This is a genomic window from Aquisalimonas sp., from assembly GCF_007120195.1.
Taxonomy (GTDB): Bacteria; Pseudomonadota; Gammaproteobacteria; order Nitrococcales; family Aquisalimonadaceae; genus Aquisalimonas.
On the sequence record NZ_SKOG01000211.1, the window covers coordinates 1 to 45,722 of the forward strand.

Here is a 45,722-nt window from a genome sequence, read left to right on the forward strand (position 1 = left end):
CAGCCACAGAGGCCGAACGGATGCACCAGGAGTTCAGGGCGTGGGACTACGAGGGATTCAACGAGCATTCAGGCCCGCGGTGAGGCGTTGGGCGTCAGCCGCAAATCGATGGGGGGCGCTTGCAGCGGTTTGCCAGTCGCACGCCCGATAAGGCGGGACGCCGCTCGGGTGGGTGGGGCCTCCGGCTGAGCCGAAGTCGGCGTCACACCGGCGTGTCGGGTTCAACGGGATTGACGACGCGCGCGTAGGCCCGTTCAGCCGCGGCCCGGCCGCGCAGACAGTCAGCGCCTGCCGGTGTAATCCGCGTTCGCAGGGGAAGGAGGCAAAACGACGACCTCGAGCCAAAAATTCTCGAAGGCTTTGACCACCGCGTCGAACTGAACAAGGCCGACCGGCTTGTTGATGTAACAGTTGGCGTGCAATTGATAGCTGGCGAGCACGTCCGCTTCCGCTTCCGAGGATGTAAGGACCACTACGGGGATATGTTTCAGGCCCGGGTCGGATTTAACCTCCCCCAGGACCTCACGTCCGTCCAGGCCGGGCAGGTTGAGGTCCAGCAGAATCACATCCGGCGTGATCGCGTCCGCGTACTCTCCTTTGCGATGCAAAAACCTCAGAGCCATCTCGCCGTCGGTTACGCTATGCAGCCGGGTGGCGATTCCCGCCTCGGCAAAGCTCTCGAGCGTCAAGTCGACGTCGGCGGGATTGTCCTCCACCAGAAGAATGTCGACGGGGCGTGGTCGCCTGCTCATGCATCGACCCCCTTGCCGGGTTTCGGATTCTTGGAGAGGGTGAAGTAGAACGTGCTGCCATGCCCTGGCTCGGATTGAAACCAGATGCGGCCGCCGTGGCGCTCCACGATGCGCTTCGACACGGCAAGCCCGATACCCGTACCCGGGAAACGCGCTCGTTCGTGAAGCCGCTGGAACACCAGAAATACACGGTCGGCGTACTTCTGGTCAATCCCGATGCCGTTGTCCTGTACCGAGAAGCGCCAGAACCCTTTTTCTCCGACACAGGAGACATGCACCCTGGGCGGCTCATCACCATGGAATTTGAGACCGTTGCCGATGAGGTTCTGAAACAGCTGCACCAGCATTGATTCGGTGGTGTAGACGGTCGGCAACCTGTCCCAGGTCACCTCCGCCCCGGGGTGCGCCGCCACCGCCACACTCAACAGGTTAGCCACGTGGGCGACGACACGGTTGGCGTCCACGCCCTGCGTGTCCAACTCACCGCGGGCGACACGGGAGTACATCAGCAGATCGCTGATCAGGCGCTGCATCCGCTCCGCGCCGTCGATGACATACTGCATGTATTTTTGCGTCTTGTCGTCCAGATGCGGCTCGAGCTTTCGTTCCATGAGTTCCGTGTAGCTTCTGACCATGCGCAGTGGCTCCTGTAGATCGTGGGAGGCGACATAGGCGAACTGCTCGAGCTCGGTGTTGGACCGGCGTAACTCTTCGGCCTGTTGGGCAAGGGCCTCCTGTGCCCGCTTGCGATGCGTCAGGTCAACAATGGCGCTCAGCACATGGATGCCATCCGGCATCTCGATGGGCGTCAACCCCACCTCGATGGGGATCTTCACCCCGTGCTTGCTCATCCCATACAGATCCCGGCCCTGACCCATCACCCGGGGCTCCGGCTGCTCGAAAAAGGCCGTGCGGTAGGAGGCGTGCTGGTTCCGTAGTCGGGGCGGTATGAGCGTCTCCACCGATTGCCCGAGGAGCTCCCCATGGCCGTAGCCAAACAACCGCTCCGCGGCCTCATTTGTCAGGGTGATTCGTCCCTGCCCATCGATCATGACCAGCGCGGAGGGGGAGGCATCCACCACTGCATGGTACCGGCGCTCGGCCGCCTGGATCTCGGCCGTTTTCCCCGCCAGTTGCTGTTCCGCCTCCTTCCGGCGCGTGAGGTCGACGATGGCGCTTAGCACATACGTGCCGCCCGGCATTTTGATGGGCGTCAACCCCACCTCGATGGGAATTTCGTTGCCGCCCTTGTGCCTTCCGTGCAAGTCCCGTCCCTGCCCCATCATCCGGGGTTCGGGACTCGTGAAATACCGATTCCGATACGCGTCATGATTGCCCCGCACCGACTCGGGGACCAGTATTTCCACAGGGTGATCCAGCAACTCCTCGCGGGTGTATCCGAAGAGTTGTTCCGCCGCACGGTTCACCAGGGCGATGCGGCCCTGGGGGTCGACCATGACCAAGGCGGAAGGGGACGCGTCGATCACATCCCGGTACTGCTTCTCCGTCGCCTTCAGTTCGTTGGTCCTGTCCCTACCGGAGCGGCTTGTCACCAGTCCCCCGCTTTATCATCGACGGGAATCGCCCTGCCATCCCCGATCATCACGAGCCGCGCGAACCACTGCCACACAGCCAGTCGGTAATGCGTTGTTGCGTATCAGGGCGGCAGACGTAGTATCCCTGCAGGCAATCGCAGCCGGCACCGACCAGAAAATCCCACTGCTCGGCCGTCTCCACGCCCTCGGCCACGACATTGAGGCCGAGGGCGCGGGCAAGATGGACCTGGCTGTGCAAGATGGCTTCTGTTTCGGGATTGCGGCCGATTTCCGCGACGAAACTGCGATCGATCTTGAGCACATCAACGGGCAGACGGCGCAAATAATTCATCGACGAGTAGCCGGTGCCAAAATCATCAATGGCCACGGATACGCCCAGGGTCCTGATCGCCGCCAGCGTGCGCTGAGCGCGTACCGGATCGCCCATGACCGAGCTTTCGGTGAGTTCCACTTCGAGCCGGTCCGGCGGCAATCCCGTTGCATTCAGAACCGTTTCAATCTCGCTATAAAGATGCTCCGCGTAAAGCTGGCGCATGGACACGTTGACTGCAACCCGTAACGGCAGACCAAGCAGCCGGCCGGTTTGTGCCGCCATGGTGGCGGCGGAATGCAGCACGTTGCGTCCTATCCCATTGATCAGACCGATGTCTTCGGCAACAGGTATGAATTCCGCCGGCGTGAACACGGGTGGCGCGTGATCCGGCCAGCGCAGCAACGCCTCCACGCCTACCGGCATACCATCCCTGGCACGCACCTGGGGCTGGTAGGCGAGCCAGAACGCGTCGTCCGCCGCCACTCGCCTGACGGCCTGCTCGATTCGGATCCGCTCCTCGACCCGGTGCTGCATGTGGTCGGCAAAAAACTGGAACTGATTCTTGCCTTGTTCCTTGGCGCGATACATAGCCGTATCGGCGGCGCGGTAGATGTCCTGTACATTGTTTCCGCACTGGGGATAAGTGGCGATGCCAATGCTCATGCCAACGCTGACCTTCGATCCATGAACCGCCAACGGCTTCTCGAGATTCTGAAGCAGCTTCTGGGCGACGTGCGCAGCCTGCTCCGGTCCCGCGATGTGGTTCAGGATCAGTGCGAATTCGTCTCCGCCCAGACGAGCGAGTAAGTCGCCTTGTCGAACGCTATTGCTGAGTCGCTTCCCCACCTGTCGCAGCAGCTCATCGCCGGCGTCGTGTCCCATGGTGTCATTGATGTACTTGAAGCGGTCCAGATCCATGAACAGCATGGCGAGCATACCGCCTTCCCGGCGGATGCCGCCCACAAGCCGGCCCAAACAGTCGAAGAAAAAATTCCGGTTCGCCAGACCGGTCAGCTCGTCATACTGGACCATCTGCTGTAGCCGCGATTCCGCCTGCTTGCGCGCGGTAATGTCCCGGTATGAATACAGCATCGACGGGCTCTTATTCCAGTCGACGGGGACCGATCTGATTTCCGCCACCTGTCGATTCGGCAATACGATTTCGTCCGATTTCGGTGCGGCAAACTCCATTGGCAAGGTGGTGCCGACACACCTCAGAGGGTTCAGACCCAGCATCTCGCAGGCGGTCTGATTCGCGAACAACGTCTTGTTGTCTTGATCCAGCACCACGATGCCGTCGGGGCTGGACTCAAGCAGCCGGGCATACTGGGTCTGGAGGCGGTGCCGCTCGATGGCATGGCGAATGGACTGAGTAAGTAGAGCGGGGTTGAGGTCCTGCTTGGCGCAATAGTCCTGGGCGTGCTCCTGGATGACCTGCACTCCCAGTTGCGCATCACGGTTCCCCGTGAGCACGACGATGGGCACATCCGCCGCCATACGCCGCACGGCGACGACGGACTGCACACCCATTGAATCCGGCAGGCCCAGATCCAGCAACACAACATCCATATCGTGTTGATCCAGTGCCTCCTGAACATCCCGTAACCGGGTCACACGGACGATTTTGGCCCGGCTGCCGAAGCCCTCTTCCAAATAGGCACGACACAAGTCCGCGTCACCATCGCTGTCCTCGACCAGGAGTATCCGCAACCCCTGCGAGGGAGCGCCACGGCGCAATGCGTTGACGGCCTTCGAATGGCTGCCAGCGCGATCGTGTCCAACGCCATCTCGCTTGCCACTGCTGCCCGGGCTGGCGGCTACTGGCATGACGGGAACCTTCCCCGCTCTGGGTGATTTCTGCGCGGACTTTCCGGCGCCCAATACGCCTGTTCGCTCAAAGTTGCCGCTAGCACCACCATGCAGCGGATGCCTGAATTCTCCAGACACTCGGACACTCCTAAACGCTGGATGCAGTCGTGCCCCACTGCTGTCCCCCGCGTTTTCTATCGCGCAGCTGTCGGGTTTTGGCAACGACCGGGGCTGGCTGGACATCACCCTCGTTCAGTCCTAGCCGGTTTCTTTCCCACATTCTGTGCTCGGGCTCACAATTCCCAAGGTCATGAGGCCCAAGCCCTCCTTCACCCCTGCCGTTCAACCCGGTTCCGGCATTCTTCTACGCGCGGTGCACGGACTCGTCGGAGCAGGGAAACCGACACTCGATTATATCGCGGGACTGGGACGTGGTGACCCCGAAACCCACAATGGAGCATTCGACCATCAAACACGTCTGACCCGACGAGAGCTTGACGCAGGCACTTGCTCAGAAACCGCCCTATCCGGGGAGTGTGCCGGCTTATCGTTGGCCCGCATGCCGTAAAGGTCTTGAAGCCCGCTGACGATCAGGGTGCGCGCGGGCGGTGAGTCTCTGCAGAGATGGTCACTTCGTTGAAGAAGGCGTGTGCGCCGCTGCTCAGCGCCCGGTCACCCAGTCCGACGGCGACTTCGTGTCCCAGGCAGGATAACCCCTGTGGCCAACCTGTCCCGGCCAGGATGGCTCGTCAACATGCTGACCATCATTGTTTTTTTTACATTCCAGCCCTTGAAAACCACGCCTGTGACCCTATTTTGGATAGTGCCCGGGAACGGCCCGGCGGCCTCAAAGGCCGCTGCCGGCCGGCCCGGTGGAGAGGGCTTCACAATCGGGTCGGTTACTCACGGAGGTGATGGGTTATGTTCGGTGATCTGGCACGTTTCGATGTTCCGGTGTTTAACGAGCTGAGCCGTGCGTTGCGGCTAATGGATGAGACATTCGGCGACTTCGGGACCACCGATCTGCGTTCTGCTCCGCGGGGTGCGTTCCCCTACGTCAATGTCGGCGAGACGGAAGACGCAGTGAACGTCTATGTGTTTGCCCCCGGGTTGCGCAAGGACGACCTGGATCTGGGTATCGAGAACAATACGCTATTCATTAACGGCACACGCAAGGCGGAGAGTGGGAGCGAGGAGCGCACGTACTACCGCAGGGAACGTTTCGCCGGTGATTTCAGCCGCGCCGTTCGGCTGCCGGAGCGCATTGACGCGGACAAGGTGCAGGCGCAGATGCAGGACGGAGTGCTCAGCATCCGGCTGGAGAAATCGACCGAGCAGCGTCCGCGCAAGATCGAGATTCAGGCGGCGTAATGACAAAGGAGGTGATTGGCCATGACCGAGATGGAAAAGGCACAGGGCACGGCGATGGAGCAGCAGCGCGATCACCTGCTGCAGCAGGATGACCGCCGGCGTGACGAGCGCAGTCTGGTGCCGCCGGTGGAAATCTACGAGGAAGGCGATGCGCTCTACCTGGTGGCGGATATGCCAGGCGTGACCAAGGACACGCTGAACCTCGAGATCGGCAACAAAGTCCTCGAAGTCGAGGGCCGGATCACGGTGGACATGCCAGAAAACGTGACGCCCATGTTCGCCGAGATTCGCGCCAGCCGGTATGCCCGTCGCTTCACCCTGGGTGACGACATCGATACCGGCAATGTCGAGGCGTCCATGAAGGACGGCGTGCTGACGGTTCGACTGCCGAAGCACGAGAGCCACCGCCGGCGGCGCATCGAGATCCAGACGGCGTAAGCGCAGCTGCTGGAGCGCGTTAGGGCCGCGCCGCTGGGCGTGGCCCTAGATTGTTTCATTGTGTGCGCCGGCGACTTTACAGCGCCCAAAGATCCATGAACTCGTTGACCGGCAGCTTTTCCAGCTTGATCTGGTCCTCACAGGCCTTGCGAATGGACTCAGCCTGGCGTGGTGCGAAACGTGTGGTGAGGGCGCTCTCGAATTTCTGCACCAGGACCGGAATGCCCTCGTCGCGGCGCCGGCGATGGCCGATGGGATATTCCACGGCCACGCGATCGGTTTTGGAGCCGTCCTTGAAGAACACCTGCACGGCGTTGCCGATGGAGCGCTTATCCGGGTCGAAGTAATCCTTGGAGAAGTCCTTGTTTTCGGTGACCTCCATCTTCTCCCGCAGGGCATCAATGCGCGGGTCCCTGGCAACGGCGTCCTCGTAATCGTCTGCTGTGAGGCGGCCGAAGATCAGTGGGATGGCGGTCATATACTGAATGCAGTGGTCACGGTCGGCCGGGTTGTCCAGCGGACCGGTCTTGTCGATGATGCGCACCCCGGCTTCCTGGGTCTCGATCACCACCTTGTCGATCTCATTGAGGCGGTCCCTCACCTGCTCATGCAGAGACATCGCGGCTTCCACCGCGGTCTGGGCATGGAATTCCGCCGGGAAGGAGATCTTGAACAGCACGTTCTCCATGACGTAGCTGCCATAGCCCTGGGTGAATTTCAGGCCATTGCCCTTGAACAGCACATCGTTGAACCCCCAGCCCTTGGCGGACAGCGCTGACGGGTAGCCCATTTCGCCGGTGCGGGTGATCAGCGCCAAGCGCACGCCGCGCGCCGATGCATCCCCCGCCGCCCAGCTCTTGCGCGAACCGGTGTTCGGCGCATGGCGGTAGGTGCGCAGGCTGCAGCCGTCGATCCAGGCGTGAGAGAGGGCGTTGATGACGTCGCCCTTGTCGCCACCGAGCAGATGGGTGGCGACAGCCGCGGTCGCAATGCGGCAGAGCATGACATGGTCCAGCCCCACGCGGTTGAAGCTGTTCTCCAGTGCGATCACTCCCTGGATCTCGTGGCACTTGATGGCCGCGGTGAGCACGTCGCGCATGGTCAGCGGCGCCTTGCCGTTGGCGACGTTGCGGCGGCTGATGTAGTCGGCCACGGCCAGGACACCGCCCAGGTTGTCGGACGGATGGCCCCATTCGGCGGCGAGCCAGGTGTCGTTGAAATCCAGCCAGCGGATCATGGCGCCGATGTTGAAAGCGCCCTGGACCGGATCGAGCTGGTAGCTGGTGCCGGGCACCTTGACGCCGTTGCTGATCTGGCCTTCCGGCACCACGGGCCCGAGCAGCTTGGTGCAGGCCGGATACTGCAGGGCGAGCATGGCACAGGCCAAGCTGTCCATGAGCATATGGCGGGCGGTGTCATAGGCCTCGTCACTGGTGATGGCCTGGTTGGCGACGTACTCGGCCATATCGACGAGTTCCTGATCGGGATCCGGTCGCTTGGCGCTGCGGATATCGGCGCACATGGATTGGTTCTCCTGGTGGTTCCGTTGTTCCGACGCATTCGCCCCGTGGCGGGTGCGCGCCTCCGAGTGGCTGAACCTCAGCCCCGCTGGTCGATGGGCGGGACCTCGCGCAGATCCGGTCCCACGTAATCGGCACTTGGCCGGATGATGCGGTTGTTCTCCCGCTGCTCCATGACGTGCGCTGTCCAGCCGGTGACCCGGGACATCACGAAGATGGGCGTGAACAGCTTTGTGGGAATGCCCATGAAGTGATAGGCGGAGGCGTGGTAGAAGTCGGCGTTGGCGAAGAGCTTCTTTTTGTCCCACATGAACGCTTCCACCGCCTCGCTCACCGGATAGAGCGTGGTGTCGCCGACATCCGCGGCCAGTTTCTTTGCCCAGGCCTTGATCACGGCGTTGCGCGGATCGGAGTGGCGGTAGATGGCATGGCCGAAACCCATGATCTTCTCCTTGCGCTCCAGCATGGCCGTGAGCCCGCGCTCGGCTTCCTCCGGGGTGGACCACTGCTCGAGCATGGCCATGGCCGCCTCGTTGGCGCCACCGTGCAGCCGGCCACGCAGGGAGCCGATGGCACCGGTGACGCAGGAGTGCATGTCGGACAGCGTGGACGCGCAGACCCGGGCGGTAAACGTCGAGGCGTTGAACTCATGCTCGGCGTAGAGAATCAGCGAGACATTCATCACGTTCGCGTGCAACTGGCTCGCCGGCTTGCCATGGAGCAGCTTCAAGAAATGCCCGCCCATGGAGGCGTCGTCGGTCACCGTATCGATGCGTACGCCGTCGTGGGAGTAGCGGTACCAGTAGGTGATGATCGACGGCAGAGCGGCGAGCAGCCGGTCGGCCACTGCCTGCTGCTGGGAAAAATCCGTCTCCGTCTCCAGGTTGCCGAGCATGGAGGCCCCGGTGCGCATCACATCCATGGGATGGGCATTGGCGGGGATGCGCTCGAGGACTTCGCGCAGGGGCTGCGGCACCTCGCGTAGCCCCTTGAGACGCTCCACGTAGGCATCGAGCTGGCTGCGGGTGGGCAACTCGCCGTAGAGGAGAAGGTAGGCCACCTCCTCGAAGCTGGCTCTGTCAGCGAGGTCGTGCACGTCATAGCCACGGTAGGTCAGCCCGGTCCCCTTCGCTCCGACGGTGCTCAATGCAGTGGCGCCGGCGCTTTGCCCGCGCAAGCCGGTGCCGCCAATTTTCTCGTCCGCCATGGTCTGCCTCTCTCTAACTGGTAAAGGTGAGCCGACGCGCCCCTGGGCACGCGCGTTTTGCGTCACGGGTCCTTGCGAAATAGCGCGTCAAGCTTTTGCTCATACTCATGGTAGCCAAGCACGTCGTAGAGCTCTGCCCGCGTTTGCATGGCGTCCACCACTGTGGCCTGGGTACCGTGTTCGCGAATGCCCGCGTACACCTGCTCCGCCGCCCGGCTCATGGCGCGGAAGGCCGAGAGCGGGTAGAGCACCATGCGCGCACCGGCATCCCGCAAGTCATGTGTTGTGAACAGCGGCGTCTGGCCAAATTCGGTGATGTTCGCCAGTACCGGAGCGGGGACGCGCTCGGCGAACGCCCGGAACTCCTCCAGGCTGTGCAGCGCCTCGGCGAAGATCATGTCCGCGCCAGCTTCCACGTAAGCATTCGCCCGATCCAGGGCAGCCTCCATCCCGTCTGAGGCATAGGCGTCGGTACGGGCCATGAACACAAACTGTTCATCCAGGCGGGCATCCACAGCGGCCTTGACCCGGTCAACCATCTCGTCGCGTGAGACAAGCTCCTTGTTCGGGCGGTGGCCGCAGCGCTTGGCGGCGACCTGGTCTTCCAGGTGAATAGCGGCCACACCGGCCCGCTCCATCTCGCGCATCGTCCGCGCGATGTTGAACGCACTACCCCAGCCCGTATCGACATCGACCAGTAACGGCGTGTCCGTAATGGCGGTGATGCGCTGGGCGTCTTCCACCACATCCGCCAGCTGGGTAATACCCAGATCAGGCAGGCCATAGGATGCATTGGCGACACCAGCACCGGACAGGTAGATGGCACGGAAACCTGCGCGTTGCGCCAGTAGCGCGGAATAGGCGTTAATGGTGCCTGCAATCTGGAGTGGGCGTTCGGCCTCCAGGGCGGCCCGGAAACGGGCGCCGGCGGTCTGCATCGCGCTCATGTCAATGTTCTCCGCTCAAGCGCACCAACATGCGCCCTCGGACCTTACGGTCCATGAGGTCAGCGCACGCCTGGGGCACGTCGTCCAATGTGAGTTCGCTGTGGCAGATGGCGTTGAAATCCTCCTCACGCAGCAGTTGCGCCGCCCGCTCCCAAATCTGAAGCCGGAGGCTCGGCGGACAGTAGACGGAGTCGATGCCGACCAGGCTGACGCCGCGCAGGATGAACGGCAGGACGCTGGTGTTGAGCTCGATTCCCTGGGCGTTGCCGATAGCGGCAATCGTGCCGAAGGGCTGGACCGTGCGCGTCAGCCAAGTCAGCGTTTCACTGCCCAGCGCATCCACGGCACCGGCCCACTGCGCCTTCTCAAGCGGCCGCTTACCGTAGTCCACATCGGCGGGGTCCAGGATGGCGCTGGCGCCAAGACCCTTGAGATACTCCGCAGCATCCGCCTTGCCCGTGACGGCGGTGACATTGTAGCCGGCACGACTGAACAACCGTGTGGCGAAACTGCCGACCCCGCCGCTGGCGCCGGTCATCACCACCGGTCCCTGATCCGGGCGTTGCCCGTTCTGCTCCATACGCACCAAGGCCATCGCGGCAGTAAAGCCGGCCGTGCCCACGAGCATGGCGCGACGCAGGTCCAGTTCGTCGGGCAACGGGACCACCCAGTCACCGCGCACCCGCGCCCGCTCGGCGAACCCCCCGTCATGGGTCTCACCAAGCCCCCAACCCGTTACCAGCACTTTCTGCCCCGGCTTGTAACGCGGATCCTCGGAAGCTTCGACCGTGCCGGAGACATCGATACCGGCCACCAGAGGAAACTTACGCGCGATCTTGCCCTTGCCGGTGATGCCCAGGGCGTCCTTGAAATTGATGCCGGACCACGCACACCGGAGTTCCACCGAGCCCTCGGCGAGGTCGTCCAGCGTGATGTCCTCGAGGCGCGGGTCAACACCCTTGTCCGCCTGGTGAATGCGCAAAGCCTTGAACGAACTCATAATAACCCCCTAAACGGTAGCCTAACGCGGTACAAGAGCCGCTCTCGAAACGGTGTCAAATCAAAAGGATAGTACAGAAAACCCACGCTCGAGCGGCTTACAAGGGGGAGCGGGGCCGTTTTACCGGCACTCTTAACCCTTTCTTGTTTCAATACTAGCCAGGAGGTTGGATTGGTCACATCGGGCGCCGCCGCAGCGGGCGGCGCCCCACCCCGAGCAAGCCTCAGTTTGCCTTGTGAATCGCCCGTTTGGAGACGGACAGTGCCGCCTCATGCACCGCCTCTGACAACGTGGGATGGGCATGAATGATGCGCGCGAGGTCCTCGGCGCTGGCATGGAATTCCATCGCGACCACGGCCTCGGCGATGAGTTCGGAGGCCTGGGGCCCGACGATATGTACGCCGAGTATGCGATCCGTCTCGGCGTGGGCAATGACCTTGACCATCCCGGCCATATCTTCCATGGCACGTGCCCGGCCACTGGCACTGAGATTGAAGGTGCCTGTCTTGTACGGCACCCCGGCAGACTTCAAAGACTGCTCGGTGCGCCCGACCCAGGCGATCTCCGGGTGGGTATAGATCACCCAGGGTACAGTTTCGTAATTCATGTGGCCGTTGCCGCCCGCAATAATCTCAGCCACCATGACGCCCTCTTCTGAACCCTTGTGGGCCAGCATGGGCCCACGCACCACGTCGCCGATGGCGTAGACGCCGGGCAGGTTGGTGCGGCAATAGTCGTCCACGTTGACGAAGCCCCGCTCGTCCAGGAGCAGGTTGGCGTCCTCCGAGAAGAGGTCGTTGGTGGCAGGCCGGCGCCCGACACAGACCACCAGTTTGTCCACCTGGATACTTTGCTTGCCGTCCTTGTCCTCGTAATGAACGGTGACGTTCTTGGCCGTCTTTGTGTTGGTCACCCGCGCTCCGAAGCGGATATCGAGGCCCTGGTTCTTGAACTCCGTCAGGGCACTCTTGGCGACACGCTGATCGACCGCCGGCAAAAACTCATCCAGGGCCTCCAACAGAATGACCTTTGAGCCCAGACGGCTCCAGACACTGCCCATCTCCAGGCCGATGACGCCGGCGCCGATGACACCGAGCCGCTTGGGCACCTCGTCGAACTCCAGGGCACCGGCGGAGTCAACGATGCGCTCGTCAAGGGGGGCGGCGTCGATCTCGATCGGCAGCGATCCCGGGGCGAGAATAATGTTCTCGGCCTGGTAGGTCTCCTGTTCGCCCTTGTGCCGTGTGACCTGTACCTGCTTGTTGTCCAGCAACTTGCCATGCCCCTGCAGCCAGTCGATCTTGTTGGCCTTGAGCAGCTGCGCAATGCCCCCGGTGAGCTCGTTCACCACTTTGTCCTTGCGCTTGATCATCTCCTTGACGTCCAGCTCCACGTCCTTGGCCTTGATGCCGTGCGCCGACAACCTGTGGGTCACCCTGTGATACTGCTCCGAGGAGTCGAGCAGGGCCTTGGAGGGAATGCAGCCCACATTGAGGCAGGTGCCACCCAGAGACGGTTCGCCCTTGTAGATAAAATTATCGACCACCGCGGTGTTCTGGCCGAGCTGCGCGGCGCGAATGGCGGCCACATAGCCGGCCGGCCCACCGCCAATGACGATGACATCATAATTCTTGGACATGCTTACCCCCGATATTGGCTTAAGTCCCGGGCACACACCCGAGCGACCACGCGGCTCAGACCTCGAGCAACAGGCGGGCCGGATCCTCGATGCAATCCTTGAGCGCCACCAGGAAGCTCACCGCCTCCTTACCGTCGATGATGCGATGATCATAGGACACGGCCAGGTACATCATGGGTCGGATGACGATCTCGCCATTGACCACCATCGGCCGCTCCTGGGTCTTGTGCATGCCGAGAATGCCGCTTTGCGGCGGATTAATGATGGGCGTGGACAGCAGCGAGCCAAAGATCCCACCATTGGTAATGGAAAACGTCCCCCCGGTCAGTTCGTCCATGGTCAGCTTGCCGTCACGGGCGCGCTTGCCGAAGTCGGCGATATTGGCCTCGATATCCGCGAAGCTCTGGTGATCCGCGTCACGCAGTACCGGGACCACGAGGCCCCGGGGGGAACTCACCGCGATGCCGATGTCCTGGTAGCCGTGATAGATGATGTCGGTGCCGTCAATGGACGCGTTCACTGCTGGAAAGCGCTTGAGCGCCTCACAGGACGCTTTGACGAAGAAGCTCATGAAGCCGAGCTTCACGCCATGTGTTTTCTCGAACTGCTCCTTGTAGCGGGCACGCAGGTCCATGACCGGCTTCATGTTGACCTCGTTGAAGGTGGTCAGCATGGCAGCCGTCTGCTGGGCTTCCACCAGGCGCTCGGCGATGCGCTGGCGCAGCCGGGTCATGGGCACCCGGCGTTCGGTCCGCTCGCCTGCCGCAGCCGGCGGTGCACCGCCGGGCGCCGCCTCGGCTTCTTTAGCCTCCCTGGAGGGATCGCGTGCCGGTGGTGTGGGTGGGTGGGCGGGTTCGGCCTTGGAGCCACTGCCTGCTGAATCGCCTTCCATATGACGGAGGACGTCTTCCTTGGTGATCCGACCACCGGGCCCCGTCGCCTCGATGGCCTGGGGATTGAGGTCATTCTCGGCGACCAGCCGTCGCACGGCGGGGCTGAGTTCCGTGTCCTGAACGGCAGCCGCGGCGCCGCCACCGGTGCCCTTCGCCTGCGTCGACTCGGCTTCGGCAGGGGCCTCGGAGGCAGGCGATGCCCCCTTGGCCGCCTCGCCGCCACCGCCACTCCCCGCGGCGGCGCCCTCCTCGAGCGTGCCGATGACTTGGTCGGCCATCACCGTCTCGCCTTCGCCGGCCTTGATGTCACCGAGCACGCCATCACTCGGCGCCGGCACCTCCAGAACGACCTTGTCCGTCTCGATATCGACGAGGTTCTCATCCCGGCTCACCGCATCACCGGGCTGCTTGTGCCAGGTCACCACGGTAGCTTCGGAGACGGATTCCGGTAGCGGCGGTACCTTGATTTCGATGCTCATCCAGTGCCTCGCTTGTTTTTAGTTCCGGTTGATCCGGATAGGGCGGAGCCGGGCCGCGCGGGCCCGGCCTCGATGCATGGGTGCAGTCGCAACCCTAAAGGTTAGATCGACAGGGCCTCCTCGACCAGTTTGCGCTGCTGTTCATGGTGAATCTTGGGGTAGCCCACGGCCGGCGATGCCGAAGCGGCGCGGCCCGCATAGTGGAGCTCCTGTCCTTCCTTCATGCAATGCCGGAAATGATGCTGGCTGGAATACCACGCCCCTTGGTTCTTGGGCTCTTCCTGGCACCAGACGATAGTCTTGGCCTTGCCGTAGCGGCGCCGCAGCAGTGCCGAGAGATCGTTCTCCGGGAATGGGTAGAGCTGCTCCAGCCGCACAATGGCCGTGTCCTTGATTTCGCGGTTCCGACGTTCCGTAAGGACATCATAGTAGACCTTACCGCTGCATAGGATCACCCTGCGAACATCTTTGGCCTTGATATCGTCGATCTCGTCGATGACGTTGTGCCAGTGGCCTTCCGTCAAGTTCTCCAGCGCCGAGGTGGAGAGCTTATGGCGCAGGAGACTCTTGGGTGTCATTACGATTAGTGGCTTGCGATAGCTTCGCAACTGCTGCCGCCGGATCATGTGGAAAAACTGCGCCGGCGTCGTCGGCACACACACTTGAATGTTGTGGTCGGCGCACAGCTGCAGGAAGCGCTCCAGCCGCGCCGAGGAGTGCTCCGGGCCCTGGCCCTCGTAGCCATGCGGGAGATACATGGTCAGGCCGGAGAGCCGCCCCCACTTGGTCTCGCCAGAGGTGATGAACTGGTCGATGACAACCTGGGCGCCGTTGACGAAATCACCGAACTGTGCCTCCCAGATCACCAGCGTGCGGGGGTCATTGGTGGCGTAGCCATACTCGAACCCAAGCACCGCCTCCTCCGAGAGCAGCGAGTCGATAATGACGAAATCCTCGTGCTCGGTGGTGATGTTCTTCAGCGGCACATAGGTGCTGCCGTCCTGCTGGTTGTGCAGCACGGCGTGTCGGTGGGAGAACGTGCCGCGGCCGCTGTCCTGGCCGGTCAAACGGATGTTGTAGCCTTCGCGCAGCAGCCCCGCGTACGCCATGGTTTCGGCGAAGCCCCAGTCCATGGCCAGGGCGCCCGCGCCCATCTTGCGCCGGCTCTCCATAATGCCACTGACCCGAGGGTTGAGCTCGAAGCGATCCGGCAGCTGCTGCAGGACGTCGCTCAGCTCCCTCAACACCTTGGGCGAGAGGTTCGTGTCCACCGGGTCATCCCAGTTGCCCTGGAAGTAGGTTCCCCAGTCCACGGCGTAGTCGTTGCGCACCCCGGTGAGCATATGTGGCGCGACCACCTCGGCATTATCCAGCGCGTCGCGGTAGTCCCGGCTGATGGTCTCCATGTCCTCCGGGGCGATCACGCCGTGCTCGGCCAACTTCTTAGCATACAGCTTGCGTACGGACGGATGTTTCTTGATCTTGCTGTACATCATCGGCTGCGTGGCTGCCGGCTCGTCGGCCTCATTGTGGCCGTGGCGGCGGTAGCAGATGACGTCGATCACCACGTCCTTCTTGAAGCGTTGGCGGAAGTCCAGCGCCAGCTGCGTCACAAACAGCGTGGCTTCCGGATCGTCCCCATTCACGTGGAAGATCGGCGCCTGCACCATCTTCGCCACTTCCGTGCAGTAGAGCGTCGAGCGCGTGTCCAGGGGGTTGGAGGTGGTGAAGCCGATCTGGTTGTTGACGATAACGTGGACAGTGCCACCCGTGTAAAACCCGCGCGCCTGCGAGAGCTGGAACGTCTCCATGACCACCCCCTGGCCGGCGAACGCGGCATCGCCGTGTATCAGGAGGGGCAGGACTTCTTCGCCCATACGATCGTGCCGGCGCTGCATGCGCGCCCGGACCGAGCCCACTACGACGGGATTTACAATCTCCAGGTGGGAGGGGTTGAACGCGAGCGCCAGGTGCAAGGGCCCCTCGGGCGTCTGGATGTCCGAGGAATAACCCAGGTGGTACTTGACGTCTCCGGAGCCGGCGTTCTCCAGGTTGAAGTTGCCCTCGAATTCCTGGAAGAGCTCCGCCGGCGACTTGCCGAGAATGTTGATCAGGACGTTGAGGCGGCCCCGGTGCGCCATCCCCATGACCAGTTCCTTGACACCCTGGCGACCACTGCGCTGGATGGCTTCGTCGAGCAACGGTATGAGCACTTCGCTGCCCTCGAGAGAGAACCGCTTCTGCCCGACGTACTTGGAATGCAGGTATTTTTCGATGCCTTCCGCGGCCGAGAGCCGTTCGAGAATCGTCCGGCGCTGATCAGTATCCAACGTCGGGCGCCCCTGCACCCGCTCCAAATGTTCCTGGATCCAGCGCTTCTCGCTCGTATCCGTGATATGCATGTACTCGGAGCCGATGGTCCCGCCGTAGGTCGCCTTGAGGAAGGCAATGATGTCGCGCAGCTTCATCCGGTCTGCCGTAAACAGCGAGCCGGTGTTGAACGTCCCTTCCATGTCCGCTTCCGTGAGGTTGTGGAAGGCGGGATCCAGGTCCGGAATCCGGTGCGTATCACGCAGGTTGAGCGGGTCCAGATCTGCTGCCTGATGACCGCGAACACGCCAGGCATTGATCAGCCGCAGCACCGCGGCCTGCTTTTCCAGCGCGTCCGGCGCCACAGGAATCACGCCTGCGCCGTCGCCGCTGGCGGCGACCGTGCCGGCGCCACCATTGCGCCGGGCAAGCCGGACGAATTCCTCGCGCACCTGGCTGTGTGAAACGTCCCGGGCCTGGCGTGGCCCCGCGTCCTCGAGACCCTGAAAATAGACCCGCCACTCCTTGGGTACCTGGGAAGCATCACTGAGGTACTGCTCGTAGAGGTCTTCAATGAACGACGCGTTGCCACCGGCAAGGTAGGAGTTGCTCTGGAGCTGCTGGAACGAAGCTTTCATGTCATACCACCTTCGTCGTCATGACGCTTGGGAAAGCGTAGCAAATAGGGCCGCAAGGGAAGAGACCGGCCGGGATGCCGGGAAATGGCGGGGATGCTGCACGGCGGGAGCTTTCGAGCGCGCCGCAGGCGCCAGGATCCATGGAAGACGGCGCGGCTGGACCGGCGCCACCCCGACGCCGTGCTCCGTGCCGGAGCATTCGCTGAGATGGGGTATTCCCCATGATTGTCAGCCACCTCCCGAGAGGATGCCATATTGCGTTGATCGCGATGCGCATTGGCAGCGACGGCGTGCGACCTGGGAAACTTACTAACTAGTCAATTTCTTAATTGGATCTCTCCTCGCATGGTAAAGTACCTCGGTAAGCCGCTCGGAGGCAACCGCCATCCTCGCGCGATCACAGCCACTAGGCCAAATGAGGGCTCCGCAGCGTCGCGTGTTATCGCTGCCGTCAACCGGGCGGCTGGGCAAGTACGCGCGCGGGTTCACTGCGGTTCAACAGGCGTTCCCGCTTACGGCCTCTGGCGACCGGTTCGCGCCCCCAGCGGTCGCGTGAGGCCGCGCATGGCCGGCCGACCTCATTCGCCACCGGCACGGGAGTCGTCAACGCCTTCGGCTTCCTCTTCAGGCGCGCGCACGCCATACCACCGGGACAGCCACAGGCCGAGCTCAAACAAAAGCCAAACCGGGATCGCAAGCATGACCTGGGAGATAATATCCGGCGGCGTCAGCAGCATGCCCCCCGCAAATGCCGCAACGATCACATAGGGACGTTTTGCCGCCAGTGCGGCGCGCGTGGTCGCGCCCGTTCGGATCATCAGCATGGTGGCGATCGGCACCTCAAACGCCAGCCCAAAGACCACCAGCATGGTGAGGACAAAGCTTAAGTACTCGCTGATGTCCGGCTGGTAGCTCACACCGAGCGGCGCGACGCCTGCAAAGAACGGGAAAACCAGAGGCAGCACGACGAAGTAGGCAAACAGGGCGCCGAAGTAGAACAACAGCGTGCTCGAAATCAATAATGGCCAGACCAGATTGCGTTCATGGCGATACAACCCGGGTGCGACGAACGCCCAAAGCTGATAGAGCAGGTACGGCATGGCGACAAACAGCGCCGCCACCAAGGACAACTTCATCGGGATGAGAAACGGGGACGCGACCTGGATGGCCAGCAGTTCGCCGTCGGGAAGCACACGCCGCAGCGGCGAAGCCACAAATGTGAACAGGTGGCTGTAGAACGGGTAGATGACCAGGAACGCCACCAGCGTCACCCCCAGAGCGCGCATCAAGCGGGTGCGCAGCTCCAGTAGATGACTCAGGAACGGGCGATCCTCGTCGAACTCAGGTATTGCCATCGTCGCCTCGTCCACGCTTGCGGGCATCATCATCGGACTCGGCGGCCCCGGCGCCTGAGGCCTGACTGTCCGGAGCCGTGGTATCCGACGCCGGCGGATCGTCGTCCGCGATGGACCTCCCGGCCCGAGGACGCGTCGGCTTGCGCTTGCGTGCCCCGGGCTTCGCCTTCTTCGGGCCGCTGTCGTCCTTCATGACATCTTCATTGAGCCCGAGATCCAAATCCTTGCGGAATTCGCGCTCGGCCTTGCGCAGTTCGTCCAGCTTGGCTTCGCGCTCAATGTCACGCCGCACAGAATTGAACACGGATCGGGCACGCCCGACCCACAGGCCCATGGTCCGCGCAACGCGCGGCAGCCGCTCCGGCCCAATGACCAGGAGCGCCACCACGAGGATTATCAGAAGTTCCGGGAAGCTGATATCAAACATGCTGGCTGGCGGGTGTCCTGCGGTCAGCGGGCATAGGATGGCTGCCGCCACTTCAAAGCGGCGGGCCATCGTCTGGCCAGGCCGGGGGCCCTCACCCGAGGCGACCGAAAGCTAGCCAGGCACACCTAGGAGGAATGCTCCCGGGAGCGCGCATGCTCCCGCGCATCGGCGGCCTTTCCGGCGTCATTCTCGGCCGACTGGCTCAGCTGGGCGGGGTCGCCCTCGGGCTTGTCGGTCTCCGATTCCTCCGTCCCGCTCTGCTCGCCGTCTTTCATGGCCGAGCGGAAGCCCTTGATCGCACCACCGAGGTCGGTGCCAACGTTGCGAAGCTTCTTGGTGCCAAAAAGCAGCAACACGATAAGCAGAATAACAAGCAACGAACCAACACTGATTCCACCGATACCCATTAACGTATCACTCCTGCACGGCCAACCGTGCGTTATTCAAGACGGGCGGGACGCTTTTTCGTCCACCCCGGAGAGCCCGAAGCGGCGCTCCAGCTCGGCCAAGACGTCGGCGGGGCCGAGATCCACGGCCGCGAGCATTACCAGAGTATGGAACCACAGATCGGCGGTTTCATAAACTATCTGCGCATGATCACCGCCTTTGGCCGCAATGACTGTCTCCGTGGCCTCTTCACCGACTTTCTTGAGGATGGCGTCGAGCCCCTTGTCGTACAGCGAGGCCACGTAAGAATTGCCCGGCGCTTCATGCTTGCGGGCTTCGAGCACCTGGTGGAGGGTGATCAGCACTGTGTCACTGGCCTGCTCATTCACGATAGATCTCCTTCGGATCACGCACTACCGGCTCCACAGACTCCCAGTGCCCATTGTGCAGGCGGCGGTAAAAACAGCTCCGCCGCCCAGTGTGGCAGGCGATGCCACCGTGCTGGACGACTTTCAGCAAGATGACGTCACGATCGCAGTCAAGGCGGATCTCGCGTACGGTCTGGGTATGGCCCGACTCCTCGCCCTTGCGCCAGAGGCGGCCGCGCGAGCGCGACCAGTAGACGGCTTCGCCCTGGTCCGCGGTGGCGGCGAGAGCGTCCCGGTTCATCCACGCGACCATGAGCACCTCCCCGGTATCCGCATCCTGCGCCACCGCCGGGAGCAGGCCGTCATCACTCCAGGCCAGCTCGCCGAGCCAGCGCGTCTCGCTCATGGGTCCTCCGCCAGGCGCACAACCACCCCCTGGGCGGCCATGTAAGCCTTGGCTTCGGCGATGGTGTGCTCGCCAAAGTGGAAGATGCTCGCCGCCAGCACCGCATCAGCACCCCCGCCAACGACGCCCTCGACCAGATGCTGGAGACAACCGACCCCGCCGGAGGCAATCACGGGAACGGGGACGGCATCACTGACCGCGCGGGTCAGGGAGATGTCGAACCCCTCGCGCGTGCCGTCGCGATCCATGCTGGTGAGCAGGATCTCACCGGCACCGCTTGCCGCCATGCGCTGCGCCCAGCTCACCGCGTCGATCCCGGTGGGTCGCCGGCCACCGTGGGTGAACACCTCCCAGCGCGAGGGCTCATCCGCGCCACTGACCCGCTTGGCGTCAATGGCGACCACGATGCACTGTGAGCCAAAGCGCTGCGCGGCCTGGTGCACGAAGTCCGGGTTATCAATGGCAGCGGTATTGATGCCGACCTTGTCGGCGCCGGCATTGAGCATGCGCCGAATATCGGCCGGCGTGCGGATGCCGCCGCCGACGGTCAGCGGCATGAAGACTTCCGAGGCCACGGCCTCGACCACCTGCACCAGGGTCTCGCGCCCGTCGGAGCTGGCGGTGATGTCCAGGAACGTGATCTCGTCGGCTCCAGCGCGATCGTAGCGCTGTGCGATCTCCACCGGATTACCCGCATCGCGGATGTCGACGAATTTGACACCCTTGACCACGCGCCCCTGATCGACATCCAGGCAGGGGACAATGCGCTTGGCCAGCGTCATGAAACGCCTCTGGAGGCGTCGTGACCGTTGACCACCTTCTGCGCCTCACGCAGGTCGAGCTTGCCCTCATACAGCGCGCGGCCGATGATCGCACCCCAGACACCGTCCCGACCGGCGTCGCAGAGGTCACGCACATCCTCCAACGTGGTGACACCACCCGAGGCGATGACCGGGATATCGACGCTGCGCGCGAGTTCGCGCGTCGCACCCGTATTCACACCCCGCATCATGCCATCGCGGCCAATATCCGTGAAAACCAGCGCCTCCACCCCGGCCTGTTCGAAGCGTTGGGCCATCTCCACGACATCCTGACCGGAGTTCCTGGACCAGCCCTCTATCGCGACCTTGCCGTCGCGCGCGTCCAGACCAACGATAATATGTCCAGGGAACTTCAGGCAGGCCTCGTCGGCGAAATGAGGGGTACGCACGGCCTGAGTGCCAATAATGACGTAATCGACCCCGACATCCAGATAGGTTTGAATGGTGGTGAAATCCCGGATGCCGCCACCGATCTGGATCTCCACGTCCGGAAACGTCTCCGCGACGCGACCGATGATGTCGGCGTTGACCGGAAACCCCCGCACAGCCCCGTTGAGGTCGACGATATGGATACGCCGCGAACCGGCGGCAATCCACCGCTCAGCCATCGCAAGGGCATCATCGGAGAAAATGGTCTCGTCATCCATATTGCCTTGGCGCAGGCGGACACATCTTCCGTCTTTCAGGTCAATGGCGGGTATGAGCAACATAATCTCCAGCCTATGCGGTCCCGTCCCAGCGGGTAAAATTGGCAAGCAACGCGAGCCCGGCCGTTTGGCTCTTCTCCGGGTGGAATTGCGTCGCGATGATGTTCTCGCGCGCGATGACTGCGGTAAACTCCAATCCATAGGTCGTCATCCCCGCCGTCCATGCATCATCGAGAAGCGGCACGAAATAACTGTGCACGAAATAAAACCAGCTGCCATCGGGAATGCCGCGCCACAAGGGGTGCGCTCGCGTCTGACGGACCTGATTCCAGCCCATATGCGGCACCTTGCCCGGCGTCGGCACGCCGGCCTCGGCGAAACAGGCGGTAAAGTGGCGAACTTCGCCCGGGAACATACCCAGAGCCTCCATGCCGCCGTTTTCCTCGCTGGTGGTCAGCAGGGCCTGCATACCCAGACACACCCCCAGAAACGGCTTATTTGACCCCACTTCACGGATGACTGCGTCGAGTTCCAGCCGGCGCAGTTGTGCCATGCATTCGCGGATGGCCCCCACCCCGGGCAGCACCACGCGATCGGCGCGGCGGATGGTTGCCGGGTCATCGGTCACCAGGATGCGGGAACGCGCGTCCACATGCTCCAGGGCCTTGCCCACAGAACGCAGATTGCCCATGCCGTAATCTATGACCGCGATGGTCGCCATCGCTGCGAATCCTCTGGCTAAGGCGAACTAGTGTCCTGTAATTGAAATTCGTCAGACAACGCATTTCGGTTACAGGACACTAGAGGGTTCCCTTCGTCGAGGGGGTCGTGTCGGTCATGCGTGCATCGGGCTCTATGGCCATCCGCAGTGCCCGCCCGGTCGCCTTGAATACCGTCTCAATGACATGATGCGTGTTCACGCCCCGAATCGAGTCCACGTGCAGGGTGACAAAGGCGTGATTGACAAACCCCTGAAAGAACTCCCGCACGAGCTCCACATCGAAACCGCCGACGGTATCCCGCGGATAGCGCACGTGGAACGTCAGCCCGGGCCGCCCTGAAAGGTCGATCACCACCCGCGACAGCGCTTCATCCAGCGGACAATACGCATGGCCGAAGCGGCGAATCCCCTTCTTGTCGCCGACGGCATGACGCAGCGCCTGACCCAGCGCAATACCGACGTCTTCCACCGTGTGGTGGTCGTCGATATGGGTGTCACCATTGGCCTTGATACGCAGATCCAACAATCCGTGCCGAGCCACCTGATCCAGCATATGCTCCAGGAACGGGACGCCAATGTCGATTTCGGCCTGGCCCTGGCCCTCGAGATCCAAGCTCACATGAACCTGGGTCTCCAGGGTCTTGCGCTCGACAGTGGCTTTACGCTCAGCCATAGGTAAGGCGCCTGTTCGCGGTGTGCCGGGGACGGCTGGGCATCATAGCACACGGGATCATCAGCGCGAGGGAGAGGTCTCCAGCCAGAAGGTCACGGGACCGTCGTTGATCAACCAGACTTGCATATGCGCACCGAAACGCCCGGTGGCCACCGGCGCATGCGCCGCCCGCGCGGCCTCCACCAGACTCTCAAACCAATACCGGCCCTCCTCCGGTGCCGCCGCCGGGCCAAACCCGGCACGCGTGCCCTTGCGCGTATCCGCAGCCAGCGTGAACTGGGGCACTAGCAACAAACCGCCGCCGACAGCCTGCACGGAGCGGTTCATGCGACCGTCGGCATCCGGAAATACGCGGTAACCCAACACGCGCTCAAGCAGCCGATCCCGCTCCCGCGCGCCGTCCCCCCGCTGCACCCCAACCAGCACAGCCAGCCCGGTATCTATACGCCCGAGAGTCTCCCCCGCGACCATAACGGACGCTTGCGAGACCCGCTGCAACAGACCGATCACCACAGGCCTCCTGTTCGCTTGGCCCAACGGGCCCCGGGCAGAAGCCCGGGGGAAGCGGGCTCAATGCACGCCGTTGTAAGAAAATGCTTACAAGACGTGTCGGGTTTTGCCGACTTCACCCGGGCCACGGCTGTGGCAAGCTGGACCTGTCAGCTGAACGGCAGGATGCCCGACACACCACGGATGGTAAGGAGATAAAAGCAACAACATGGATTGCGCCAACTGCGACTCAGGGATGAGCGCGGGTTAACGGACTAACCGCGCAGGGCGCCTCAACAAAAATAAGTAGACCTGACAACCGGCACACGGACGGTGCCGGTTGTACTTTTTTCAAGGCGTCATGGCCTGCGGGCTACTTGGCACTGCCTGACCCTTTCCCCCCCGGCTTTCCTGACCCCGTTTGTTGCCCGCCAACACGGGCCAACTCCACCATGGTTTCTTGCGCCCGTTGCGCGGCCTGCTGCCAGGCTTCCATGACCTGCCGGCTCTCCTTCTCCCACTGGCTGGACATTTCGCTCATGTCCATTTTGCGCATACTGCTCAACCATGCATCCCACAACTGCTGCTGGGACTCGGTCCAGCCTTTCATCATCTCCTGCACCTGCTTGCTCCATTGCTCCATGCTTTCCGGGCTTTGCTGCCCGGCCTGCGTGGAGAAGCGCTTCGCCCATTCGTTCTGCGCCTCCAGGGCCTGGCGGACCGCCTTTTCCCATGCCTCCAGATTGGCCTTGTAGCTGGCCCCTGCCCCGCCGGCACCTTCTGGCAGGTTCTCGCTGAACTGCTTGACTGTGGCCAACCAGCTATCCCACATCTTGCGCTGGGTTTCAGTCCAGCTGCTCACCAACTGTTCCATCTGCTTGTTCCAGTCCATTTTGTCCTCCGTTCATTGGTTTATCGGCTCCGCAGCCCCAAGGGCAGCGGAGCCGAGGATAGATGCCCGGCCTTCCGGACACGACAGAGCCGATATACTGGCGTCCATAATTGTAGCAGGGCACTTGAGCCCTGATTCACAAACTCGGGGAGGCCTGTGCAAAGGATCCACCTTATTCGCGGATTACTGCGTCTCGTCAGCTTGCTGCCCCTGCCGGTCGCGCAAGCCATCGGCGCATTGCTCGGCGCGGTTGCCGGCAGCGTTCCGAGCCGGCACCGGCATATTACCGAGGTCAATCTGCGCTTGTGCTTTCCCGCCATGGACGTCCGCGCACGCAGGCGGCTGCTGCGGGCGAGCTTCCGTGAACTGGGTAAACAGGTCATGGAGACCGGGATCGTCTGGTACGCCGGCGACCACCGCCTGCAACGCCTGGTGGTTAATCCCGAGGCCCTGGAAACCATAGCGGCCCGCTGGCCCAGCGACACGGGCCTGCTTCTGGCCGGACCCCATCTGGGCAACTGGGAGCTGGTCAACGTGTTTGTCAGCCGCCGTTTCCGCGTGCACGTGCTATACCGGCCGCCGCGGACAGCTGATCTGGAGCCGCTGCTGGTGGAAGTACGGCAACGCCACGGCTCGCGGGCACTGCCCGCCACCGCGGCAGGGATCCGGCAGTTGTACAAGGCCCTGCGTCAGGGTGAGTTGGTGGGCATCCTGCCCGATCAGACACCACGGGACAGTGGTGACTTCGCGCCGTTTTTCGCCGTGCCGGCCCAAACCATGGGGCTACTCGCGCAAATGGCCCGCAAGACCGGCGCACCGGTTCTGTTTGCATTCATGGAGCGGCTGCCCTGGGGGCGTGGGTTCCGCTTTCATGTCATGCCGGCCCCACCAGGCGTTGACGATCCGGACCCGGTGACGGCAGCCACCGCGGTGAATGCCGGCGTGGAGGCCTGTGTGCGCATGGCGCCGGCGCAATACCAATGGACCTACCGCCGCTTCCGGCCGGCGCCCAACGGTCAACCCAACCCGTACGGGCGGGCGTAGGCCCTGGCGGCAGTGGCTACAGTTTGTCCAGCCGCTTGCGGAAGACTTCCATTTCCTTGGCGGCCTGGAGATCGCCCTTGTCGCGGGCGATGCGGATGCCATCGTCGTACGCCGCCCGCGCCCCGTCGGCGTCACCCGCTGCCGCCAGGGCCTGCCCCAGCGCCTTCCAGGCCGCCGAGTAATCCTCCTGCTGCTCCAGGGCTTGACGCAGGTGCTCGACGGCTTCCTCATGCCGACCCGCCTTGATGCAGCCCTGCCCAAGGGACAGGCGCAACACCGGTGAATCCTGGCCGGACGCCAGCAATTGTTCCAGACGTTCAAGCATGGCAAGCCTCCACGCCCCCCGGCGTGCTGGGTAGGGTTTCGCATAAGGGATGCGGCCGGGCCCAGCGGTTTTCAACCCGCTAGTGCCCTGTAACGCAAGTTCGTTGCATTTTGGGTGACAGGACACTAGCGGCGCCAGAAGGCGGGAGTGAACAACACCAGCAGCGTAAACACCTCCAGGCGGCCCAGCAGCATGGCGAACATCAGCACCCATTTGGCCGGGGCATTGATGCCGCCGAAGTGATCGGACACCTCGCCAAGCCCGGGCCCCAGGTTGGTGATCGTCGCCGCCACGGCGGAAAACGCCGTCACCTGGTCCAGCCCGGTGCCCATGAGCACGAGCATCATGAGGCCGAACAGGGCGATATAGGCTGCGAAAAACCCCCAGACCGCGTTGATTACACGCTCATCCACAGCCCGCCTGCCCATCTTCACCAGCACTTGGGCCTGGGGGTGAATCAGGCGGATCACTTCCCGGTGTCCCTGCTTGAGCAGCAACACAAAGCGCACCACCTTGATGCCCCCGCCCGTGGACATCGCGCAGCCACCAATGAACGCCGCCATCACCAGCAATACCGGCAGAAACAGTGGCCAGGCGGCGAACTCGGCACTCGTAAACCCCGCGGTACTGGCAATGGAGACCGCCTGGAAAATGCCGTGGTGCAGGCTCTCACCCCAGCCACCCTCATGCCGGGTGATCATCAACGTGGCAACGACGACAACGCCCAGTGTGGCCATAATGCCAAGAAACCAGCACACCTCCGTATCCTGCAGGTAATGCCGCAGGGATCGGGTGCGCCAGGCAACGAAATGCATGGCAAAGTTAACCCCGGCAATGAGCATGAACACCACACAGATCATGGAGATCAGCGGGCTCTCGAAATGGCCGATGCTGGCGTCATAGGTGCTATAGCCACCAATCGCCACCGTGGAGAAACTATGGCCGATGGCATCGAATGCATTCATGCCCGCCAGCCAATACGCCAGGGCACAGGCGATGGTAAACCCCAGGTAAATGTACCAGAGGGCCTTGGCGGTTCCGGCGATGCGTGGAGTCAGCTTGGCATCCTTGACCGGGCCGGGAGTCTCGGCGCGGTAGAGCTGCATGCCACCGACACCGAGCATCGGGAGGATGGCGACGGCGAGCACGATGATGCCCATGCCCCCGAGCCACTGAAGCTGCTGGCGATAGAAGCGAATGGAATGGGGCAGGTCATCGATACCCGTCAGCACCGTGGAGCCGGTGGTTGTCAGCCCGGAGAGGCTTTCGAAGGCCGCATCGGTCCAGCCGATGTCCGGATCCACAGACAGCAACAGGGGCAGCCCGCCGGAGGCCCCCAGAACCGTCCAGAACAACACCACCACCAGGAACCCGTCGCGCGTGCGCAGATCATAGCGAGCATGGCGGACCGGCAGCCACGCCAGGGCGCCAGCGGCCAGGATCACGGCAAAGGACGCAAGAAACGGCACCAGCCCCGGATCACCGTAGATGAGCGCCACCACTGCCGGCGGCAGCATGGTGACGCTGAACAGCATCAACAGCAGCCCGACAATTCTCTCCACCGCCGACCAGTGCATCGCCCCAGGCCCTAGATAAAGGTCACGCCGACCTGGAACAGGCGCTCGACGTCCGGGATGCGTCGCTTGTCCACCAGGAAAAGGATGACGTGGTCCTCGGATTCGATCACTTTATCGTGATGTCCCATAATGACTTCGTCGCCCCGCACCAGGCAGCCGATCGTCGTGCCCTGCGGTAGGGGGATATCCTCAATACGCCGCCCCACCACCTTGGAGGTACGCGAGTCGCCGTGGGCGACAGCCTCGATGGCTTCAGCGGCCCCGCGGCGCAGACTGTGCACCATCACGACGTCACCGCGGCGGACGTGGGCGAGCAGCGTGCCGATGGTCGCCTGCTGCGGCGAGATGGCGATGTCGATATCCTCGCTGCCCTGGACCAGATCCACGTAAGCGGGGCGGTTGATCAGGGACATGACCATGCGGGCACCGCGGCGCTTGGCCAGCATACCCGCAAGAATGTTCGCTTCATCGTCATTGGTGAGCGCACAGAAGACATCCGTGTTCTCGATGTTCTCTTCCAGCAGTAACTCCTCGTCAGCCGCATCGCCCAGCAGCACGATGGTGCGATTGAGCTCTTCCGAGATGGCGCGGGCCCGCACGGCGGAGCGCTCGATGAGCTTGACCTGGTAGCGCGTCTCCAGGGCCTGAGCCAGGCGCTTGCCGATATTGCCGCCGCCCGCGAGCATGATGCGCTTGACAGGCCTGTCCACCCGCCGAAGTTCGCTCATCACCGCGCGGATGTTCTTGCGGGCGGCAAGGAAGAAGACTTCGTCGCCCGCCTCGATCACGGTATCCCCCTCCGGGATAATAGGCTGACCTCGCCGGAAGAGCGCCGCCACCCGGGTTTGCACGTGGGGCATGTGCTCGCGCAACGTGCGCAAGGCCTGGCCCACCAACGGGCCGCCATAGTAGGCCCGGACCGCCACCATGCGCACCTTGCCACCGGCAAAATCCAGGACCTGCAGCGCCCCGGGATGCTCGATCAAGCGCTTGACGTACTGCGTCACCAGCTGCTCGGGGCTGATGAGCACGTCGATGGGCAGGGCATCCGGTGAGAACAGTTGGGGGTAGGCGAGGTACTCCGGCGCCCGCACCCGGGCAATGCGGGTAGGCGTGTGGAACAACGTGTAGCCCACCTGGCAGGCAATCATGTTCACCTCGTCACTGTTGGTCACGGCGATCATGAGGTCGGCATCGTCGGCACCGGCGCGCATGAGCACAGGCGGATGGGTGGCCCTGCCGACCACCGTGCGCAGGTCGAGACGGTCCTGGAGATCCTGCAGGTGCTGACTGTCAGTATCCACCAGCGTGACATCATTGGCCTCGCTGGCGAGATTCTGGGCGAGGGTGCTTCCCACCTGGCCAGCGCCGAGAATGATGATTTTCATGGGTGCTGCCTGCCCGGGACGACGGTTGCGTCACCGTAAGGCAACGGGCACCGGATTTGAAGGGCGCGTGCGCCTGGGCGCACCCCGGGCAAGTCATCGCGGGTGCGAGGGACTTGGGACTTGGGGTGCCGGACGCTCGCGGCGTGCACTCAGAAATCGTGGGGATTGATCCCCAACGCCTTGAGCTTTCGATAGAGGTGCGTACGCTCCATGCCGGCGAGCTTGGCCAGCTCCCCGACGCTGCCACCGACCTCGCGCAGCTGATGCCGGAGATACATGCGCTCGAAGTTTTCGCGCGCTTCACGCAACGGCTGGTCGAAGGGCGTAGCCGGGGCCTCCACGCCAGCGCCGGCGCCACTGCCCAGCGCGGCATTGACTTCCTCGGCCGTGATCTCCTCACCCTCCCCGAGAATCAGCAACCGCTGGACCAGATTCTTCAGTTCGCGGACGTTGCCCGACCAAGAATGGTCCCGCAATCGGTTCTGTGCCGCGTCCGAAAACCGCCGCCGGGGCAGTTTTTCGCGGTTGACAAAGCGCTCCAAGTAGAATGCCAGCAACTCCGGGATGTCTTCGGGGTGTTCGCGCAAGGGCGGGATGTGCAGCGGCACCACGTTGAGATGGTAGTAGAGATCCTCGCGGAAGTGCCCGGCCCGCACCTGCGCCTCCAGGTTCGTCCGTGTGGCCGCGAGCACACGCACGTCCACCGCAACCGGCTCTGCGCCACCAACGCGATGGAACTTCTGGCCGGTAAGCGCGCTCAGCAGTCGCACCTGCGCCCCCATATCCAGGTCTGCAACCTCGTCAATGAACAGCGTGCCGTTATTGGCCTGTTCCAGGCGCCCGTAACTCACCCGCCCGTCGCGTTCGCTTCCGAACAGCTCCTGCGCTGCGCTGCTGCCACCGGCGAGCGACCCGGCCGCGACTTCCACGAACGGCCGCCCACTTCGCGGGCTGTTCTGGTGCAGGTAGCGGGCAAAGTTGCGCTTGCCGCAGCCGGCCTCACCCGTGATCAGCACCCAAGTGTTGTGGCCGGCAATCCGGCGGGCCTGGGCGCGCAGCTCCTGCATCACGCGACTTTGGCCCAACGGCTGATCAACGCCGTCGCTCTCCGCGCGCAGGCCGCGAAGCTCCCGCGCCAAGCGATCAGCTTCCAGGGCACGCTCCACCACCACCAGCAGCCTGGCCAACGACAGCGGCTTTTCCAGGAAATCGTAGGCGCCAAGGCGCGTTGCCTCCACGGCCGACTCGACACTGCCGTGGCCGGAGATCATCACCACGGGACAGGGCGGTCCACCGCCCTCCGACCACTCCTTAAGCAATGCGATGCCGTCGGTATCGGGCATCCAAATATCAAGGAGGATCAGGTCCGGACGGCGATGCCGCAGCGCCTGACGGGTGCCGGCCGCATCGGCCGCAACCCGCACCTGATAACCCTCGTCTTCCAGTATCTCCTGGACCAGGCTGCGGATGTCCGGCTCGTCGTCGACAACGAGAATACTTGACGCGATCATTGGCCCCCCTCGGCACTGCGCTCGACGGCAACCAGCTCCGGCATTGGCAGGCGGACGGTGACGCACGCCCCGTCGGCGAGATTCTCTGCCGTGATACTGCCGTTATGCTCCTCGACGATTTTCTTGACAATGGGCATCCCCAGCCCGGTTCCTTTGACCTTGGTCGTCACGTACGGCTCGAAGAGGTGTTCCGCCACGTCGTCACTGAAACCAGGGCCGCGATCCCTGACCTGGATCTCGATCCCATTGAACCGCTCATCCTGCCGATGCACCGTGCTCAGCCGCAGCCGGCAGCGCTCGCCGGCAGACGTCGCCTCGAGGGCATTCTTGATCAGATTATGCAACAACTGACGGATCCGGCCCGCATCCACGAGAATACCCGGTAGCGCTCCATCCAAATCCAGCTCGATGCGGGGGCCGTCGTCGCCGCCGCGGTAAAGATCCGCCACTTGCTGAACGATACCGTTGATATCCCCCATGGCCAGGTCCAGGCGTGGCGGACGGGCGTACTCATTGAACGCATTCACCATGGCCTTCATGGCGTCGACCTGCTGAATAATTGTCTGGGTGGAGCGTTCCAGCACCTCGGCATCCCGCCCCTGCAGGTCAGGCTCGAGTTTGCGACGCAGCCGCTCGGCCGCCAGCTGGATGGGGGTCAAGGGGTTCTTGATCTCGTGGGCCAGGCGCCGTGCCACCTCGCCCCAGGCCGCATCCCGCTGGGCCTGAATGAGCGTGGTCACATCGTCGAAAACTATGACATGGCCGCCGCCACCGTGCGCGGCCGGCAATGTCGCGCCGCTGCAGGTGAGCATCTGCCGGCCCTGCGGCCCAAACAGACTGATCTGTTCACGCCATTCCGCCTCCTGTCCATGCATGCGTCGCGCCACAAGCGCCGCGAAGGGCTCCAGGTGGGGATTCCGTTTAACGACCATGACCAACGGCTTGCCATCATGGGAGCCCAAATTCATTCCGAGAATTTGGTCAGCCGCGCGGTTGCAGGTGCGAATGTTGCCCGCCCTGTCCAGTGCCAGAACCCCGGATGACAAACGCGCCAGCACCGTCTCCAGATAGGCGCGCTGATCTTCCACCTGGGCCTGACTGCGCGTGGCCTCGTCCCGCGCCTGCGCCACGCGCCGGCTCATGTCGTTAAATGAGCGCACCAGAAAACCCAGCTCGTCGTTCCCTGCAGGCGGCAGCTGCCGGCCGTAATCGCCGGCCGCGACGGCAGCCGTGCCTTCGGCCAGGGAGCGAACGGGCTCGACCAGCCGGCGGGCGGCATAGAACGCGGACCACACGGCAAACAGCAGACTGAGCAGGAGCACCAGCGACAGAGTGATGGTGAACGTATTCTTGAGCGGGCGGCTTAGGTAACCCACTTCCTGGTACCGCGCATAGGCGGCTTGCACGCGCTCGGCGAGGTCGTTCACACGCGGCGAAACCGGATACAGCACTTGCAGAATGCGTTGATCGGGCGTGCCGAGCGCGCCCGGAGCAGGGACGAGCACGCGGATATGTAGGCCTTCGTCGTCAATCGGATCAAGACCGACGTAGGGCCGACCCATGCGAACCTGGAGCAGCACGTCATCCTCGGGACGGTGGGGCAGAATAACGGCATCCGGCGCTCTGGCGCTGGTGGCAATGATCCGGCCACTAGACCGCATGGCGGTAATCTCCGCCGCCCCATCCTGGTTGCGCAGGCGCTCCAGCGTGAGCGGCAATAGGCCGTCGGGCACATCTGCGAGGTCCAGCGCCGAGCGTTGGGTGCGGTCGAGGAGTTCCCGCTTGCGCATGTCGAACGACGCCTGGGATAGCCTCAGCGCCTCTTCTACCGCCTGCTGTTCGGTACGCTCGTCAAACCAGGAGTCGATCCCGCGATCGAGGAACTGAACGGAGAAGTAATACACGACCGTCACCGGCACGACGGCCAGCACAACAAACATGGTGACCAGGCGGACGGTCAGGCGGCTACCGGCCTGGCCGCGCCGCCGCTGCGCAATGAGCCGCCAGAGGTTGTAGGCGATGAGAACGACCAGCGCCACAAGGGCCGCGCTGTTGACCATAAGCAGCCAGGGATGGAGGCGGCCGAACAGGTCTGAATGCTGGGTTGCCATGCTGAGCAGATACAGCGAGGCCAGCAGCAGCAGGCACAGCACCACCCGAAAGACCGAACCCGCACGCGGGTGTCTCATCCATCCAACGGCCATGTGTACCACTCACTCGCCAAACGCCATTCCGGAGACACCAGCGCCACAGTTCTCAGGGGGTGTGGCAGGACGTCGGGATTCAGGCGGGCACGCAACTCGAGCTCATACTGCTCCCCGGACTCCAGCTGACCGCCGCCGATCACGCGCTCTCCCACGGTGCTGGCCCAGGCGTCGATCGCAGCATCGCGGCGGAAAAATGTACGACGCTCCCCCGTGTCGTTGTTTAACACCACGTAACGACGACTCAGCGCGTGAAAGCGAAGTTCCCGCTGCATACGGAGATCGGCCAACTCCGCATCCCACCACCACCACCGGGGACGGATGACGCGCACCTGTAGATCCAGCCCCAACGGCACCCCACTCTCCAAGGCGACTTCGGCTTCATCACTGAGACGCACCTGGAAGCGCGCACTCAGGTAAACGCCGGAGTCGTCGTTGCGGATATCAGACTCCGCCAGCACAAATCCTGGCCGCTCGGCCGCGGCCAGGGATGGCGCGAAGCCGGCAAGCGCCATCATGGCGATTAGCAGCAATCGGCCAGCGAAGGCACTGGCTTCCGGCGTGCGTGTGTTCATTGCTTGACGAGGCACGCGTAGTAAAAGCCATCCATCCCGGACTCGCCACTGAGGATCTGGCGGCCGTGATCCGTTGCCTGCCCCCAGGCCGCATCGATCATGCGTACTACTACATCCTCGCGCTCCGCGGCGAAAGGCCGAACCACCTGCTCGTTTTCCATGGGCAGCACGGAACACGTCACGTAAAGCAGCATACCCCCCGGTGCCAATAGGGGCCAGGCCGCCGCAAGCAGGCGCTTCTGCAGGGCTTGCAGGCCATCGAGGTCCGCGGCTTGGCGCAAGAGCTTGATATCGGGGTGGCGTCGGATCACACCGCTCGCCGAGCAAGGGGCGTCCAGCAGGATGCGGTCGTAGGCAACGCCATCCCACCAGTGCCCGGGCTCGGCCGCATCGCCCTGAATCACGCGTGCCGACAGGCCCAGGCGGCGCAGATTCTCGTGCAGGCGCTCGAGGCGCACGGACTCCAGGTCGACGGCGACCAACTCCGCCAGGGCCGGCTGGCACTCCAGGACGTGGGAGCTCTTGCCGCCGGGCGCTGCGCACAGGTCCAGGACGCGCTCACCGGGCTCCGGGGCCAACAGTACCGCGGCCTGCTGGGCGGCGGCGTCCTGCACAGAGACGGCGCCCCCCGCGAAGCCCGGCAGTCGTTCGACGCCAACCGGTTCATCCAGCACGATGGCGTCGGGCGCCAACGGATGGGCATTCGCCCCCACGCCGATACACTGCAGCTCGCCCAGGTACGCCTCCCGAGCGCGTTGCCGTCGATTGACCCGAAGTGTCATCGGTGGGCGCGCGTTATTCGCCTCGATCAACGCCTCCCAGTTCGCCGGCCAAGCCTCACGAAAGCGCGCAAGCAACCAGTCCGGATGCGCATACCGGGCGCTCGGCAGTGCTTGCCACCCGGCTTGCAGCGACGTTCGCTCCCTTAGGCAGCGGCGCAGCACGGCGTTGACAAGGCCTGAAGCCCGTCGGCGCCCCAGAGCCCGGGCCGCGGCAACAGTCTCTGAGACGGCGGCATGCTCGGGAATGCGGGTGTCAAGGCACTGATACAGCCCCACGATGAGCACCGCATGGACATCGCGATCACGGCGCCGCAAGGGTCGCTCCAGCAGCTGGTCGAGCACCCAGCACAGGCGCGGATACCAGCGCAGGGCGCCGTAGGCCAATTCCTGCGCCAGCGCGCGCTCGCCAGGGGCGACCTGCCCGAGCACCGCCGGCAGCGCCGCTGTCAGGGAACGCCCCGTGGCCACGCGCGCCAGCGCCTCGGCGGCCGCCAGCCGGGCCGAGATCGCCTGGACCTGACGCCTGCCACGCGCCATCACTGAAACCGCGTACCCACAGGGATCTGTCGTCCGTTGACGAAGCTGGCAACGGTCAGGGGCCGGCCCCCAGGGGCCTGCAGCTCCAGGATCCTCAACATGCCGTCGCCGCTGGCGACATCGATTCCCGCCGGGTCGACATGCATCACCGTTCCCGGCACCGCATCCACCCGCCCCGGCAAGGCGCGGGCGCGCCAGATGCGCAGGCGTGAACCGTCCCAGCGCGTCTCCGCGACGGGCCACGGATTAAACGCTGCCACCTGGCGCGCCAGGACGGCCGCCCCATGACTCCAGTCCAGGCGCGCCTCGGCCTTGTCCAGTTTCGGCGCATAGGTCACACCGCTAGCGGGTTGCGGCACGGCTGTCAGGCGCCCTTGCAAGAGGGGATCCAGGGACGCCCTCAACAGCTCGGCGCCGAGATCGGCGAGACGGTCATGGAGGGAGCCGCCGGTGTCGTCGGCCACGACAGGGGTCGTGCGGCAGTCGTACACAGGCCCGGTATCAAGACCGGCCTCCATGCGCATCAAGCACACGCCCGTCATTTCATCGCCGGCGAGCAACGCACGCTGAATGGGTGCCGCACCTCGCCACCGGGGGAGCAGTGAGGCATGCAGATTGACGCAACCCCGAGCGGGCAGCTCGAGAATTGGCCGCGGCAGCAACAAGCCGTAGGCGACCACCACCAGTAGATCCGGCGCTGCCTCAACCATCGCCTGCCGATCATCCTCCGAGCGCAACGACTGGGGCTGATGCACCGGGATGCCAGAATCGGTCGCCAGCCGCTTGACCGGCGACTGCCGTGGCTGCCGGCCCCTGCCTGCAGGGCGGTCCGGCTGTGTCCATACCCCCACGACAGCATGCTGGCAATCCAGCAGGGTACGTAGTGCGGGCACAGCGAAATCAGGGGTACCCGCGAAAGCGATTCGGGCCTGTTGCGACATGGAGCGAACTCATGATCGGGCCGGGGCCGCAATGACAAGCCCAGGCGGGGGCGGTGGCGGCGAGACAAATCTGGAGCCGGACAAGGCTGGCGGCTGCGACGGGTACCGGTTACGCAGTCAGCCGCGACTGCTTCGTCAGCTTGCGGTGCGCGCGTTTGCGCTTGAGTTCCGACAGGTGATCCAAGAACAGCTTGCCGTTGAGATGGTCCACCTCGTGCTGTACGCAGATCGCGAGCAAGCCATGGGCTTCGAACTCAAAGGAGGCTCCGTGACGATCCAGTGCACGCACGTGCAGCCACTCGGCCCGTTCCACAGTATCCTGATAGCCCGGCACAGACAGACAGCCCTCCTGGCTGCGTTCAGTACCCTCAGCCTTGAGGATCTCCGGGTTGATCAGCACACGCGGTTCGTTGCGCTCGTCGGAGACATCAATGACGACCACGCGTTCATGGACGTCCACCTGCGTCGCCGCCAGCCCGATGCCCGGCGCGTCGTACATGGTCTCAAGCATGTCGTCGGCCAAAGCGCGGATGCGATCGTCCACGACCTTGACAGGTTGAGCCACAGTTCGCAGCCGCGAGTCCGGATATTGGAGAATATTGAGTTTGGACATGGTTCCGTTGCGCAACGCGAATATTCGGGTTAGCGTTTAAGTCTAGAACCATAAGGGACCCGCAGGCAATCTCGAAACTGACGTTTCGCGCGTGTCTGCGTCTTCGCCGGTCATTGGACAAGGATTACCTCATGCGTATCAGGATGCTCATCGCTCTGTTCTGCGGGCTGTGGCTTGCAGCACCAGTGGTTTTTGCCGACGACGCGTTCCGGGATGACCACCCGCAACGCTACATCGTTCAAACGAATGACACCCTCTGGGACATCTCGGAGCGTTTCCTTGAGAGTCCCTGGTTATGGCCGGAGATCTGGCACGTCAACCCGGACATCGAAAACCCCCACCTGATATACCCTGGCGACGAGATCCGCCTGGTGTACGTCGACGGCGAGCCGCGACTGACCGTTGACCGTGGCATGCGTACCGTGCGCCTGTCTCCAAAGGTGCGGGAGGAAGTGCTGGAGCCGGCGATCAGCACCATTCCGATGGAAGCCATTCGGCCATTCCTCAATCGCAGCCGCGTCCTGGACGACGCTGTTTTTGATTCCGCACCCTACATTCTCGCCGGCGAGGATGAGCGGGTCATGGCGTCGCGGGGCGACTCCATCTACGTGCGCCGACTCCCCAACAACGGTCAGAGGGCATTCGCCATCGTCCGCAAGGCGGATCCGTACACCGACCCGGACACCGGCGAGGTGCTGGGCTATGAGGCGACCTATGTGGGCGATGCACGCATCGTCCAGCATGGTGACCCCGGCACCGCGCGGGTGACGTCCAGTAACCGGGAAATCCTGCCGCGCGACCGCCTGGTGCAAACGCCATCGGACCCCATACGCACCACGTTTCAACCCCGAGCCCCGGACGAGGCAGTGGAGGGGGTGATTATCAACGTCATGGAGGGCGTAACGCAGATCGGCCAGTATGATGTGGTGGTGTTAAACCGTGGCAAACACCACGGCCTTGAGGACGGCCACGTACTGAGCGTCTTTCAGGCAGGCCGCGAGATCCGCGATGACATCGCCGAAGAGACGGTGACGCTGCCGCAAGAGCGCGCCGGCGAACTGATCATCTTCCAGGTCTTCGATAAACTCAGCTTTGGCCTCGTCATGCGCGCCGAACGCGCCATGAATACCCTGGACATGGTGCGCAGTCCCTGAACCCGACGAGTGACACGCAAGCGTGGCTTGCCCTGGCCCGGGTAACCGGCCTGCCGTTTCGCGTCAGCGAGAGGCTCCTGCACACCCACGGCAGCCCTGGTGCGATCCTGGCGGCCGGACCCGGGGCGGTCCGTGCCGCCGGCGGCGGGGCCGCGAGTTCCCAGGCCCTGTCGGCGCCGGACTGGGCCGGTGTCGAACGCGATCTCGCCTGGCTCGAGGCGAGCTGCGATCACCACCTGCTTACCTGGACCGACACCCGTTATCCTGCGCTGTTGCGGGAAATGGACAGCCCACCGCTGTGCCTCTACGTCAACGGCGACCCGGACGTCCTCAACGTGCCGCAGCTCGCCATCGTGGGCAGCCGCAATGCGACGGCCGGAGGCCGGTCCACGGCACGGGAGTTTGCCGAGCACCTGGCCAGCCGCGGGCTGACCATTACCAGCGGGCTGGCCGTGGGGGTGGACGCCGCCGCGCACCAGGGCGCGCTCGATGGCGGCGGCTTCACCGTCGCGGTGACGGCCACGGGCCCGGACCGCGTGTATCCGCCACGCCATCGCTCCCTGGCCCACGCCATCGCCGCCGACGGTGCGGTGGTCACCGAGTTCCCCTGCGGCACTCCGCCCCGCGCCGGGCATTTCCCGCGGCGCAACCGCATCATCAGCGGATTGGCGGCGGGGACCCTGGTGGTGGAGGCCAGCCCGCGGTCTGGGTCGTTGATTACCGCCCGCCTCGCCCTGGAGCAGGGCCGGGAGGTATTTGCCATCCCCGGGTCGATACACAACCCGCTGGCACGCGGCTGCCACCGCTTGATCCGCGACGGAAGCGCCAAACTGGTCGAGCAGGCCGACGAGATCCTCGAGGAGCTCACGGGGCGGCTGCAGCTGCCCCGTGAGCCAGCAACCGGCACAGGCAACGGCACGGAGCCACAACAGTTGCAGCTTGATCCGGAGCATGAAGCCGTGCTGAATGCACTGGGCTACGATCCGGTGCCGCTGGAAACCGTGCTACAGCGCACCGGATTGACGCCCGATGTGGTTTCCTCCATCCTCCTGCTACTGGAATTGTCTGGTCGAATTACGGCGATGCCCGGTGGTCGCTATGCCCGGGCGGGAAGAGATCGATGAAAGAAAACGTGTTCGACGTCCTGATGTACCTGTTCGAGAACTACTTTTACGACGACGAACCGCAACCGGATCGCGACTGTCTCGAAGGCGAGCTCTTCGAAGCAGGCTTTCACCCGGGGGAGGTGCGCCGCGCGTTTGCCTGGCTGGAAGACCTTGCGAACTCCCGGGACATGGCCGGCGGCACCGCGCTGAATGGAAGCCGCTCCGTGCGTTTGTTTACCGAACGGGAGAGCACCAAGCTCGACCAGGAATGCCGGGGATTTATGCTCTTCCTGGAACAAATCGGTGTCCTCACACCGGTGAGCCGGGAAGTGATGATTGATCGCCTCATGGCGCTGGACGACGAGGACGTGGACCTGGATCAGGTCAAGTGGGTCACCCTGATGGTTCTGTTCAACCAACCTGGCCAGGAAGAAGCTTACGCGTGGATGGAGAACTACCTGTTTGATAACCCCATGCACCTGATTCACTAGAGTCGGTTGCCGGGGGCGTTGAGGGGGCTCGGGTACGCAACGTTCACGCGAGCCACCCTGGATCGCGGGATCCAACGACCATCCTGACATCGAGCACCCTGCACCGCGGGGTTTTATTTTGCCATGAGCATGTATCTAGTCATCGTCGAATCACCGGCGAAAGCGAAGACGATCAAGAAGTACCTGGGCAAGGAATTCCGGGTCATGGCCTCATATGGCCATGTTCGGGACTTGGTGCCCAAGGAGGGCGCCGTGGATCCTGCCCGGGACTTCGCCATGCAGTATTCGGTGATCGACCGGAACAAGAAGCATGTTGACGCCATCGCCAAGGCACTGAAAGACGCCGACGCCCTCTATCTGGCGACGGATCCGGACCGCGAAGGCGAAGCCATCTCCTGGCATTTGTATGAGCTGCTGCGCGAAAAGGGGCTGCTCAAGGACAAGCCCGTGCGTCGGGTGGTGTTCCACGAGATCACCGAGCGCGCCATCCAGGAGGCGATCGAACACTCCCGCGATCTGTCCATGGATCTGGTAAACGCCCAGCAGGCCCGCCGCGCGCTGGATTACCTCGTGGGCTTCAACCTCTCGCCCCTATTGTGGCGCAAGATCCACAGCGGGCTGTCCGCAGGTCGGGTACAGTCTCCAGCGCTGCGGATGATCGTCGAGCGCGAGGAAGAAATCGAGGCCTTCGAGCCCCGGGAATACTGGACCATTGAGTCGGACCTGAAACAGGCGGAACAGCCGTTCCAGGCCAAGCTGACCCACTTCCAGGGCGAGAAGCTCGAGCAGTTCACCATCAATAACGAGGACCGGGCCACCGAGGTCGAGCAGGCCCTGAACGAAGCGGCCCGGACCCTTCTCTCTGCCGAGGACGGGAGCGTGTTGGACCCTGCGAGCCAGGGCGGGCTCCAGGTCAGGAAGGTGGAACGCAAGCAGCGCCGGCGTAACCCGGCCGCGCCATTCACCACCTCCACGCTGCAGCAGGAAGCCTCGCGCAAGCTGGGATTCGGCGCTCAGCGCACGATGCGCGTCGCCCAGCAGCTCTACGAGGGCATCGATACCGGCAGCGGCGCCATTGGTCTGATCACCTACATGCGTACGGACTCCGTCGCCCTCGCCCAGGAAGCGGTTCAGGAGATGCGCGGCGTGATCGCGGAGCGCTTCGGCAAGGACAAGGTCCCTGCGAGCCCGCAGGTTTACCGGACCAAAGCGAAGAACGCGCAGGAGGCGCACGAGGCGGTTCGCCCCACATCGGCCACTCGACATCCCGATGAGCTGAAAGGCCAGTTGACAGATGACCAGCAGCGCCTCTACGAGCTGATCTGGAAACGCGCCCTGGCCTCCCAGATGATTCACGCCACCATCAACACCGTGGCAGTGGACCTGGACTGCGGCGAAGGCAACATCTTCCGCGCCACGGGCTCCACCGTTGCGGACCCCGGCTTCATGGCCGTCTATCAGGAGGGCGTCGACGACGCTCAGGCGGAGAGCGGTGACCGCCTGCTGCCCGCCATGAAAGAAGGCGATATCGTCGATCTGGTCAAGATTCGCCCGGAGCAGCATTTCACCGAACCGCCGCCGCGCTACAGCGAAGCCAGCCTGGTGCGCACGCTGGAGGAGTACGGCATCGGACGGCCATCCACCTATGCCAATATTATCTCCACGCTGCTGAACCGCGAGTACGTGGAGCTGGAGAACCGCCGCTTCCAGCCCACGGCCATCGGCCGGGTGGTGAACAAATTCCTGACGGAGCATTTCACCCAGTACGTGGATTACGATTTCACCGCGCGGCTGGAGGACGACCTGGACGAAATCTCCCTGGGTCACAAGGAATGGGTGCCACTGCTGCGGGATTTTTGGGAGCCCTTCAGCGCCCGCGTGGAAGAGAAAAAGGACATCTCCCGCGAACAGGTGGTCCAGGCGCGGGAACTGGGAATGGACCCGGAGACCGGCAAACCCGTCCAGGTGCGGGTCGGCCGTTACGGTCCATTCGTCCAGATGGGGACAAAGGACGACGAGGAAAAGCCCCGTTTCGCCGGCCTGCGGCCCGGCCAGAAGATGGACAGCTTGACCCTTGACGAAGCGCTCGCCCTGTTCCAGCTGCCCCGAAACCTGGGCGAGACCGAGGAAGGCGAGGACATCCAGGCCAACATCGGGCGCTTCGGCCCCTATGTGCGGTACGGCAACAAGTTTGTCTCCCTGCGCGACGACGACCCATACACCATCACGCCGGAGCGCGCGCGCGAGGTGATTGCCGAAAAGAAACGCGAGGACGCCAACCGCACCATCAACGAGTTTGAAGGCGGCGTCCGTGTGCTGCATGGCCGCTACGGCCCGTATGTCACGGATGGCAAAAAGAACGCCAAAATTCCCAAGGATGTCGAACCGGAGACGCTGGATCTGGCAGCGTGCCAAGAGCTGCTTGCCAAGGCTCCGGAGCGCAAGGCGCGGCGCAAGGGGGCATCCAGCAAGACGTCCTCCACCAAAGGATCGTCCCGGAAGCGCACAGCGAAGAACTGACATGGATTTACGCCTGCTGTCTGCCGTGCGCGCTCTCAAGGGCGGGGGCATCATCGCCTACCCCACCGAGGCCGTCTATGGCCTGGGCTGCGATCCGCTGGACCGGCGGGCCGTGAATCGTTTACGCCGGGTCAAGGGGCGAGCGCAGGGCAAGGGGCTGATCCTGCTGGCGGGCTGCATCGACACCGTGTTGCCCTATCTCGCCGCATCGCCGGCCCAACTGGATCGGGCACTGGCCACCTGGCCGGGCCCGATCACCTGGGTGCTACCCTGCCGCGCGGACGTCCCCGTCTGGCTCACCGGGGGGCGTCGCACCCTGGCCGTGCGTGTCACCGCGCACGCCCTGGCCGCGCGTTTGAGCCAAGCCTTCGGTGATGCGCTGGTGTCCACCAGCGCCAACCGCCGGGGCGCGCCGCCCGCGCGCACGGCGAGCCAGGCGCGCTGGCGCCTGGGCGGCTCGATTGATCTGGTGGTGCCCGGAAGCACGGGAGGTCAGGAGCGGCCCACAGAAATCCGTGATGGCGCCAGTGGCGGGATACTGCGCCCTTAGCCGCCTCCTGTCTGACGGGCCGCGATAGCATCGGAATCCACCTATGACCAAGCCCGATCCGGAAGCCGTTAAGACCTACCTACTGGGGCGCCAGGAGGCCCTGTGCCGGCTGCTGGAAACAGAGGACGGCGACGGGCGCTTTCATGAAGACGCGTGGGAGCGCGCTGAGGGAGGCGCGGGCCGCTCGCGCGTCCTGCGCGGGGGCGCCGTCTTCGAGCAGGCCGGCATCAATTTCTCCCATGTCCACGGTGACAGCCTGCCCGAGGCCGCCTCCGAGCGCCGGCCGGAACTCGCCGGCCGGCGCTTCCAGGCGATGGGCGTCTCCCTGGTGGTCCACCCCCACAATCCTTATGTACCCACAGCCCACGCCAATGTCCGCTTCTTCATAGCCGAGCGTGCTGATGCACCGCCGGTATGGTGGTTTGGCGGCGGCTTCGACCTCACCCCCTATTACGGGTTCGACGACGATTGCCGCCACTGGCACGCGGTCGCGCGCCAAGCCTGCGCGCCGTTCGGCGACGACATCTATCGCCGCTACAAGCGCTGGTGCGACGACTATTTCCACCTGCCGCACCGCGGCGAGCAGCGCGGCATCGGTGGCCTGTTCTTCGACGACCTGAACGACTGGGGGTTTGAGCAGTGCTTCGCCTTCATGCGTTCGGTGGCCGACCACTTCCACTGTGCCTATGTGCCCATTGTGCAGCGCCGGCGGGCCATGCCATGGGGCGCCCGGGAACGGCAGTTCCAGCTATATCGGCGCGGTCGCTATGTGGAATTCAACCTGCTGTTCGACCGCGGAACCAAGTTCGGCGTCCAGTCAGGCGGCCGCACCGAGTCCATCCTCATGTCCCTGCCACCGCTGGCCCGATGGCAGTATGGGTATACACCGGAACCGGGATCAGCGGAAGAGCGCCTCACCAGCCGTTATCTGACGCCGGTAGACTGGTTGAGCGACGCTTAAGGAAAAGCCCCGCGCCACCGCATCGAGCACACTTGCCCCTCAAGGCAGGTGACTACAGGCTCGAGAGGTGCGTCATGGTGGGCCCTGAAAAGGTGACAGCGCTGCACGTCGTGGAACCAACCCTGGTGATCCGGCACCTGATGGGCAGCGCTGAATCGGCCCAGGACCGCATCGGCGCGCGCCATCGCCGGATCGTTCAGTTGTACTGCACGGGCTGGTGCAACGGCAAACCTTTCGCCTGCCTGATCCGCGACCCGGAACACGACCCAGTCACGACTCCATTCGGCAACGACACGGCTGCGCTGTCAGCAACGGAGCTGCGCATCATCCGCCTGAAAGCCATGCGCCAGGCGCCCACGGCCATTTGGCATCATCCCTATCCGCTCGAAACCCGCGATGACTACGCGACCCAGGAGACAACCCTGGTGCGCCATCTCGCCAACCACGCCGACGAGGCGGGATGGACCAGAGCACGCCCCGACGAACAGGCCCGCCCCCCGCGGGCGTCAGCCAACGCACCCGTACGTGGGCCGCTGCGCCAGACGGATTTCTGCCCTCGCCCGCCGGTGCTTGATGACACGGCGGCACAACCGGTCTGGGCACCCGACCCCGATGCCCCGCCCAACCATATCCGCGTCTTCCCAGGGTGGATCGACTACCGCGGTCAACGCTATATGGTCACGGGCCGTGAAGGCCAGGACCATCCGGGCGAGCGTTTGACCATGGAATACCGAACCGCAGCGGGCACGGCTGCACGCACCTTGTGGCTGAACGACACGGGGCGGATCGTCACCCGCGCGACGTCTGGCCGCCAGTAGACTGACACCCTGGTAATCCCCGCGCGAGTCGCAGCCGTCAAACAGGAACTCCCAGGCGCGCATTGAGTCTGTTGTGAGGGTATGCTCAATTTGGTCTACCCTTAGAGAAGCAACAACCAACCTTGGAGCAACCTAAAAGGAGTCACCATGACCAAGCCAACCGATACCGGTCGCCGCAGATTCCTCAAGACCGGGGCGATGGCCGTGGCGGCACTGCCGCTCAGCACGCTGATCCATCAGCGCAGTGTCAAGGCGATGCCCCAGGCCGAGGATGGCCACGCCCTCGATTACGTCAACGATGCGGCTGACGCTGCTGATCACCCCGAGTACGAGGAAGGGCAGTACTGCCATAACTGCGCTTTTTGGGCCGGCGCGGAGGATAACGGCTGGGGACAATGCCATCACCCCGAGTTCGCCGACGTGCTCGTGAATGAAGACGGCTGGTGCAGCGTCTGGGCCGGATAGCCGGATTGTCGGCCTGCCCGAAGGCAGAATGCCAGCCCTCCGCAGGAGGGCTGATTTGTTCCAGCCCGGCCAACCCCTCTTCACCGCCGTGAGCTGCCACACGTTGGGCCAACTCCCGCAGATCCTTGTGCTCGCTGGCAGGTTATACGTGCCGGGGGGCCCTTTATTTTGTACATCCAGGAGCACCCCATGCGTCGACAACTGTTCGCGATTCTTCTCGTCACGCTACTGGCATCGGGCTGCGCCGGCGCGGACTTCACGATACCGGGGTCCGAACAAGACGGCAGCGTCGAACAGGTCGACAGCGCCGAACAGGACGAAGGGCGTGTTGCAGGCGCGCTTCGCGAGGCCTTGCGGGTGGGCACCGAACGCACCGTCGAGCGCACGGCGCGCGAGGACGGGTACCTGGGCAATGCCCGTATCCGCATCGAGCTGCCGGACGAGTTACAGTCCGCCGCGACCCGACTGCGCGCAGCCGGATTGGGCTCGCAGGTGGACGAGTTGGAGCGGACGATGAACCGGGCTGCAGAGTCTGCGGCGCAGGAGGCGGCCTCGGTGTTCGCCGATGCGATCCGTAATATGCGACCGGCCGACGTGTACGCGGTTCTCAACGGGGAAGACGCCGCCGCAACCGCCTATCTTCGCGAGCACTCAGAGTCGGAGCTGCGGCAACGCTACCAACCGGTAATCCAGGGCCACATGGAGCAAACCGGCGTTTACCGCGTCTATCAACCGCTGCGTAACACGTACAACCAGCTGCCGCTGCTCGGCGAACTCGACCTCGATCTGGAACGCTACGTCACGGACAGGGCCCTGGACGGGCTGTTCACGGTGCTTGCCGAGGAGGAGGCGCGCATCCGTGAGGATCCGCGGGCAAGGACCAGCGAGTTACTGCGCGATGTCTTCGGGGGCCAATAGCCCGCCAGTGACACGACAAGGAGGGCTTTCATGCGCCATCTGAGCGGCATTTTTCTCAAGGGACTTGCTGCCGTCCTGCCGGTATTCGTTACCATCTATCTGATCATCTGGATTGCCCGCACAGCGGAAAACGTCCTGGGCGGCATCATCGGCTTTCTCCTGCCGCAGAGCTGGTATATGCCGGGGCTGGGCGTCCTGCTCGGCATAGGCCTCGTTTTCGCAGTCGGTGTGCTGCTGCAGGCGTACCTGATCCGCCGGCTATTCCAGATCGCCGAGACCATTGTGCACCGCATCCCACTCATCAAGACGGTGTATTCCGCCGTCCAGGACCTGATGGCGTTCATCTCCCGCGGCAATCAGCAACAGGCGTCTCAGGTGGTCATGGTCCGCCTGCCCTTCGGCGAGACCTCCGCGCGGCTGCTGGGTTTTGTGACACGGCAAGACTGGGCGGGCCTGCCGGAGAACATGGGGGGTTCGGATCAAGTTGCGGTGTACATGCCCATGAGCTACCAGGTTGGCGGCTACACGCTCATTCTGCCAAGAGCTCAACTGGAGCCGGTTGAGCTGGGGATCGACGAGGCGATGCGGTTCGCCCTCACCGCCGGCATGTCCACCCAGGCGACGCGTGGCGCATCGCAACACAAGGCGACAGAGTCAGTGCGTGCCCCCACGGCGTAAAATGCTGCCTGGTTAGGCGCCCGCCGGGCTTCTATGCTGAAACGTGTATCGAGATACCACTGACTTGCGCTGCGATCACGCGCGGGACAACCCTCGGCTCTGCGCGTTCGCGAGAATAGCCGCGCCCAATCCGCCTCGACGGCTCCATTGCTCGCATGGCGATGGACACGGTGCGGCCCCCTCGGCGAGGGCCGCACTGGCCGCGGGCCGCAGGGCATAACCAATAAGGTAGATCCATGGCTGAGAAACCCGACGATATCGATCCCCAGGAGACAGGTGAATGGCTCGAGGCCTTGGAGGCGGTCATTGAGCTGGAGGGCCCGGAGCGGGCGCATTTTTTGCTGGAGACGCTGGTGGACAAGGCGCGCCGGCGGGGTGGTTACATTCCGTTCAAGGCGACGACGGCGTATTTGAACACCATCCCGGCGCAGATGCAGGCGCGCTCGCCGGGGGATCACGCGCTGGAGTGGCGGCTTCGCTCGATCATTCGCTGGAACGCGATGGCG

At 63.7% G+C, this 45,722-nt stretch carries 43 protein-coding genes and 1 pseudogene; 14 read left to right on the top strand and 30 right to left on the bottom strand.

Annotated features, from left to right (window positions below; translation table 11 throughout):
• Nucleotides 1-281: 281 nt before the first annotated feature.
• Genes QZT63_RS14920 through QZT63_RS14930 form a run of 3 tightly spaced genes read right to left on the bottom strand, consistent with a single transcriptional unit; the run spans nucleotide 282 to nucleotide 4,673 of the window.
• Complete coding sequence (locus tag QZT63_RS14920; RefSeq protein ID WP_290652287.1) at nucleotides 282-752, bottom strand: response regulator; 471 nt, start codon at nucleotides 750-752, stop codon at nucleotides 282-284.
• On the bottom strand, nucleotides 749-2,305 hold the full coding sequence (locus QZT63_RS14925) for a PAS domain-containing sensor histidine kinase (RefSeq protein WP_290652288.1): 1,557 nt from the start codon (nucleotides 2,303-2,305) through the stop codon (nucleotides 749-751). Before QZT63_RS14925 ends, QZT63_RS14920 begins: the two co-directional genes overlap by 4 nt.
• A 49-nt stretch (nucleotides 2,306-2,354) precedes the next feature.
• On the bottom strand, nucleotides 2,355-4,673 hold the full coding sequence (locus QZT63_RS14930) for an EAL domain-containing protein (protein WP_366637214.1): 2,319 nt from the start codon (nucleotides 4,671-4,673) through the stop codon (nucleotides 2,355-2,357).
• 678 nt (nucleotides 4,674-5,351) lie between these two features.
• Here QZT63_RS14930 and QZT63_RS14935 point away from each other — a divergent pair.
• Both QZT63_RS14935 and QZT63_RS14940 read left to right on the top strand, forming a co-directional pair.
• Nucleotides 5,352-5,801, top strand: coding sequence for an Hsp20/alpha crystallin family protein (locus QZT63_RS14935; protein ID WP_290652290.1), 450 nt, complete (start codon nucleotides 5,352-5,354; stop codon nucleotides 5,799-5,801).
• Between the two features lie 21 nt (nucleotides 5,802-5,822).
• On the top strand, nucleotides 5,823-6,239 hold the full coding sequence (locus QZT63_RS14940; protein ID WP_290652291.1) for an Hsp20/alpha crystallin family protein: 417 nt from the start codon (nucleotides 5,823-5,825) through the stop codon (nucleotides 6,237-6,239).
• 76 nt (nucleotides 6,240-6,315) lie between these two features.
• On the opposite strand, the gene QZT63_RS14945 is transcribed toward QZT63_RS14940, so the two are convergent.
• The 18 genes from QZT63_RS14945 to QZT63_RS15030 all read right to left on the bottom strand — a co-directional run bounded on the left by QZT63_RS14945 (nucleotide 6,316) and on the right by QZT63_RS15030 (nucleotide 24,058).
• Nucleotides 6,316-7,761: a bifunctional 2-methylcitrate dehydratase/aconitate hydratase gene (locus QZT63_RS14945; protein ID WP_290652292.1), complete on the bottom strand. Its 1,446-nt coding sequence runs from the start codon at nucleotides 7,759-7,761 to the stop codon at nucleotides 6,316-6,318.
• A gap of 77 nt (nucleotides 7,762-7,838) precedes the next feature.
• Nucleotides 7,839-8,966, bottom strand: coding sequence for a 2-methylcitrate synthase (prpC, locus tag QZT63_RS14950; RefSeq protein ID WP_290652293.1), 1,128 nt, complete (start codon nucleotides 8,964-8,966; stop codon nucleotides 7,839-7,841).
• A gap of 62 nt (nucleotides 8,967-9,028) precedes the next feature.
• The gene (gene prpB, locus QZT63_RS14955) at nucleotides 9,029-9,913 is read right to left on the bottom strand and encodes a methylisocitrate lyase (protein ID WP_290652294.1); all 885 of its coding nucleotides are present in this window, start codon (nucleotides 9,911-9,913) and stop codon (nucleotides 9,029-9,031) included.
• 1 nt (nucleotide 9,914) lies between these two features.
• Entirely contained in the window at nucleotides 9,915-10,913 is a 999-nt protein-coding gene (locus tag QZT63_RS14960; RefSeq protein ID WP_290652295.1) for an oxidoreductase, read from the bottom strand.
• A 223-nt stretch (nucleotides 10,914-11,136) separates the two neighbouring features.
• Nucleotides 11,137-12,552 (bottom strand): dihydrolipoyl dehydrogenase, encoded by a 1,416-nt coding sequence (gene lpdA, locus QZT63_RS14965; RefSeq protein WP_290652296.1) that lies wholly within the window; start codon nucleotides 12,550-12,552, stop codon nucleotides 11,137-11,139.
• A 55-nt stretch (nucleotides 12,553-12,607) separates the two neighbouring features.
• Nucleotides 12,608-13,924: a 2-oxoglutarate dehydrogenase complex dihydrolipoyllysine-residue succinyltransferase gene (gene odhB, locus QZT63_RS14970; protein WP_290652297.1), complete on the bottom strand. Its 1,317-nt coding sequence runs from the start codon at nucleotides 13,922-13,924 to the stop codon at nucleotides 12,608-12,610.
• A 101-nt stretch (nucleotides 13,925-14,025) separates the two neighbouring features.
• Nucleotides 14,026-16,872, bottom strand: a complete 2,847-nt coding sequence (locus QZT63_RS14975; protein WP_290652298.1) for a 2-oxoglutarate dehydrogenase E1 component — start codon at nucleotides 16,870-16,872, stop codon at nucleotides 14,026-14,028.
• A gap of 578 nt (nucleotides 16,873-17,450) precedes the next feature.
• Entirely contained in the window at nucleotides 17,451-18,227 is a 777-nt protein-coding gene (gene tatC / locus QZT63_RS14980) for a twin-arginine translocase subunit TatC (protein WP_290652299.1), read from the bottom strand.
• A complete protein-coding gene (tatB, locus tag QZT63_RS14985; protein WP_290652300.1) occupies nucleotides 18,214-18,654 on the bottom strand; it encodes a Sec-independent protein translocase protein TatB in 441 nt (146 codons plus the stop codon). The genes tatC and tatB overlap by 14 nt, the downstream gene beginning before the upstream one ends.
• A 125-nt stretch (nucleotides 18,655-18,779) precedes the next feature.
• A complete protein-coding gene (tatA, locus tag QZT63_RS14990; RefSeq protein WP_290652301.1) occupies nucleotides 18,780-19,061 on the bottom strand; it encodes a twin-arginine translocase TatA/TatE family subunit in 282 nt (93 codons plus the stop codon).
• Nucleotides 19,062-19,097: 36 nt separating this feature from the next.
• Entirely contained in the window at nucleotides 19,098-19,430 is a 333-nt protein-coding gene (locus tag QZT63_RS14995) for a phosphoribosyl-ATP diphosphatase (RefSeq protein ID WP_290652302.1), read from the bottom strand.
• On the bottom strand, nucleotides 19,423-19,815 hold the full coding sequence (hisI, locus tag QZT63_RS15000) for a phosphoribosyl-AMP cyclohydrolase (protein WP_290652303.1): 393 nt from the start codon (nucleotides 19,813-19,815) through the stop codon (nucleotides 19,423-19,425). Before hisI ends, QZT63_RS14995 begins: the two co-directional genes overlap by 8 nt.
• Nucleotides 19,812-20,597, bottom strand: coding sequence for an imidazole glycerol phosphate synthase subunit HisF (gene hisF, locus QZT63_RS15005; RefSeq protein WP_290652304.1), 786 nt, complete (start codon nucleotides 20,595-20,597; stop codon nucleotides 19,812-19,814). The genes hisI and hisF overlap by 4 nt, the downstream gene beginning before the upstream one ends.
• Nucleotides 20,594-21,346, bottom strand: a complete 753-nt coding sequence (gene hisA, locus QZT63_RS15010; RefSeq protein WP_290652305.1) for a 1-(5-phosphoribosyl)-5-[(5-phosphoribosylamino)methylideneamino]imidazole-4-carboxamide isomerase — start codon at nucleotides 21,344-21,346, stop codon at nucleotides 20,594-20,596. Before hisA ends, hisF begins: the two co-directional genes overlap by 4 nt.
• Nucleotides 21,347-21,356: 10 nt before the next feature.
• On the bottom strand, nucleotides 21,357-22,004 hold the full coding sequence (gene hisH, locus QZT63_RS15015) for an imidazole glycerol phosphate synthase subunit HisH (protein WP_290652306.1): 648 nt from the start codon (nucleotides 22,002-22,004) through the stop codon (nucleotides 21,357-21,359).
• Nucleotides 22,005-22,083: 79 nt separating this feature from the next.
• On the bottom strand, nucleotides 22,084-22,677 hold the full coding sequence (hisB, locus tag QZT63_RS15020; protein WP_290652307.1) for an imidazoleglycerol-phosphate dehydratase HisB: 594 nt from the start codon (nucleotides 22,675-22,677) through the stop codon (nucleotides 22,084-22,086).
• Nucleotides 22,678-22,737: 60 nt separating this feature from the next.
• On the bottom strand, nucleotides 22,738-23,187 hold the full coding sequence (gene dtd / locus QZT63_RS15025) for a D-aminoacyl-tRNA deacylase (RefSeq protein WP_290652308.1): 450 nt from the start codon (nucleotides 23,185-23,187) through the stop codon (nucleotides 22,738-22,740).
• Nucleotides 23,188-23,539: 352 nt separating this feature from the next.
• Nucleotides 23,540-24,058 (bottom strand): hypothetical protein, encoded by a 519-nt coding sequence (locus tag QZT63_RS15030; RefSeq protein ID WP_290652309.1) that lies wholly within the window; start codon nucleotides 24,056-24,058, stop codon nucleotides 23,540-23,542.
• 156 nt (nucleotides 24,059-24,214) lie between these two features.
• Between QZT63_RS15030 and QZT63_RS15035 the strand changes: the two genes are divergently transcribed.
• Nucleotides 24,215-25,102, top strand: coding sequence for a lysophospholipid acyltransferase family protein (locus QZT63_RS15035; protein ID WP_290652310.1), 888 nt, complete (start codon nucleotides 24,215-24,217; stop codon nucleotides 25,100-25,102).
• A 16-nt stretch (nucleotides 25,103-25,118) separates the two neighbouring features.
• Here the strand turns inward: QZT63_RS15035 and QZT63_RS15040 are convergent, their stop codons facing one another.
• From QZT63_RS15040 to def, 9 genes are all read right to left on the bottom strand, one after another.
• Nucleotides 25,119-25,427, bottom strand: coding sequence for a tetratricopeptide repeat protein (locus QZT63_RS15040; RefSeq protein ID WP_290652311.1), 309 nt, complete (start codon nucleotides 25,425-25,427; stop codon nucleotides 25,119-25,121).
• A 125-nt stretch (nucleotides 25,428-25,552) separates the two neighbouring features.
• Complete coding sequence (locus tag QZT63_RS15045) at nucleotides 25,553-27,004, bottom strand: TrkH family potassium uptake protein (RefSeq protein WP_290652312.1); 1,452 nt, start codon at nucleotides 27,002-27,004, stop codon at nucleotides 25,553-25,555.
• A gap of 11 nt (nucleotides 27,005-27,015) precedes the next feature.
• Nucleotides 27,016-28,392, bottom strand: a complete 1,377-nt coding sequence (gene trkA, locus QZT63_RS15050; protein ID WP_290652313.1) for a Trk system potassium transporter TrkA — start codon at nucleotides 28,390-28,392, stop codon at nucleotides 27,016-27,018.
• Nucleotides 28,393-28,541: 149 nt separating this feature from the next.
• Nucleotides 28,542-29,903: a sigma-54 dependent transcriptional regulator gene (locus QZT63_RS15055; protein ID WP_290652314.1), complete on the bottom strand. Its 1,362-nt coding sequence runs from the start codon at nucleotides 29,901-29,903 to the stop codon at nucleotides 28,542-28,544.
• Nucleotides 29,900-32,092 carry an ATP-binding protein gene (locus tag QZT63_RS15060; RefSeq protein WP_290652315.1) on the bottom strand — a complete coding sequence of 731 codons (2,193 nt, stop codon included), beginning with the start codon at nucleotides 32,090-32,092 and terminating at the stop codon, nucleotides 29,900-29,902. Before QZT63_RS15060 ends, QZT63_RS15055 begins: the two co-directional genes overlap by 4 nt.
• Nucleotides 32,089-32,682: a DUF4390 domain-containing protein gene (locus QZT63_RS15065; RefSeq protein ID WP_290652316.1), complete on the bottom strand. Its 594-nt coding sequence runs from the start codon at nucleotides 32,680-32,682 to the stop codon at nucleotides 32,089-32,091. Before QZT63_RS15065 ends, QZT63_RS15060 begins: the two co-directional genes overlap by 4 nt.
• Entirely contained in the window at nucleotides 32,679-34,001 is a 1,323-nt protein-coding gene (gene rsmB, locus QZT63_RS15070) for a 16S rRNA (cytosine(967)-C(5))-methyltransferase RsmB (RefSeq protein ID WP_290652317.1), read from the bottom strand. The genes QZT63_RS15065 and rsmB overlap by 4 nt, the downstream gene beginning before the upstream one ends.
• On the bottom strand, nucleotides 34,001-34,942 hold the full coding sequence (gene fmt, locus QZT63_RS15075; protein ID WP_290652318.1) for a methionyl-tRNA formyltransferase: 942 nt from the start codon (nucleotides 34,940-34,942) through the stop codon (nucleotides 34,001-34,003). Before fmt ends, rsmB begins: the two co-directional genes overlap by 1 nt.
• A gap of 109 nt (nucleotides 34,943-35,051) precedes the next feature.
• Nucleotides 35,052-35,555 carry a peptide deformylase gene (gene def / locus QZT63_RS15080; protein WP_290652319.1) on the bottom strand — a complete coding sequence of 168 codons (504 nt, stop codon included), beginning with the start codon at nucleotides 35,553-35,555 and terminating at the stop codon, nucleotides 35,052-35,054.
• A gap of 131 nt (nucleotides 35,556-35,686) precedes the next feature.
• On the opposite strand from def, the gene QZT63_RS15085 reads away from it, so the two are divergent.
• From QZT63_RS15085 to aceE, 11 genes and pseudogenes are all read left to right on the top strand, one after another.
• Nucleotides 35,687-36,709, top strand: a complete 1,023-nt coding sequence (locus tag QZT63_RS15085; RefSeq protein WP_290652320.1) for a LysM peptidoglycan-binding domain-containing protein — start codon at nucleotides 35,687-35,689, stop codon at nucleotides 36,707-36,709.
• Between the two features lie 236 nt (nucleotides 36,710-36,945).
• Nucleotides 36,946-37,833 carry a DNA-processing protein DprA gene (gene dprA, locus QZT63_RS15090; RefSeq protein WP_366637239.1) on the top strand — a complete coding sequence of 296 codons (888 nt, stop codon included), beginning with the start codon at nucleotides 36,946-36,948 and terminating at the stop codon, nucleotides 37,831-37,833.
• Nucleotides 37,830-38,306 carry a DUF494 domain-containing protein gene (locus QZT63_RS15095; RefSeq protein ID WP_290652321.1) on the top strand — a complete coding sequence of 159 codons (477 nt, stop codon included), beginning with the start codon at nucleotides 37,830-37,832 and terminating at the stop codon, nucleotides 38,304-38,306. Before dprA ends, QZT63_RS15095 begins: the two co-directional genes overlap by 4 nt.
• Before the next feature lie 123 nt (nucleotides 38,307-38,429).
• On the top strand, nucleotides 38,430-40,826 hold the full coding sequence (locus tag QZT63_RS15100) for a DNA topoisomerase I (RefSeq protein WP_290652322.1): 2,397 nt from the start codon (nucleotides 38,430-38,432) through the stop codon (nucleotides 40,824-40,826).
• A 1-nt stretch (nucleotide 40,827) separates the two neighbouring features.
• Entirely contained in the window at nucleotides 40,828-41,376 is a 549-nt protein-coding gene (locus QZT63_RS15105) for a Sua5/YciO/YrdC/YwlC family protein (RefSeq protein WP_290652323.1), read from the top strand.
• Nucleotides 41,377-41,419: 43 nt separating this feature from the next.
• Nucleotides 41,420-42,337 (top strand): oxygen-dependent coproporphyrinogen oxidase, encoded by a 918-nt coding sequence (hemF, locus tag QZT63_RS15110; protein WP_290652324.1) that lies wholly within the window; start codon nucleotides 41,420-41,422, stop codon nucleotides 42,335-42,337.
• Nucleotides 42,338-42,411: 74 nt separating this feature from the next.
• Entirely contained in the window at nucleotides 42,412-43,155 is a 744-nt protein-coding gene (locus QZT63_RS15115) for a hypothetical protein (RefSeq protein WP_290652325.1), read from the top strand.
• A gap of 147 nt (nucleotides 43,156-43,302) precedes the next feature.
• Entirely contained in the window at nucleotides 43,303-43,620 is a 318-nt protein-coding gene (locus QZT63_RS15120; protein ID WP_290652326.1) for a high-potential iron-sulfur protein, read from the top strand.
• A gap of 189 nt (nucleotides 43,621-43,809) precedes the next feature.
• A complete protein-coding gene (locus tag QZT63_RS15125; protein WP_290652327.1) occupies nucleotides 43,810-44,538 on the top strand; it encodes a DUF4197 domain-containing protein in 729 nt (242 codons plus the stop codon).
• A 30-nt stretch (nucleotides 44,539-44,568) separates the two neighbouring features.
• Nucleotides 44,569-45,216, top strand: a complete 648-nt coding sequence (locus tag QZT63_RS15130) for a DUF502 domain-containing protein (protein ID WP_290652328.1) — start codon at nucleotides 44,569-44,571, stop codon at nucleotides 45,214-45,216.
• Between the two features lie 236 nt (nucleotides 45,217-45,452).
• Nucleotides 45,453-45,722: pseudogene (gene aceE, locus QZT63_RS15135) on the top strand (pyruvate dehydrogenase (acetyl-transferring), homodimeric type); the annotation flags it as partial.

Excerpts from the sequence above, each read along its gene's own strand:
- QZT63_RS14920 (WP_290652287.1), bottom strand. The coding sequence starts at position 752 with ATGAGCAGGCGACCACGCCCCGTCGACATTCTTCTGGTGGAGGACAAT.
- QZT63_RS14930 (WP_366637214.1), bottom strand. The coding sequence starts at position 4,673 with ATGTCCAGCCAGCCCCGGTCGTTGCCAAAACCCGACAGCTGCGCGATA.
- QZT63_RS14935 (WP_290652290.1), top strand. The coding sequence starts at position 5,352 with ATGTTCGGTGATCTGGCACGTTTCGATGTTCCGGTGTTTAACGAGCTG.
- QZT63_RS14940 (WP_290652291.1), top strand. The coding sequence starts at position 5,823 with ATGACCGAGATGGAAAAGGCACAGGGCACGGCGATGGAGCAGCAGCGC.
- QZT63_RS14945 (WP_290652292.1), bottom strand. The coding sequence starts at position 7,761 with ATGTGCGCCGATATCCGCAGCGCCAAGCGACCGGATCCCGATCAGGAA.
- prpC (WP_290652293.1), bottom strand. The coding sequence starts at position 8,966 with ATGGCGGACGAGAAAATTGGCGGCACCGGCTTGCGCGGGCAAAGCGCC.
- prpB (WP_290652294.1), bottom strand. The coding sequence starts at position 9,913 with ATGAGCGCGATGCAGACCGCCGGCGCCCGTTTCCGGGCCGCCCTGGAG.
- QZT63_RS14960 (WP_290652295.1), bottom strand. The coding sequence starts at position 10,913 with ATGAGTTCGTTCAAGGCTTTGCGCATTCACCAGGCGGACAAGGGTGTT.
- lpdA (WP_290652296.1), bottom strand. The coding sequence starts at position 12,552 with ATGTCCAAGAATTATGATGTCATCGTCATTGGCGGTGGGCCGGCCGGC.
- odhB (WP_290652297.1), bottom strand. The coding sequence starts at position 13,924 with ATGAGCATCGAAATCAAGGTACCGCCGCTACCGGAATCCGTCTCCGAA.
- QZT63_RS14975 (WP_290652298.1), bottom strand. The coding sequence starts at position 16,872 with ATGAAAGCTTCGTTCCAGCAGCTCCAGAGCAACTCCTACCTTGCCGGT.
- tatC (WP_290652299.1), bottom strand. The coding sequence starts at position 18,227 with ATGGCAATACCTGAGTTCGACGAGGATCGCCCGTTCCTGAGTCATCTA.
- tatB (WP_290652300.1), bottom strand. The coding sequence starts at position 18,654 with ATGTTTGATATCAGCTTCCCGGAACTTCTGATAATCCTCGTGGTGGCG.
- tatA (WP_290652301.1), bottom strand. The coding sequence starts at position 19,061 with ATGGGTATCGGTGGAATCAGTGTTGGTTCGTTGCTTGTTATTCTGCTT.
- hisI (WP_290652303.1), bottom strand. The coding sequence starts at position 19,815 with ATGAGCGAGACGCGCTGGCTCGGCGAGCTGGCCTGGAGTGATGACGGC.
- hisF (WP_290652304.1), bottom strand. The coding sequence starts at position 20,597 with ATGACGCTGGCCAAGCGCATTGTCCCCTGCCTGGATGTCGATCAGGGG.
- hisA (WP_290652305.1), bottom strand. The coding sequence starts at position 21,346 with ATGTTGCTCATACCCGCCATTGACCTGAAAGACGGAAGATGTGTCCGC.
- hisH (WP_290652306.1), bottom strand. The coding sequence starts at position 22,004 with ATGGCGACCATCGCGGTCATAGATTACGGCATGGGCAATCTGCGTTCT.
- hisB (WP_290652307.1), bottom strand. The coding sequence starts at position 22,677 with ATGGCTGAGCGTAAAGCCACTGTCGAGCGCAAGACCCTGGAGACCCAG.
- QZT63_RS15030 (WP_290652309.1), bottom strand. The coding sequence starts at position 24,058 with ATGGACTGGAACAAGCAGATGGAACAGTTGGTGAGCAGCTGGACTGAA.
- QZT63_RS15040 (WP_290652311.1), bottom strand. The coding sequence starts at position 25,427 with ATGCTTGAACGTCTGGAACAATTGCTGGCGTCCGGCCAGGATTCACCG.
- QZT63_RS15045 (WP_290652312.1), bottom strand. The coding sequence starts at position 27,004 with ATGCACTGGTCGGCGGTGGAGAGAATTGTCGGGCTGCTGTTGATGCTG.
- trkA (WP_290652313.1), bottom strand. The coding sequence starts at position 28,392 with ATGAAAATCATCATTCTCGGCGCTGGCCAGGTGGGAAGCACCCTCGCC.
- QZT63_RS15055 (WP_290652314.1), bottom strand. The coding sequence starts at position 29,903 with ATGATCGCGTCAAGTATTCTCGTTGTCGACGACGAGCCGGACATCCGC.
- QZT63_RS15060 (WP_290652315.1), bottom strand. The coding sequence starts at position 32,092 with ATGAGACACCCGCGTGCGGGTTCGGTCTTTCGGGTGGTGCTGTGCCTG.
- QZT63_RS15065 (WP_290652316.1), bottom strand. The coding sequence starts at position 32,682 with ATGAACACACGCACGCCGGAAGCCAGTGCCTTCGCTGGCCGATTGCTG.
- rsmB (WP_290652317.1), bottom strand. The coding sequence starts at position 34,001 with ATGGCGCGTGGCAGGCGTCAGGTCCAGGCGATCTCGGCCCGGCTGGCG.
- fmt (WP_290652318.1), bottom strand. The coding sequence starts at position 34,942 with ATGTCGCAACAGGCCCGAATCGCTTTCGCGGGTACCCCTGATTTCGCT.
- def (WP_290652319.1), bottom strand. The coding sequence starts at position 35,555 with ATGTCCAAACTCAATATTCTCCAATATCCGGACTCGCGGCTGCGAACT.
- QZT63_RS15085 (WP_290652320.1), top strand. The coding sequence starts at position 35,687 with ATGCGTATCAGGATGCTCATCGCTCTGTTCTGCGGGCTGTGGCTTGCA.
- QZT63_RS15095 (WP_290652321.1), top strand. The coding sequence starts at position 37,830 with ATGAAAGAAAACGTGTTCGACGTCCTGATGTACCTGTTCGAGAACTAC.
- QZT63_RS15100 (WP_290652322.1), top strand. The coding sequence starts at position 38,430 with ATGAGCATGTATCTAGTCATCGTCGAATCACCGGCGAAAGCGAAGACG.
- QZT63_RS15105 (WP_290652323.1), top strand. The coding sequence starts at position 40,828 with ATGGATTTACGCCTGCTGTCTGCCGTGCGCGCTCTCAAGGGCGGGGGC.
- hemF (WP_290652324.1), top strand. The coding sequence starts at position 41,420 with ATGACCAAGCCCGATCCGGAAGCCGTTAAGACCTACCTACTGGGGCGC.
- QZT63_RS15115 (WP_290652325.1), top strand. The coding sequence starts at position 42,412 with ATGGTGGGCCCTGAAAAGGTGACAGCGCTGCACGTCGTGGAACCAACC.
- QZT63_RS15120 (WP_290652326.1), top strand. The coding sequence starts at position 43,303 with ATGACCAAGCCAACCGATACCGGTCGCCGCAGATTCCTCAAGACCGGG.
- QZT63_RS15125 (WP_290652327.1), top strand. The coding sequence starts at position 43,810 with ATGCGTCGACAACTGTTCGCGATTCTTCTCGTCACGCTACTGGCATCG.
- QZT63_RS15130 (WP_290652328.1), top strand. The coding sequence starts at position 44,569 with ATGCGCCATCTGAGCGGCATTTTTCTCAAGGGACTTGCTGCCGTCCTG.